The 43,110-nt window shown below is 40.6% G+C and carries 39 protein-coding genes and 3 pseudogenes; 33 read left to right on the plus strand and 9 right to left on the minus strand.

The genetic code is table 11. The annotated features are described in order from the left end of the window. The first annotated feature begins 890 nt into the window (after positions 1–890). The 8 genes and pseudogenes from IJ23_RS23310 (at position 891) to IJ23_RS23350 (ending at position 6,342) form a co-directional block, all read left to right on the plus strand. Positions 891–1,259, plus strand: a complete 369-nt coding sequence (locus IJ23_RS23310) for a hypothetical protein (protein WP_050550124.1) — start codon at positions 891–893, stop codon at positions 1,257–1,259. Beyond that, the gene (locus IJ23_RS23315; RefSeq protein ID WP_033907468.1) at positions 1,225–1,716 is read left to right on the plus strand and encodes a hypothetical protein; all 492 of its coding nucleotides are present in this window, start codon (positions 1,225–1,227) and stop codon (positions 1,714–1,716) included. Before IJ23_RS23310 ends, IJ23_RS23315 begins: the two co-directional genes overlap by 35 nt. Before the next feature lie 159 nt (positions 1,717–1,875). Continuing rightward, positions 1,876–2,226, plus strand: coding sequence for a hypothetical protein (locus IJ23_RS23320; RefSeq protein ID WP_033907469.1), 351 nt, complete (start codon positions 1,876–1,878; stop codon positions 2,224–2,226). Positions 2,227–2,929: 703 nt separating this feature from the next. After that, the gene (locus IJ23_RS23325; protein WP_033907470.1) at positions 2,930–3,343 is read left to right on the plus strand and encodes a hypothetical protein; all 414 of its coding nucleotides are present in this window, start codon (positions 2,930–2,932) and stop codon (positions 3,341–3,343) included. A 521-nt stretch (positions 3,344–3,864) separates the two neighbouring features. Beyond that, positions 3,865–4,355 (plus strand): annotated as a pseudogene (locus IJ23_RS23335) (MazG-related protein). 135 nt (positions 4,356–4,490) lie between these two features. Further along, complete coding sequence (locus IJ23_RS23340) at positions 4,491–4,802, plus strand: hypothetical protein (protein WP_033907472.1); 312 nt, start codon at positions 4,491–4,493, stop codon at positions 4,800–4,802. Between the two features lie 926 nt (positions 4,803–5,728). Further along, positions 5,729–6,040: a type II toxin-antitoxin system YafO family toxin gene (locus tag IJ23_RS25855; RefSeq protein WP_198039106.1), complete on the plus strand. Its 312-nt coding sequence runs from the start codon at positions 5,729–5,731 to the stop codon at positions 6,038–6,040. Next, positions 6,040–6,342 (plus strand): hypothetical protein, encoded by a 303-nt coding sequence (locus IJ23_RS23350; protein ID WP_033907473.1) that lies wholly within the window; start codon positions 6,040–6,042, stop codon positions 6,340–6,342. Before IJ23_RS25855 ends, IJ23_RS23350 begins: the two co-directional genes overlap by 1 nt. Positions 6,343–6,533: 191 nt before the next feature. Here the strand turns inward: IJ23_RS23350 and IJ23_RS23355 are convergent, their stop codons facing one another. Then, a complete protein-coding gene (locus IJ23_RS23355; RefSeq protein ID WP_081886442.1) occupies positions 6,534–6,821 on the minus strand; it encodes a type II toxin-antitoxin system RelE/ParE family toxin in 288 nt (95 codons plus the stop codon). 227 nt (positions 6,822–7,048) lie between these two features. On the opposite strand from IJ23_RS23355, the gene IJ23_RS23360 reads away from it, so the two are divergent. The 16 genes and pseudogenes from IJ23_RS23360 to IJ23_RS23440 all read left to right on the plus strand — a co-directional run bounded on the left by IJ23_RS23360 (position 7,049) and on the right by IJ23_RS23440 (position 18,962). After that, the gene (locus IJ23_RS23360; protein ID WP_033907474.1) at positions 7,049–7,570 is read left to right on the plus strand and encodes a GNAT family N-acetyltransferase; all 522 of its coding nucleotides are present in this window, start codon (positions 7,049–7,051) and stop codon (positions 7,568–7,570) included. A 152-nt stretch (positions 7,571–7,722) separates the two neighbouring features. Beyond that, positions 7,723–8,088, plus strand: coding sequence for a T6SS amidase immunity protein Tai4 family protein (locus IJ23_RS23365; protein WP_050550125.1), 366 nt, complete (start codon positions 7,723–7,725; stop codon positions 8,086–8,088). 559 nt (positions 8,089–8,647) lie between these two features. Then, a complete protein-coding gene (locus IJ23_RS23375) occupies positions 8,648–9,049 on the plus strand; it encodes a putative signal transducing protein (RefSeq protein ID WP_033907476.1) in 402 nt (133 codons plus the stop codon). Between the two features lie 143 nt (positions 9,050–9,192). Then, positions 9,193–9,801, plus strand: coding sequence for a pyridoxamine 5'-phosphate oxidase family protein (locus IJ23_RS23380; RefSeq protein WP_033907477.1), 609 nt, complete (start codon positions 9,193–9,195; stop codon positions 9,799–9,801). Positions 9,802–9,942: 141 nt separating this feature from the next. After that, complete coding sequence (locus tag IJ23_RS23385; protein ID WP_033907478.1) at positions 9,943–10,356, plus strand: RDD family protein; 414 nt, start codon at positions 9,943–9,945, stop codon at positions 10,354–10,356. Positions 10,357–10,487: 131 nt separating this feature from the next. Further along, the gene (locus IJ23_RS23390; protein ID WP_005377080.1) at positions 10,488–11,048 is read left to right on the plus strand and encodes a sugar O-acetyltransferase; all 561 of its coding nucleotides are present in this window, start codon (positions 10,488–10,490) and stop codon (positions 11,046–11,048) included. Positions 11,049–11,304: 256 nt separating this feature from the next. Then, complete coding sequence (locus IJ23_RS23395) at positions 11,305–11,850, plus strand: GNAT family N-acetyltransferase (protein WP_025768089.1); 546 nt, start codon at positions 11,305–11,307, stop codon at positions 11,848–11,850. Positions 11,851–11,992: 142 nt separating this feature from the next. Beyond that, positions 11,993–12,624 (plus strand): annotated as a pseudogene (locus IJ23_RS23400) (alanine--tRNA ligase-related protein). 138 nt (positions 12,625–12,762) lie between these two features. After that, positions 12,763–13,050, plus strand: a complete 288-nt coding sequence (locus tag IJ23_RS23405; protein ID WP_005377083.1) for a putative quinol monooxygenase — start codon at positions 12,763–12,765, stop codon at positions 13,048–13,050. A 143-nt stretch (positions 13,051–13,193) separates the two neighbouring features. Continuing rightward, entirely contained in the window at positions 13,194–13,490 is a 297-nt protein-coding gene (locus IJ23_RS23410; protein WP_033907479.1) for an antibiotic biosynthesis monooxygenase family protein, read from the plus strand. A gap of 81 nt (positions 13,491–13,571) precedes the next feature. Further along, positions 13,572–14,177 (plus strand): hypothetical protein, encoded by a 606-nt coding sequence (locus tag IJ23_RS23415; RefSeq protein WP_017821464.1) that lies wholly within the window; start codon positions 13,572–13,574, stop codon positions 14,175–14,177. 97 nt (positions 14,178–14,274) lie between these two features. Continuing rightward, complete coding sequence (locus IJ23_RS23420; RefSeq protein WP_225455501.1) at positions 14,275–14,535, plus strand: DUF1428 domain-containing protein; 261 nt, start codon at positions 14,275–14,277, stop codon at positions 14,533–14,535. A gap of 217 nt (positions 14,536–14,752) precedes the next feature. After that, entirely contained in the window at positions 14,753–15,379 is a 627-nt protein-coding gene (locus IJ23_RS23425; protein WP_017821466.1) for a LysE family translocator, read from the plus strand. A gap of 327 nt (positions 15,380–15,706) precedes the next feature. Then, on the plus strand, positions 15,707–16,333 hold the full coding sequence (locus IJ23_RS23430) for a LysE family translocator (RefSeq protein WP_033907480.1): 627 nt from the start codon (positions 15,707–15,709) through the stop codon (positions 16,331–16,333). A gap of 169 nt (positions 16,334–16,502) precedes the next feature. Continuing rightward, the gene (locus IJ23_RS23435; RefSeq protein ID WP_005377099.1) at positions 16,503–16,967 is read left to right on the plus strand and encodes a DUF2846 domain-containing protein; all 465 of its coding nucleotides are present in this window, start codon (positions 16,503–16,505) and stop codon (positions 16,965–16,967) included. 336 nt (positions 16,968–17,303) lie between these two features. Next, positions 17,304–18,962, plus strand: coding sequence for an autotransporter assembly complex protein TamA (locus tag IJ23_RS23440; protein WP_225455500.1), 1,659 nt, complete (start codon positions 17,304–17,306; stop codon positions 18,960–18,962). A 57-nt stretch (positions 18,963–19,019) separates the two neighbouring features. Here the strand turns inward: IJ23_RS23440 and IJ23_RS23445 are convergent, their stop codons facing one another. The 6 genes from IJ23_RS23445 to IJ23_RS23470 form a co-directional block, all read right to left on the minus strand. Next, entirely contained in the window at positions 19,020–20,471 is a 1,452-nt protein-coding gene (locus IJ23_RS23445) for a phospholipase D family protein (RefSeq protein WP_033907482.1), read from the minus strand. 101 nt (positions 20,472–20,572) lie between these two features. Further along, positions 20,573–22,612 carry a carboxylesterase family protein gene (locus IJ23_RS23450; protein ID WP_033907483.1) on the minus strand — a complete coding sequence of 680 codons (2,040 nt, stop codon included), beginning with the start codon at positions 22,610–22,612 and terminating at the stop codon, positions 20,573–20,575. Between the two features lie 210 nt (positions 22,613–22,822). After that, entirely contained in the window at positions 22,823–24,478 is a 1,656-nt protein-coding gene (locus IJ23_RS23455) for a hypothetical protein (protein WP_033907484.1), read from the minus strand. Positions 24,479–24,779: 301 nt separating this feature from the next. Beyond that, entirely contained in the window at positions 24,780–26,135 is a 1,356-nt protein-coding gene (locus IJ23_RS23460; RefSeq protein ID WP_033907485.1) for an FUSC family protein, read from the minus strand. 13 nt (positions 26,136–26,148) lie between these two features. Beyond that, positions 26,149–27,012, minus strand: coding sequence for an HlyD family secretion protein (locus IJ23_RS23465; RefSeq protein ID WP_005377105.1), 864 nt, complete (start codon positions 27,010–27,012; stop codon positions 26,149–26,151). A 10-nt stretch (positions 27,013–27,022) separates the two neighbouring features. Continuing rightward, complete coding sequence (locus IJ23_RS23470; protein WP_005377106.1) at positions 27,023–27,235, minus strand: DUF1656 domain-containing protein; 213 nt, start codon at positions 27,233–27,235, stop codon at positions 27,023–27,025. A gap of 426 nt (positions 27,236–27,661) precedes the next feature. Here IJ23_RS23470 and aspT point away from each other — a divergent pair, with 426 nt between their 5' ends. From aspT to IJ23_RS23770, 6 genes and pseudogenes are all read left to right on the plus strand, one after another. Beyond that, on the plus strand, positions 27,662–29,377 hold the full coding sequence (gene aspT / locus IJ23_RS23475; protein ID WP_033907486.1) for an aspartate-alanine antiporter: 1,716 nt from the start codon (positions 27,662–27,664) through the stop codon (positions 29,375–29,377). 95 nt (positions 29,378–29,472) lie between these two features. Continuing rightward, positions 29,473–30,027, plus strand: a pseudogene (locus IJ23_RS23480) (bifunctional aspartate transaminase/aspartate 4-decarboxylase); the annotation flags it as partial. A gap of 549 nt (positions 30,028–30,576) precedes the next feature. Beyond that, entirely contained in the window at positions 30,577–31,695 is a 1,119-nt protein-coding gene (locus IJ23_RS23485) for a tyrosine-type recombinase/integrase (RefSeq protein WP_161781350.1), read from the plus strand. Between the two features lie 4 nt (positions 31,696–31,699). Continuing rightward, the gene (locus IJ23_RS23765; RefSeq protein ID WP_050550128.1) at positions 31,700–34,030 is read left to right on the plus strand and encodes a site-specific integrase; all 2,331 of its coding nucleotides are present in this window, start codon (positions 31,700–31,702) and stop codon (positions 34,028–34,030) included. After that, complete coding sequence (locus IJ23_RS23495) at positions 34,031–36,097, plus strand: site-specific integrase (RefSeq protein WP_033907488.1); 2,067 nt, start codon at positions 34,031–34,033, stop codon at positions 36,095–36,097. Next, a complete protein-coding gene (locus IJ23_RS23770) occupies positions 36,090–36,554 on the plus strand; it encodes a hypothetical protein (protein WP_050550129.1) in 465 nt (154 codons plus the stop codon). Before IJ23_RS23495 ends, IJ23_RS23770 begins: the two co-directional genes overlap by 8 nt. Before the next feature lie 857 nt (positions 36,555–37,411). Here IJ23_RS23770 and IJ23_RS23505 read toward each other — a convergent pair. Together IJ23_RS23505 and IJ23_RS23510 are read right to left on the minus strand one after the other, a co-directional pair. Continuing rightward, a complete protein-coding gene (locus tag IJ23_RS23505; RefSeq protein WP_033907489.1) occupies positions 37,412–38,782 on the minus strand; it encodes a DEAD/DEAH box helicase in 1,371 nt (456 codons plus the stop codon). After that, positions 38,782–39,318: a hypothetical protein gene (locus tag IJ23_RS23510; RefSeq protein ID WP_235213044.1), complete on the minus strand. Its 537-nt coding sequence runs from the start codon at positions 39,316–39,318 to the stop codon at positions 38,782–38,784. The genes IJ23_RS23505 and IJ23_RS23510 overlap by 1 nt, the downstream gene beginning before the upstream one ends. Positions 39,319–39,430: 112 nt before the next feature. On the opposite strand from IJ23_RS23510, the gene IJ23_RS23515 reads away from it, so the two are divergent. The 3 genes from IJ23_RS23515 to IJ23_RS23780 form a co-directional block, all read left to right on the plus strand. Then, positions 39,431–39,637, plus strand: a complete 207-nt coding sequence (locus tag IJ23_RS23515; RefSeq protein WP_033907490.1) for a helix-turn-helix domain-containing protein — start codon at positions 39,431–39,433, stop codon at positions 39,635–39,637. Positions 39,638–40,429: 792 nt separating this feature from the next. Further along, positions 40,430–41,278, plus strand: a complete 849-nt coding sequence (locus IJ23_RS23775) for an OmpA family protein (protein WP_050550130.1) — start codon at positions 40,430–40,432, stop codon at positions 41,276–41,278. A 160-nt stretch (positions 41,279–41,438) separates the two neighbouring features. Then, positions 41,439–43,110: Ig-like domain-containing protein (locus IJ23_RS23780; RefSeq protein ID WP_200877263.1), on the plus strand; the 1,672-nt coding region annotated here is incomplete at its 3' end.

Below are 43,110 nucleotides of genomic sequence, written 5' to 3' on the forward strand. Positions count from 1 at the left end.
CTTGCTTTCTAAGTGCGGACATCATATACCTTTCATTCTCAGTGAGGTGTGGGTAATTCATGGTTTTTCACTTCTTGGCGGGAGTAAAATTTATGAATAGCACATCTCACTGTGTTAAATTTCAGGGGTGTCGCACGTCGTACTTGAATCCAAGAGGGCTAACAAATTGTTAAAGAATGATTCGGCACGCGTGGCATTTTGACTATGCGTTGGTTGTCGTGTTTAGGGTGTTATGAGGAGGCTTCAGTATTGCGTGCCTCACACCTTAACAAGGCGTTAGTTGCCAACGAGGAAAAATGTACCTAAAGCAGAATGTTTAGGGGCAATATCCGTGTGTTTTTGGCTAGGTTTTCGTATTTCAATTTCTAGTTATTAGGTGTTGTGAAAATCGTGCTTTGGTTCCTTGCGCGATTTGGGTTTTCTGTTTCAGAAGCTGATTAGCTTGTTGAAAGCCTGCTCTGCTGCATTATCGTTCCAAAAGGTTTGTTTGGTGTTCAAATTCCGTTTTCTACGGCGCTGTAAATTCCAAGTGGTTTCAGTGACAGGCGCTTTGAAACTGCGCCTGATCTAAGTATCTCAAGATACGAAATATGGGCGTTGGCAAAGTCCAGTAAACTTCAAGTCACTGCCTTGGGCTTGGCAACTAACAAACTGTTCAAGAGGGATTCCCAACGCTTGGCGGTTTGGTGTTAAATTTGGTAAACGTGTTTACGGTGCTGTTTTTAAGTAAGGTGGTGGCGTTGGTCACCCCTTAACAGGGCGTTATGTTTCCACGGACTCATCTGTGAAATGTATCGACTTTATTGCAGGTGAGACAGCGTTTTCATTGTCTTATAAGCTACTTGTTTTATATTCTTGCTTTTGTTCAATTTCATTGTCAAGGGGCCGCTATGAGCGAAGGAATACTTGAAAAGCGAAAAGGAAATTTTTGTCAGATACAAGGTTTCAAACCAAGCAGAAGATCTTTAAAAGCTATAGAAGAAATGAATCAAGTGATAGAAATGGGCAGTTTGTTGGAAAAAATAATCCCACTTTTGCCTTTTTATTCTATTTTTGCAGGTCGTAAAACGTACGATATAGTAACTATAGGTGCTGCTGGTTGGCAAGCAAACACTTATGATTGGGAAAACTTTCGTAAAGCTATGCTAGTAGTTCCGGCCGTAAAGAGAAGACGATTAGAGAATATTGCAAATTTACAACGACTTCACTCAAAGGGAAAAGAGTATGAATTTTGGACGTGTGTATACAATTCTTTATAGTTTAGTTTCCGTAAGTATTTTTCTCCCATCATATGTATCCGCGCAAGACTTTATTGTAGACATAGAAGATGCATATCGTAACCTAAAGTCGTCGTATGTCAGATTAAATAATGTAGTTGAATCTTGTTTGGATAAGAAAGCTCGAAAGATAGTAATAAGCGATACTTGGCTTAGATCTCAACCAATCGAAAAAAAGAAAGCTATTTTATTTTTTCTACAATATGAAGCAGAAAATAACTGTGTTAAACAGGCAGAACTGGAATACTTACAAGCAGCTTATAAGCTAGCCATACTGGGAGATTCTCAAGCGATAAATGAGTACATCCAGCTAAATAAGTTTGGTGCTATTAGTGAAGATATTCAAAATCAGATAAATAGTGTCGATCGAGAAGAGTTGTCTAGACTTTTAAAATTAGAGAAGTATCAAACTCCATTCGATATTTTCTCTGCTTTTTAGTAATGCGGAGAAAAGAAACATAACAAAGCATTTAAGCGTGATTCCCAACGCTTGGTATTTTCAGTTCAAGGTTGGGTTTCGTGTTTACGGCGCAATGGTTTTGGTTAGGTTGTAGCGTTGCTCACACCTTAATGCGGCGTTATGCTCTAGGAGGTAATTTTGCTCGATTTATTCAAAAAACTGCTTCTAATTAACCTCTCAGCGGCTCTTATTGTTATCGCTCTAGCTCAGTTTGTTCCATTCTTTGCTACGACTCAGTTGGTCGACTTTCTTTTCTTTGTTGTCATCATCATATGGATTTTAGCGAAGCTAATGTGGGAAGGTGGTGTCCATAGTAAGACGACTCGGTTAGATGATCCTAAAAGAGATAAAGTTTACAAAATGGTAGAAGGGCATGATTTCGAAAAAGACGAACGAGAGCACTATCGAATGAACTACCAAACAGGCTTAGTTTTCTTCATAGCCGGTCTACCGGCGTTTATTGCTTGTTTAGTCCTTCAATTTCTTTAAGTACGAGCATAACAAAGCGTTTAAGACAGATTCGCAACGCTCGGCATTTTTGGTTTGCTTTGAATTTAGAGTTTACGGCACAATGTTTAAGTCTGGTGGTGGCGTTGCTCACTACTTAACGCGGCGTTATGCTTAATCATGTAAAATCAGTGGTTTATGTTTTTCTCTGTTCCCTTGGCTGATTGGCTTTGTGCTCATCGGCAAGTTAGCTTCATTGGGCGCTGTTTTCTAGACATCAATTCTTTGGCGCTAAAAATTCGGAGAGTTGCCTCATTCGGTTACAGTGTAAGTGCGAGGTTAGGGCGGCTGGCTCAACCAGAAACCAGCTTTTAGTCAATAATTGTCCAAGCTTGAATTGTCAAAAGTCTAAGTCTGATTTTCAAAAATCATGAGTCATTTCAGTTTTCTAGATTTTGGCTTTTGTTTGTAAATTAAAGCCGAGTTAATCTTGTTTTTGGTAAAGTGTAACCCGTTGAAGCTTAAGCATAACAAGGCGTTCAGAGGGATTCGTGCCGCGTGGCATTTTTGGTTTGCAGTGAGTCTTGTGGTGAAAGTGGTCTGCTGAAAGTAGGTTTATGCGGCACTCACCCCTTAACGCGGCGTTATAAATCAAGATTGAGATTCGTGTCTGAAAACAGAATATTAAGATGACTTTATTGGTATGTGATTTGTATCATATTTGCTTTGATTGAGGGAATAAGACATGAACGACATACCTGTTCTGAATAAATCTGCGGAAAGGAAGTTAAGCATTATCAATGATACACCTGCAATATTTACTATCGTTGATAGCGATAGCGCAGTCGGTAGAAAGCCATTATACGAAATTGATAGCTTCAGTGAAGTTGGGAAATGGTGCGGTTTGATAATTCATCAATCAAAGAAACATGGTGTAGACCCACGCCTAGTCGCAGCAATAATGTATATGGAAACTACTCATGGCTGGTATGATAAAGTCTATCCTTTGAGAAAAACCATACTGCCGATGAATCTACATTATTCATATTGGAAAGACATTGGCGTCACTAAAGAAGCCCTAGGCTGTCCTTACTACAATATTGAGTTCGGGTCGCTCTATTATCTAGAATACAGGCTCGTATTGAAAATCCGACGATAAGAAAAATAGCTACGATCTATAATTTTTTGGGTGCTGAAGTAGTTAGCGATTACGGTGCATGTGTAGCCAAGCTATATCTTGAGCAACCATGGAGCCCAGCCAAATGTGCCGTTTAAAACACTTTATCGTGTCTATTGTTGTTTCTAGTATTCTAGCTTGCATTCCCCTGTATATTGCAGTTAAACATAACTCAATGGGAGAGTTTTGTACTGCTAAATCTCTAGCTCTAAGTACTTGTAGGTATGACTTTAACTATATTTTTATGGTTTGGGGTAGTTGGTTTGTAATTATCTTTGTTTGTTTAATTGTGCTCACTTTTTTAATGCTAGTCGTCAAACGGCTCGTACAAAAACAGTGGCAATGATTTATAACAAACTGTTTAAGAATGATTCGCAACGCGTGGCATTTTCACTATGCGTTGGTTTTAGTGTTTAAGGTGGTATGCGGCGGCATCGGTATTGCGTTGCTCACCCCTTAACAGGGCGTTATGGCGCAGGGCAAAATTCAGCTAAGGAAGCTAGATGAGTGATAAAGTTAAAGTAGCCTTGCAGTGGCTCAAAGAAATCTTGGATGCAGAGGTTGTGGAGTATCAAATAGTAGGTGGATTAGCGGCAACTATTTATGGTGGAAGTCGGGAAGTCGGGAAGTCGCAGATATAGATCTTTATATTCGAAACTCAGACGCAGATAAAGTGTTATCGCATGTATCAAAATACATATCCAAACCGTTAACTCATTATGTCGAATATGGTTGGGATTTAGAGTATTTCCAATTGGTTTACCAAAATCAAAAAATTGAAATCGGTTTGTCTGAACATACTAAGATACAATCACATCAAGATGGCTCTTGGCACCAGCTTGAAATCTCCTTTTCAGAATCAGTTATTAAAAATTATCAAGGCATAGAGTTGCCAGTTATCCCAGTTCATCGTTTAGTCGAGTACAAGCGGATATTGGGCAGGGAAGTAGACCAAATTGACATACGAGAGCTAACGTTGAGCGTAGCTCCATAACAAATTGTTCAAGAGTGATTCGGCACGCGTGGCATTTTTACTATGCATTGGTTTTAGTGGTTAAGGTGTTATGCGGAAGCATTGGTATCGCGTGCCTCACACCTTAACAAGGCGTTAGTAGTAAACGAGGTAAAAATGAAGTATCGAATAATTGAATTAACAGCAGGTAACATTCGAAATAACCATTTGTATCTTACCCAAGCAATGGATTTATTTCCTGTTGATTCTATCGGTGGTAGCAACATTGACAGCGAAGCTCCCCAAAGGCTAGAAATTCACTGTGGTATCGAACAGCCAGTTCTAACTGATATCGCTGGTGACAAAAAGATATTTCGAAAACGTGCTTGGGTTAAAGAGTTCTTCGCTTCACATCAGTTGGAAGTGGGTAGTGCAATTGTTATAGAGCATACAGGCGGTAATAGATATCACATCTATCCAAGACGCTGAAAAATACTACTAACAAAGCGTTTAAGGCAGATTCGCAACGCGTGGCATTCTCAGTTCAAATTGAGTTTTGTATTTAAGGTGCAATGGTTTAGGTTAGGTGCAGGCGTCGCTCACTACTTAACACGGCGTTAGGTTTATCAGTCGAAAAGCAATACCGCACAAAGTTGAATTTGGCGGTATTGTTAGTTTTGGGTGGAATATTTACTTACCGCCAGCTTTTAGTAGTTTTACTATACGAACTAGCCTTTCAATTGCCATTAAAACTAGTATAAATAATTCGGTGCATTCACGCATTTGGCTTCTCCGTTTTTGCTTTCAATTCGATACTATGATCACGTTGAATTTCTGTCAAATTTGCATGTTTATATTTTAAAATAATGACTTATAAAAATAATCTGGGCGAAGTTGGCATCATGTTGGATCTGGCTGGGAATTTGTTGGCATTTACTGGGCAAAAAAATTATTTTTTAGTTTCTGTCTAAAATATAGCTTTGGCGAGATATTGGTGATAAGTGCTAGAATAAACCTAACAAACTGTTCAAGAGGGATTCGCAACGCGTGGCATTTTTACTATGCGTTGGTTTTAGTGTTTAAGGTGGTATGCGGCGGCTTTGGTATTGCGTTGCTCACCCCTTAACAGGGCGTTATTGGAATTTAGATTTAGATATTTAACGTTAAAGGAGTAAAAATGAAATAAAAATCAAGATCTAAGGCGAAAAAACAGGAAACTTTCCCCTCTCATTATGTTGCTATAAATAGAGCAAAAAGGAGCTTTGAGCGTGCTAAAGATAGGCAAAGTGAAAGTTTCACTGAATTTGTAGAAGTCAAATAAAAGAGAAACGGTTTAAACATGGAGGTCAAAGTATACGTAACTAGGGTTCTCAGTGAGGAAAGAAAACTTAACAAAGACCTAGATTTATTAATTCATGACTTTAAGCCGTCACAAGCAAGGTCATCAGATATCATATTTTGGTAAAGAAGTCCCATATCATAGACCAGCTCCTGCAGCAGAAGATGTTGGGTTAATGCATATTCATATACTAGATAAAGTTAAAACGCTAAAACTTGGCTATATTAATACAAGTGATAGTGTCTTAATTTATACTGAGGATGCTACATGCATCAATACTTACTTTATAATCGATTTCTTGGTGGATGGTGCTCATGCGCCGGCGAGAAGACCCGAGTCTATGAGTTGGTTAATTGATAAGGTGGAAGCATTTAGGAATCAGAAATAATGAGTAAAGTTAAGATCAAAGCTACATGGTTTGAGGGTACAGAGCCTAGCGAAATTGGTGTCTACTTAGTTGCAATAAGACATCTTAGTGGTTTTGGCTCGTATGACTACTTATACTGGGATGGTAAATGTTGGTTGAATAAAACGACTTCTGATATTGTCGGCTGGTCGCCAATATCTGACATGCTGACACAACTAGATGCTGGTTGGCCTACTGGTGACTTAGAAACAGATATAGAGTTTGAAAAATACAAGAAACAACATGGTGGTAAGTGTGATGATGATTTCATCGAAGTAGAGTAGCCCATAATAAATTCAAATAACAAAGCATTTAAGAGTGATTCCCAACGCATGGCATTTTTCACTCCATCGTTGGGTTTTGTCTTTATGGTGGTCTGGTTAAGTTTCGTGGTAGCGTTGCTCACACCTTAATGCGGCGTTAGTTTACATGGATAAACTCTCACCCTAATTATGCTTCTAAGGTGAAAATCGTGTTATTTCAGATGATTCTGGGGTAGCTGTGATTGACCTAATACAGCAACAACTAAGATAAAGTTATCTTCTTTGGTGAAATAAGCTGTGTGTTTTCCTATCGGGAAATAAAAGCCATTTGGGTACATCTCGTCACAACTTCTTCCTAAATCTGGATTATCAGCTAGCATCTGAAACCCTGATAGCAGAGTATCTTTACTGTTTTTGCTGATTTTTACTGGCTCGCGTTGTGCGCTTAGAAGTAGTTCGTCGAAATTTTGTTTGGCATCATTGGCTGTTAATGTATGCATGGCCAGTTCCCAATTGAGTGTACAGTTAGATCATAATGTATCGCATGAAATGTTCAATTTAATTAAATCGCGTGATTCGTGCGAAATGTAAACTAACAAACTGTCTAATATTGATTCTCAACTCGTGGCATTAACTGGGCGTTGAGCTCAGTGATTAAATCGGTATGCGGCGGCTTTTGTATTGCGTTGCTCAACTCCAAAAGGTCATTAATACTCAAAGGTCAAATATGGATATTTACCCAGAAATCGAGTTATCTAAAGCGCAGCATAATGCAATTGAAGCTCTTAGAAACAAGTCGTTTCCTGAACACCAAGTTACTCGCTCTTACTATAAGCAACTCCCGCATATGAGAGTTCTGAATTACGAAGGTGATCAGTTAGTTGGTTACATGGGATTAGACTACAGAGCTGTTCGCGTTGGTGATGAAATTTATAAAGTATTAGGTGTGAGTGACTTTTGTGTCGAGAGCACAGTTCAAAGACAAGGTATTGGCACAACAATGTTGTCTCAACTCAGCGAGTATGCGTCCACTAAAGATGTCGACTTCATCATTTTAGTCTCCGATTTGGAGCGTTTTTATCTGGCTAATGGTTATCAGCGCCTTAACTCTCTAAGTTCTTGGTTGCGAGTTCACGAACATAAAAATTACGGTGTTGCTGTAGAGCAACTAGATGATTTATATGTTAAACCTATCAGCGGCAAAACTTGGGCTTTTGGTCATATAGATTGGTTAGGGTATATGTATTAGTCTGTAGTGGGCTAATAATTGGTTCACAACAAGAGTGGTTACACATGGCATTTTCACTATGAGTTGATTTAAGTGATGTGGGGCAGTTTTGTATTGTGATACTCTCTCCTTAATAATGTGCTGTAACTCTTAGGAAGCAAAAGGTTTAATTTATGAAATGTAGAGTACTAGTAACCAGCATAAGTATTGCTCTTTGTAGTGTAGGAGAGGCCGCGAATCCACTAAGTATTCAAAGCGATGAGCAACTGTTTAAAAACTTCGCTCTCTCATCTTGCATTGCGACTAATTACAAAGGATCAGCTGTTGCGAAAGATGCGATAACGGCGATGCAAGGCTACAGAGAGTTTTCCGAGCTTCCTTTGGAGTCACTCTTTGGGGTTAGCGAGCTATTGGAAAAATATGATATGGCTATTTACAAATCAAAAAATGGTAACGTGATCAAATTGGCCTACTGTATAGACTTTTCTAATTCAGACGATGTTCATAAGCTATACATTAATGCGAAATCAGAGTTATAACAAACTGCTCAAAGTTGATTCGCAACGTGTGGTATTTTTACGGCGCAATACGTTGAGTGATTAAGATGATTTTTAGTGGCTTCTGTATTGAATTACTCATCTCTTAGCGGGGCATTATGCGGTGATGTAAATATGAAGATATTTTTAATAGTAGCAACACTCGTTCAGTTTACTCTCCTGAGTTTCTCGAAATACTATTGCTCAATTGCAAATGAGGTGCTTAGAAAGGCGGTGGAAACTAAAGAGAGTAATTTTCTATCTTTCCTTGATAAGTATGATTATTACAATGACTTAGATAATTATCTAGGCTTAGCGTCCGCTACAGTGTGGGTTATGGTCGTGCTCGTGATAAAGTTGAAAAATGTATCAAGCACCGACATGGCTCATGTGGCTGTTTGTTTGCCGTTATTTTTTCATATGGTTTTGATGTCGATGTAGTTTCAATAGTTGTGGTTGGGTGATTAGGTACAACAAACGGTTCAGGCTAGCGTACCATACATGGCATTTCCAATTAGCGTTGCTTATACGTTACGAGAGCGTTTTCCCACAGGAGTAATATGTGATTGTAGTAGCAAGGTTTTCTTTTCCTCATGAAGCTCATATTGCGAGAGCAAGCCTAGATAGTGTCGGAATAGAAAGTTACATCGCTGACGAGCACACGGTAAATACTCAGTGGCTTTATTCAAATGCAATAGGCGGCGTCCGTCTGATGGTGGCCGAAAGTGATGCAGAAGATGCGAAACAAATACTTAGTAGCGATTTCTCAGAATCATTGGGAAATGAAGTTGACGTTGATGAAGAAAAAGACGTTTGCTCTAAATGTGGTAGTAAAGATCTATTTGCAATTACAAAAGGTAAACGCCCAGCTTTCTTAGTTTTTATTTTACTGGGTTTTCCACTGTTTTTTTACAAGCATGGTTATAAGTGTAAGCAGTGTGGGGAGTTTAGTGAAAAACTTTAAATCTTTAGATAACAAGGTATTAAAGAGATAATTTGTACTCGTAGTATTTTTACGATGAGTTATGTCGAGTGCCTATACAAGAAGTCAGAGTTACTGCTTGCTTACAAGCAAAGCATTATACGATAGTGAAGGAATAACATTGAATGAGTGAAATTAAAACAATAGAGCAGTTAAAAGAAATTTACGCAGAGCCAAGTGCGAGAGCTAAAAATAAAGCGCTGCCTGTGCTGGATGTTCATGCGATTACATTAATTAATAACTGCCATTTTGCAGTTCTAAGTACCGCTGATTCACAAGGGTATATCGATCTCTCTCCTAAAGGAGGGGAGCCTGGCTTCGTAAAAGTTTTAGATGAATCAACATTGTTGCTCCCTGATAGCTCGGGGAACAATCGTATAGATAGTCTAAAAAATATCATTAGTAACCCCAAGGTAGGGTTGTTATTGATGGTAAATGGTATTGATGAAGTGCTCCGTATTAAAGGAATCGCAAGTATTCACACCGACTCCAACTTGATATCTGCTTGCCCCGATGGAAGTAAAGATCCTAAGGTTGTTATCAAAATAGTCATAGAGAGTATGTACTTTCATTGTGCGAAAGCGGTGATGAGAGGGAAACTTTGGTCTGATGACTATAAAGTAAATCGCTCAATTCTCCCTTCATTAGCTCAAATCTTTAAAGATCAACAAAAGTTAGAAAGTAAAGCGCTTAATCAAGAAGAGATGTTGAAATATTACCAATCTAGCCTTTAGAACGAGCGTGGTAATATATTGAAAAGATAGAAAAATCAGGTTCGACCGTACTATGAGGAAGTATGGATTAGGTTTAGTGGGGATGTTACTGTCTCAATAGCGTTAGTTCACAAATAAACAATTGTTAGTCCAAATTTTAAAATGAAAAATGCAGGAAAATTTACTCTAGAAAATTACGTTTTGGCTAGTCCGGGAGTTAGGTGTGTTGGACAAATGATTGATCTTTTTGTCAGTTTTAGCATTTTTACTCTCGTTTTATGGGTCGGCTTAGAAATCGGTATTGAAAAAGAGCTTGTGCGCGCTATAGCAGTAACTGCGACTGTATCGTATTACCTTTTTTCTGATTGTTTACCAAATGGTCAAAGTGTGGGTAAAAAACTTTTGGGCATTGCAGTTATAAGTGCAAGAACGGGTAAAAAGTGCAATATTTTTCAGTCGCTCTTTCGAAATGTTATTACTCCATTCTTCGGTTTTATTGACTCAATTTTCATTCTTGGTAAAAAGAGGCAACGTCTCGGTGATAAGTTAGTGAGAACGGTGGTGGTAGTGCACTAAATTGATAGCGCTGAGGACTAGGGTTCAAGTCGGGCTTTGTTTTCGTGGTGGAACAGCCTCGCTTAGGAGGTAGCGTTACTCACATACTTAATGTAGCGTTGTAAGAAAATTGGTATTGGAGTCCAAGTTTTATGTCAGAAAAAGAGAAAATGTTAGCAGGTGAGCTTTATGACCCAAGTGATGAAGAGTTATTAAAGTTAAGGTTGAGCGCTAGGTTACTAACTGAAAAATTGAATGCCACGTCTGTTGAGCATAAACAAAAGCGAGTTCAAATAACTAAGCGCTTGTTCGGCACAACAGGGGACGATATTCATGTTGAATCTTCTTTCAATTGCGACTACGGATCCAACATTCACGTTGGAGATAATTTTTACGCTAATTTTGGTTGTGTGATTTTGGATGTTGCGGAAGTTAAGTTTGGTGATAACTGTTTACTTGGGCCTCAAGTTGGCATTTATACTGCGACTCATCCCTTAGATCCTATCGAGAGGAACAGTGGTTTAGAGCTAGCAAAGCCCATAAACATTGGTGACAATTGTTGGATAGGTGGCCATGCCGTAATCAACCCTGGCGTAACACTTGGGAACAACGTGGTGGTAGCCTCTGGCGCAGTCGTTACAAAGAGTTTTAGAGACAATGTCGTTGTTGGTGGCAACCCAGCCAGAGTACTGAAGGAAATCGTCACTAAGTGATAATAAAGTATATGGACTATTTTGAGCCTGAGTTTAGGACTTGTGATCAACTCACCCCAAGCTTTGATGCGTTCAACGGTTACTTGTTGACGCACTTGAATGTCTAAAATTTGCTTCAATATAGAGTCGTTACACGTGGCGCTTTTGTCGTGCGTTGAGCTTGTTTAAAAGTCTCATACGAAATCATTTGTATTACGTGTCTCATACTTTTATTGGATTTTCGTCACCAATAACAAACCAAAAGGCTGACCCCAAAATGTTAGTAACAAAGATTGAAACGGAACGATTAATTCTAAGAGAGCTAGTTGAAGATGATGCAAGCGAATTGTTTGACATCTTCTCAGACCATGAGGTCATGAAATATTGGAACTCTGGCCCTTGGGTTTCAATTGAAGAAGCGCGGACATTTATAGCCAAGAGTACACAGGCCATGAATAGCAATACAGAAGTGACACTAGGCATCTTCCTAAAGAGCAATGGCCAACTTCTGGGTAAGATAATGCTGTTTAATCACGTGAAAGAGTCTAGGCGCGCAGAAATTGGCTTTGGCGTTAGTCGTCATTTCTGGGGTAAAGGCATTGTATTAGAGGCGGGAACTGCATTAATCGAACACGCATTCAAAACACTGAATCTACGTCGAATCGAGGCTGAGATAGATCCAGACAATGCTTCTTCAGGTAAAGTCTTGGAACGGTTAGGTTTTATAAAGGAAGGTTTCCTAAGGCAGCGTTGGGAAGTGAATGGAGTAGTCTCAGATTCCGCAATTTACGGGTTGTTAGCTAAACCCCTGGACAGCGTTTAGTACCCGGCCTTAAAAGCATCTAATAGATCTAGCCTGCTCGTACTCAATACACAGCCTTACACTTGACGGCGAGGTTTCTTGAATTGACTTGGTGGTCACTGAATGTACTATCAAGGATAGGACTTACTGCAAGGATAGCAGCATGAGCGAGAAATTATTTTGGGTTAATCCCTACCAAACAGAACTTAACTCAAGAGTGACCAATGTAGACGGAAATAAGGTTGAATTGGACCAGACTATCTTCTTTGCAGAGTCTGGAGGCCAAGAGAGTGATAAAGGAACGATTAATGGTATTCCGGTTTTGATTGCTCAAAAGTTAGGTGTTCGACTTATTTACACATTGGAATCCTCTCCAAATTTTACTCTTGGTGACATTGTAACTACGAATATTGATTGGAAGCGTAGATACGCCTTAATGAAGCTACACTTTGCGGCTGAAGTGGTGCTCGAGATGTTTTATCAGCGTCGGGAAGGCATTGTTAAGATAGGCGCGCATATTTCTGAAAATAAGAGTCGCATAGATTTCGAGTGGTCTGAAAGTATTGGCCCGCTATTGAAACTGATGTGCAAGATTTGATTAACTCTGATTCAGTTATTATTAGTGACTTTTCCGATCAAGAGAGCGAAAGAAGGTATTGGAGAGTGGATGGGTTTGCGCAAGTACCTTGCGGTGGCACTCATTTAAAGCGCACATCAGAAGTCGGCCAAATTCAATTAAAACGCAAGAACATCGGTAAAGGCAAAGAAAGGGTAGAGATAACCTTATGCTCGTAAGTCGATAGGGCATTAGAAATAGATTCCTAACACGTGGCATTTTAATTCATGGTGAGATTCACATTTGCGATATGATGGTTGAGATTGAGGGCGTGTTGGCTACTTCTTAACGAAAGGTTACAGGGGCGAGAGGATGATATGTCGAAAGTAACATTGAAAGGCTTTATTTTAGTTCCGGAAAAGGATTTAGAATTAGTAAAACATGCGTTAATAACTCACAAAAGGCTCACGTTAGAAGAGCCGGGCTGCCTTACTTTTCTTGTGACTCAAAGCTCGACTAATCCTTTTCGTTTTGATGTCTATGAGGAGTTCGTCGACAAAGCCTCTTTTAAGCAACATCAGGAAAGAGTTCAAGCCTCACATTGGGGAAAAGTAACTGCCAATGTTAAACGTCAATACGAAATCTTTGAATGTGTGCATGACTAATCGAATCGGAGTGATTTAGAGCGTTTACACTTTGCTTTTCATGTTGCTCTACGCTCTACTATGTTGCTTTATTCAGCTATTCACCTGGCTTAGTGTTCTTAATACTTTGCCGTATTAAATCTAGAAATTTTAATGGAAGTGTTATGTTTAGAGTTGTGTATGAATGGCGTGTGCCAAGTGAAAAAATGGATGAGTTTCAAAATATATGGCGTTCGACGACAGATTCAATTCATCAGTCAGTAGAAGGGGCGCTTGGTAGTTTTATGCTTCGTTCTTACGATGTACCGGAAAAGGTTTTAACTATTGCCAAGTGGCGAACACGTGAAGACTGGGAGCGGTTTTGGGGAACTAGTAACCCAGAAAAAATGAAGAAGATGAGTGAAATTGCAGAGCGTATTTCAGTTGAACCATTCGATGAAATTGAAGATAGAACTAAGTAGGGCAATAGAAACGTTAAAGTGATGCCTAATGAACAGTTTGGCGGACAATATGAAAGACAACCTTAACCAAGGAATAGGGTTATGCAGATTTTAATCGTTGGAGGTAGTAAGGGTCTAGGAAGGTTCTTGGCTACGAACTTACAGGGTACAGAAATTTATGCGATTTCTAGATCAAAGCTAGTTGAGGAGGGAGTCGCTTCTGCTTGTATTGACGTTGATCCCGGTAAAAAGCCAGATTATACGTGCTTCAAAGGTGTAGAGTTTGACATCATAGTTTATTTGGCGTCCATGTGGGGAGAGTCTTCAGAATTGACAACAAACGAACTGATTGAGTTTATGAATGTTGGCCCGATTGGGTATCTTAATTTAGTCAATGAGCTTAACGCTTTAGGTTCACTTAACGATAAATGCAATATTGTATCTATTGGCTCTACAGCAGAGCTTTCAGAAAGTAGTGAATACCCTGCATTCGCCCTCAGTAAAAGATTACTCAAAGATATTTCTAGCCAGCTGCAAAACGTTTATCGTGATTACCGCTTTACTCACTTTACAATAGGTGGGATCGGGCATGCTGAAGAGGAACGTATTGAGTATTCGAGTGTTTTGGAGATTATAAATATGCTAACCAAGCTTGATCCAAACACATACCTTTCAAATATGCATATAAAGTCCAAGCTAGGAATGTAGCTCTCAAGCTGTATTACGTACCTGCTTCTATGGTTTGGCATCATGTGCATTCTTTTTATTGAGCTATGGTTATAACTCCAATGAAAGGAGTTTACTTATGTCATACATTGATGGGTTTGTCGCTGCAGTGCCGACAGCGAATAAAGAAAAGTATATCGCACACGCAAAAATAGCAGCAGAAATGTTCAGGGAGTTTGGGGCCTTAAAGGTTGTTGAGACGTGGGGGAGTGAAGTACCAGATGGTGAGATCACATCATTTCCCATGGCAGTTAACGCTGAAAGCAACGAAACCGTTGTGTTTTCGTGGGTAGTCTGGCCTTCAAAAGAAGTTCGGGACTCATTCGAGGATCATGGGTGATCCTCGAATGAGTCCAGACAATAACCCAATGCCCTTTGATGGAAAGCGTCTCATTTATGGCGGATTTGATGTTATTTTGGAGCAGTAAAATACCAAAGAATCTCAACTCGATTCGTGACACTTGGTGTTTTAATCAGTATTACGCTTCTGATGTACGTTCAATAGAGTATTCCGCGATAAGTGTTGATAAAACTCCACTTGGAGGCTTAGAGTAAAAATGGAAGAGATAAATTATTCACTGATTGTCGTATCAGCTATCGCTGCCATCGCTAGCCCCGGACCTGCAACTCTTGCGATAGCAGGCACGTCAATGAACCACGGTCGACGCTTTGGAGGGTATTTGGCTGCAGGTGTTTTAACGGGGTCTTTATTTTGGTCAACCTCAGCCGCTTTTGGTCTCGCAACCATACTCTATAGCAATGTTTGGCTTTTTGAAATTCTTAGATATTGTGGGGCATTTTATCTTTTATTTTTGGCTTTAAAGTCCGTACATTCTGCCTGCAACATCGAGCAGCTAAAGTTACCCAAAACATACGTAACGACAGAGAAGGGTAACTACTTAACCGGAGTGTTAATTCACTTAACTAACCCAAAAGCTATTCTGTTTTTTGGTGCGCTTTATTCGATAGGGGTTCCTCCTACGGCCAGTCCGTTGGAATTGTTGTCGGTCATTTTTGTTGTAGGGCTGGTTAGTGCTTTGGTTTTCTTTGGCTATGCTTTTCTTTTCGCGTATAAAAAGGTCAGGCAAACCTATCTCAGATCCAAAGCAGTTTTTGAAGGCGTGTTCGCGTTATTTTTTGGTGTGGCAAGTATTAAGTTGCTGCTTAGTGAGGCAGGAAAATGAAGCAAAAAAGGCTTGAAGAAATAAGAATAGATAATCTATCTGATTTGACGGTCTATTAAGTATACTAAGTGGCCGATTTGTTAACTTCCATAAGAGCTGCTGGCTAGAAAAAGCTTACAACCAAACGATGCTAAATATTATCATTCAAAGGGCTAACAAAGGCCCATAATTTAATTCGTATCACTGTTCATGATTGTGCTCTTCGCGCAGTGCTGTAGTATTAGTAACGTGTTGTTAATACTAAATATAACCAATTGAAACCTGGACGTTGCATTACTTGTAGTTCGATGAAATGTTATCCCGCAAGACGTTAATTTGGAGAAAAGAATGGATTCAAACTCACTATTATTATTTGTTGTCGCTTGTCTCGCTATCAACATGATTCCTGGACCTGATGTAATTTATATTGTTTCCAATACAATGAAAGGTAAATTATCTGCTGGGTTGAAAGCGGCTCTGGGGCTTGGTATTGGTTACTTTTTTCATACACTAGCGGCATGTTTAGGTTTGTCAGCAATAATTCTGAGTTCATCTTTGGCTTTTAGCGTTGTTAAATGGTTAGGGGCCGCTTACCTAGTTTATTTAGGTGTTCAGTCATTACTGTCTATGTGGCGTGGAGAAAGTAAAATCGTTGAAAACAAAAATGTTGATAATAATAAAAATGTGTTTGTTCAGGGGGTTATCGTCAGCGTCTTGAATCCAAAAGTAGCGCTATTCTTTCTCTCGTTTCTGCCTCAATTTATTGATACGTCTGCAAGCTCAACATCAATGCAATTATTAGTACTTGGCTTGCTGTTCAGCGTACTTGCGACGACATGTAACGTTTTGTACGCCTCTGTGGGTAATTGGGTATTTAGTCGTCCACACTCTCAGCGTTATTCAAGAACTCTTGAAGGTGTTTCAGGTATTCTACTTATCAGTCTAGCGAGTAAAGTGGCATTTAGTGATCGTTAGATACAGGGCATTTTATTCTCGTGATTATTATATGGCTAATGTTTGCTCAATCTATACGCTAAATGAGTGCTATTGCATAGGTTGAATCACAAATTTCAAAAATACCAATAAGTGAACGTATTTATTTATAGTATGGTTGGCGCGATTTTATCGTAGCTAGGTTAATAACATGAAAAATAAAGTAATTCTGTGTTCCGCATTCCTTTTGGGTTTGTCAGGTTGTGCTTCTGTTCCTACTGTTGATTCGACAGTATCAAATCAAATGAAATCATTTGAAGCACCTCAAAAGGGGAACGCAGGGATTTACATTTACCGAGAAGATGCTTTTGTCGGAGCAGCACTTAAAAAGTATGTTTACGTCGATGGAGAATGTATTGGTGAAACCGCTCCTGGTGTGTTTTTCTACCATGAGGTCGAAGGCAATAAAGAACATCAAGTAAGTACAGAGTCTGAGTTTTCTGAAAATCACTTAACTATCTTAACGGAAGAGGGCCGTAATTATTTCGTTAATCAATACATTAAAATGGGTGTATTTGTTGGTGGTGCGGGCGTAGAACTCGTAGACGAAAGCAAAGGTAAAGCAGAAGTACTAAAAGTCGACATGGCAGAAAAAGGAAACTGTTCTTCGATCTAGTTTTACAAACAGACCGCTTTTTAGATTAAAAAACACATTATCAATGTAACCCAACGCTTGATGAGATCCATTCAGCGTTGGGTTTTGTATTTTTGGCAAACAGTATACCTATTTCAGACCGCATGATTTGCCACCTCCTAGCTTGAGCCCACTTATTGTTCAAAGAATCTACTTGTGAAACGTGAATTTTCGAGAGGATTTCGTAGGGAGCAATCCTACAAACGCGATTAACAGATATGCCATTCCATCATTAACCTTGTCGAGTGTATTGCTAAACTAGGTAGCGGTGTGTCTCCTCTCATTAAACAAATAATAGGTATATCAGTTTTAGCTTCTATGCCTTTACATCATGCACTCGGAGCGCAATTTAAAATCAAAGGGCTAACACCAATATTAGAGAAAAATCTTGAAAGTCACCTTACACCACTAACGAAACTCTCTGTTTCAAACATTACCTCAAATCGACTAACGCAGATGGTTAATAACGCATTAAACCCTTATGGCTACTATCATTCCGAGCTCAGAGTTCAGAGACCAGAGAATGATATCATCACGCTTGAGGTTGACGCAGGGGAGGTGATGTTGGTGGCAAAATCTAACCTTGCTGTGTCGGGGGAGGCCAGTAACGACCAGGATTTCATCGAACTAATTAATCAAGCTCAACTTAAACAAGGGCAGCCGTTGCTTCATTCTGAGTACGACACGCTAAAGCGAAACTTGATTTCATTGGCTCAGCAAAAAGGTTACTTAGATGGACGTTTTATCGAATCGTCGTTGGAAGTCATTCCAAGTTTGAATCAAGCTCATGTGAATCTGCATTTCTTTAGTGGTTCTCGCTACCAATTTGGAGAGCTGTCTGTTCTTACATCGGGTATCGAAACGGCTCGAATAGAAGCGATGAGAACCTTTGAGCGGGGCGACGATTTTGATACTTTGAAATTGAGTCAATATCAGGCCGATCTCTCCAGTACTGATTGGTTTCGCAGTGTGATTGTGAAAGCGGATTTCGAGGAGATATCCGATGGTCATAAGGTGCCGATAGAAGTGCTCGCAGAGCCGAATTCACGTAATATTGTGCAAGTCGGTGGAGGGTATTCGACAGACTTGGGATTACGCGCTTCGCTAAACTGGACCAAGCCTTGGTATAACGCACGTGGACACAGTTTTGAGGCACAAGCGTACGCTTCCAAACCGGAACAATCGCTATTACTAGGTTATAAAATTCCCACCCAAAATGTTCTAACGGATTACTACGGGATTCAGTTTGAATCTAAGCATGTCGACTATCGAGACACATCGAGTTTTTCTAATGATTTATCGTTTGAAAAACACTGGCAGTTAGACAGTGATTGGCAAAGCACCATGCACGTTCGTTATTTGCAAGAAAGTTATCGACAAGCGTCGGAGAATAACGAATCACAGTTGTTATTACCGGGGGTGACATTTTCACTGCTTGATCGCAAGAACGATCAATTAGAAGTAAAGCACCGTCACGTCTACTCATTGGAATACTCAGACCCTAATTTTTTCTCCGATTCTCGTTTGCTGCGTATTGAGGGCAACAGTGTGCTGTCTTGGGATATTAGTGAAAAACACAAGTTTCACTTTCGTTCTAATGTCGGTATTAATGTCGCTGACACTTTGAGCGATATTCCATCCTCGTTACGCTTCTTTGCGGGAGGTGATGGCAATCTTCGTGGTTATGGTTATGAGTCTATCTCTCCGAGAGATGAAAATGGCGATTTAACGGGGGCTCGTTACATGTTTACTGCTGGGTTGGAATATCAATATCAGGTCTACCGCCAACTGTGGCTTGGGGCATTCTATGATGTTGGTGATGCCTTCAACGATAGGGTGGATTGGAAAAGCGGTACAGGGTTAAGTTTGATATGGAATTCAAAATACGTGCCTGTCAAAGTGGACTTTGCTTATGGTTTAGATGCTCCTCAAGGAGACCAATTCCGTGTTCACTTCTCGCTGGGAACGCAGTTTTAGCGGGCATTAAAAGGCTCTCATCCTTGCAGATAGAGAGCCTTTTTAAGTCTTGATTGTTTAGAGTTCGAACTCACCATTCAGTTTCTTGAATATCCAGTTAGGCGCCTTATGCCATCCACCATAGTTTGGATTCTTAGTATGGATCTCATTCATTGATTGCCACTGAGTTTGGCCTTGTCCATCTCGAGATACTCGCCAAAACAGTTCATCTTGTTGTCGAGTTAAGTAGTGCATGACATGTTCTGCAAAGGCTTCGCTTTGGACCAACACACCAAATTCCACATTGAGGAAATCCGATCTTGGGTCGAAGTTTGATGAGCCGATATAAGTCAGCCGATCATCGAGTATCACCGTCTTGTTGTGATAATAAGTATCCTCATGGAAGTAATGGTCATCATTGTTCGCTTGGTTTTTGTACTCAAGTATATGAACGCCCTTATCTAACAGGGTTTGGCGATGCTCCTCGTAATAAGCCGGAATAAAGCCAGAATCATTAGAGGCAGACGAGTTCGTCATTAACGTGATGTCCGCTTTTTGCTCCATCAAGGTATCAATAAAGGCAAATTCACCATCACTCGGTACCACATAAGGCGTTGATATCACTGCTTTGGATGCAGTGGTTATTTGTTGCCAAACTTGGTGTTCTACACGTTTTCTAAAGTAGGGTTTGTTGTTTTCTAACTTGTCTAATGAGTCGAAAACGGGGGTGACTTGCGTAGCAATGAAGTCGGGACTGATCAGTTGTTTTACCTGTTTTTCAACTTCAGCCAGAATGATGCTTTTGTCTTTCTCACCTTTATTAAGCGCTTTAGTAAACGCGGAATAGTTTGGGGTAACGTTAACGATGTTTTCTATTGGCGTAACATGCTCGCTGTCCCAAAGCTGTTGGTAGTTTTTGTCGAACGCTCGAATAATGCTGCCTTTGAACAAGACATCCATATCAAAGAAGTTGGCTTTGCGGCTGTAACCAAAATAGTCGTCGCCAATGTTACGTCCACCTAGAATCATCCATTGATGGTCGACGTTGAAGTACTTCTCGTGCAGACGATTGTCCAAACGTTGTTGGTGAGTAGAGAAGTTGACGGCGCGACCAATCCAACCTGACTTACGTGAATCAAACGGATTGAATAAACGAATTTGAATGTTGTCGTGAGCGCTGAGATCAGCAAGCCATTTCTCGTTAAACACCAATAAATCATCGAGAGTGAGTCGAACTTGCACGCCTCGATCTGCTGCTTGTTTGAGCTCATTGAGTAGCATCAAACCAAGCGTGTCACTCTCCCAAGAAAAGTAGGTCATATCGATGCTTTGCTGAGCGTTTCTTACCAGTTCAACGCGACGAGCAAAGGCTTCTGGAGCGGTAGGAATTAAGTAAACTTCGGATTGATGCTGAGTAGTTTGCCAATTGGCTTCAAAATCCGGTTCAACTTGAGGGTAGGGCTGGGCACAGCCAACCAACAGCGCGCCGAAGATAAAGAGTAGCAGAGCACGAAGGGCGTTAGGAAACATGAGTAAACCTTCCTAATTATGTTCAAGGAATAAGGATGAAAAAAGCCAGCGAACTGGCTTTTAGGTATTCGGTAACGAGTTTTTAGTGGCTGAGGATGAAGTTACATGTGGCTAAGAATTAACCCAAGTTCCTCGAGACCGTTGAGGCGACCTTGGCGCAGTTTTGGATCGATGCCTGAGTGATGAGCATTGTCCCAGTCTTGTGTGGACTGAATACCGCCATCGTTATCGATCAGCAATACTCGGTCAGTCGCGCTGTTGTATTGGAAGTCCTCAAATAAACGTTCGCTAAACCACATACGAGAGAGCTCGTTCATCATCGCTTTGTCTTTGCTACCTGGGCGAACACTTGAATCATCAAGCTTTAATGCCTTGTTAAACACAAATGGTAATTCCGATGCATTACAAGCGCCCACAATACAACTGATGCTTTTGAGTAAATCACCAACGTCGAGATCGCCATTTACACCTTTGGTGTTGTAAGTCCATACGTTGAATCCAGGTTTGTAGTCAAAGTAGTAGAAGCTTGGCGTTGCTCCTGTTGCTTCTTCCGTTGAAACTTTATGACGGTTTGGACCCGTGAAGAGCAAATCATGCAACGTGGTTTTGAATTGCTGCATGTTTTTGGCCGCGCCATTCAGTTCGCTTTCATCGTTAGGGAAGAAGTCAGTCAGAGCAAGTAACTCCGTGGTTGAATCGGAGTTCCCCAAACCGAAGAACAACTTAGTCATCGCCTCATAAGCGGTGCTAGGCAGCAGTTCCAATAAGTCAGAAAGATCGAGTTCAATTGAAGCTGAATCGCTGAGTAATGAACGATATTCAGCACGTAAACGGTTTAAGTTCGTTTCCGATTCTAGCCACTCCACCATGTATTCGACGATTAAGGTTTCGTCACCACTTTCAATGATTTCTGGCGCTTCTTGGCTCAAGATTTCAATAATAGTTGGGATCAAAAATGTCAGGCTCGGCAGCATGCCCAGAGTATTGCTTTCTGCACTGTTTGAGCCAATTACCGTCGGTACGATCCATTCACTCTCAATCGCTTGTTCAGTAAAGTGATAGCCCGGTACTTCTTTCACTAGAAACGCTGGTGGGCGATGCTCGATGTAAGGCGAAAATGGCATCAACGTAGCTAATGGGCTGTTGTCGCGTGTTGGGCTTATAACCGGAATATTCGCGGCGGTCAGTACCCAGTTCTTAAGACGTTGAATAGGGTCAAGCATCTCGCTCTGTACCTTCATAACCTCTTCAAGTGGCAGTAACGCAAGATCTTCAACGCTTTGCTCTGGTCTTTGGCTCTTGGCAACATCGTAACTTTTATATTCAAAGCCGTAAGCGTTGCTTTGCATGATGGCACGTTGAAAGTGCTCACCTGCGATTGCAGCATCGCCTTTTGATTGCTGTAAAATTCCCACCGACATGGCACCCGCACCTTGACCCATGAGTGTCACGTTTTGCGGATTGCCGCCGAATGCCTCTATGTTTTGTTGAACCCATTCAAGCGCGTGTTTTTGATCGCCTAGGCCAAAGTTACCGCCCTCTGGGTTGTCCAAACCATCGACCCAAACACTGCCCAACAAGCCCAAGCGATAGTTAAAAGTAACTGCAATAAACGGGTTACCATCGTCAGCACCTTGTGCAACCACCATATCACCATGAATCAGCGGTTCTGAGCCCGCGCCGTATTCAAAGTCTCCACCGTGAATAAAGACATACACTGGCAAATCTGCGTACGCTTCTGTCCCTGCTGGTCGCCAAATGTTTAGGTTCAAACAATCTTCTGATTGCGTTTGTGCCGTGGTTTTTAACTGCGGGCACGCATCACCGAACTGAGTCGCATCAATATCGCCTTCAAGTGGGACCGCAATGCTGTGCTGAAAGCGGTCTGCTTGCGCAAATTGGATACCTTTGAACGCCTCTACCGCTGCCAGTTTTTCATCCGCATCAAGAGGCGTGATGACAAGGGACTCTTTGGTCGCTTGAATGGTTGCATCGCCAATTTCCAAAGCGATTTGCTCTGGTGGTAAGGGTTGTAGTGGCTTCGGGCCGTTAGGAACGCTAGGTTTACCAGAGTCATCACTGCAAGCTGCTAAGGCAAGAGTGATGGTAATGGCTAAAGTTGAGCGATTGAGTAAAGTCATTGTTATGTCCAAAAAGTCATTTGGTGCGTACACCGAAAATGTTAAACGGCATCTAACAAGCGACGTCCTGACGCTTTGGCATTAATCCGTGAATGGTTGGATGGCTTGTTGAATTGATGGCTCAAATGGTAGGACATCGGCGACAGTTTCAGTAATCGCCTTTGTAGGATGCAGTCCTACCATCGTATAGGGGCGGGCTCTTCCTGAGAGCTAGAAACGGTAACCAAGATTTAAGGTCACTGACTCTCGAGTTTCCCCTTTGTTATAGAGAAAGGTCAGGTTGTAGTTTTTGCCGATTTGCTTATTGAAACCAGTCAAAAACGCCCATTGATTAAGATCTACACCAATGTCGTAATCGAATTCGATATCACCGCTTTTTACATGCCCGTCCATTCGAGCGTCCAGTCCTTGATATTCTGCTCCGACAAAGAACTGCGTGCGATAATCGACAAGTTGATAACCCAACATCGGCTGTACAGTAACAATACCATCGCCCCAATCATCTAAGCCCTTTAAGCGAGTTTGCGAATAGGTACCAGTGACAGAAGCAAAGAATTCTTTATAGCCAACCGAAAGGGTTGTACCTATACCACGAAGGTCATATTCCAAATGCAGCGGCACGTCTAGGCGTCCGCGACTACAAAGTGCAGATAAACCATCGCAAAACTTATCACCTAATCCTGGCAGTTTATCGTTCAGCTTATCTTTTATGTACTGGCCACCTTCACCCGTGTAGGCGGCATCAACATTGGCATCGACATTAACTTTTCCGATGTAACCAAATACATTCCAAAATGGCAGGATGTTTACATCGCCACGAAGCGTCATGCTCTCAGCACTCACGATGCCGACACTGTCTTCGGGATCAAACAGTTCATTAAGGCCGATGCCTTCAATCGTGAAATCATTAAATGGAATATTCATATCTTGATTTCGATACGCTAGCGATACACCAAACGGCAGAGGCAAATCGATACCTTGACGACGAACCATATCACCCATTAAAGGAAAAACGCGGTCTAGCTTAACACTGGCTTCTTGCATGCGTGGATCAGAGACCTCATTCAAGCGTTTTTCGTCTAGTACTTGCACGCCAAGCTTATCTTCATAAATCGCTACCGGTTTTACGCTGCTCATCATTTCGAGGGGGTTATTTTTCTTTGAACCAACTATCTTGGTGTTTTTACTGGCAATCGCAATTTTGCCTGATGTTAACTTCTGGAAGAGGATCTCTTGATCGTAAGAATCCACTTGGTAGTTGTGATGTGTGAACGGTTTATCGTTGGTAATGACCATACGTTTCGGTTCACCATTAACCAACTCAATATCAACGCTTAAAAAGCGGAAGTAGGCGATATCTTGAGGAAGACCGTATTTTGAGTAATTAAAACTGATGATCACATTACCGTTCTGATCCTCTTTGGCTCTTACTGATGACGGATCAAAACTCTCTGCGTAGTTTCGAAGGCGGTATTCTGTTCGTGTGAAAGCTTCGATCTCATCAAGTACTTTTTCATTTTCATCGAGTTGTTCAGGGTTGTACTTGATACGCAGATCAATGTTGCCTTTGTTATCGGTGTTCTTAACCAAGTAGACGGACGAATCGCGAACACTATCACCGATTTTAACACTTCGGTGGGCATGCTCTACCAAATGCTCGCCTTGAACTAGAGAGCTGATGGCCAGTTTTGGTAAATCATGACTGATACCGTATTTGTCGAACAGCGCTCGGCCTTGCTCGATTACTTCGCTGTAGGTCGTCGTCTCTTCAGCGGCGAAGCCAAAAGTGGGGGTAGTAAGCATTAGTGCGCTCGCGAGCACAGTAAGAGAAGACGTCTTGCCGGCGCGTAATTCAAAAAAACTCATGACAGTTTCTACTCTGAATAGTCTCAAACCTTCGAGACTCAGACAGTTAATGTGTCACTGAACTTCTTGTTCAGTTAGATAGATATGTTTGCTGTGATTGACGTTGTGAATGCATGGTTTTCGATTGCATTTCGTGAATCAATGAGAGGATTTTATGAGGTGAAGAGAAATCCCGTTAATCGCTTTTGATGGATACTATCCTCGCTTTATGGGTGAGGCAGGAATAGGGTAGTGAACAAAGCAAAAAGCCCCGCAGAGCAAAAGCAATGCGGGACTTTAGTTTCAAGAACGGAGGTGACGCTTAGACCGTAACGCGAACACGAAACAGATCAGTAAACAACTTGGCAATCATCAAAATGATCATAATGTTTACCAGCATCAGCAAGGGCGTTTCAATTCGATATGCTGGGGTTAAATTGAGCGCTCCTGATGTCAAGACAACCAATAAGTTAATACCTAGAATTCTGTGTACCATCAGCTTTGGTGTGGAAAATATCTTCCAAATTACGATGATGTTGATGAAGTAGAATAGCCCAAGCTGCCAAAGCTCGGTCATCATTGGCATTAGGAAAATGTATTGCAATAGAATCACCGTGCCAGTGCCTATCACACCAAAAAATGCATCTTTAATAATGCTTGGTGGCATAGTAGGAACGATTGAAGAGAACACGCCAGCTAGCATCGGAAAAATGAAACCTCCGGGTACGGGCAGATAAATCCAGATCAACAAAGAAGTGACGAACATGGATACACCTTGCAATACCTTTCTGCCGTCTTCATTCAAATGCTGGATAAACGTTCGATGCTCGTGATGCCAAACTGTGTTTTTCTCTCTTTGCATGACACAAGCAACGTGACCAATGAGCGAAGTACTTGGATTTCTAATATCAAAGCTTTGAAGTTGCTGCGTTAGCGTTGGCCAATCGATCTCACGACTTTGCGATTTATCTGCTTGTTCTAGCAATCGGTCTTGGATTTGTGCCATCTCATTTAAACGCGCACGCCATAGCTGACGATGTTCTTTCAAGTGGTAGCTGCCAGTAAGTGGTAAGCCGACCAGTTGGAACAACTTTTCTATGTTGGCGCTGTTGGTCTCAAGAGCTTCAATATCTATATCATTGGGCGATTTCATAGCGTTAAGCATCGCCTCTCTGCTGGTCTCAAAACGTTGAATGAAGTTTTGTTCTGTACTGACTGACCAGACTAATCGGTACACAACAGAAAACGTGATCACACCAAGAATCGTCTCTTGCATGCGAAGAACAGCGAAGTGGAACGTTGCTTGACTATCAAATCCTCCCATACATGCGATGATGGAGCACACAGCAAAACCGATAGAGAACACATAACCATACTTTTCGTCGCTCGACATAAAAATGCACGCACCTAAAAACAAGGTGAAGAAGGTGAGAAACAAAAAGCGATCTTGAGAAAACGTCGTGATGAGGAAAAAGGCATAACCGATGCCAAGGAGGGTTCCTAATAAGCGATTATGACCTTTGTTTATTGAGTGAGCGAAGCTTTCATTTAATGCCATTACCGCGACTGCGATCGCTGCCCAATACGGTTTCTCCCATTGAAACCATAAGGCAAGGCAGATCGCGATAACGATAGACAGCGCAGCTTTGATTGCTTCTTTGGTTGAGGCATTAAACATACATTCCACCGCATTATTGTTTGATGATTTTGATAGAGGCCGTCATACCAACACGTAGTTGAAAATCTTTCGGTAAGTGATCTAATTTAACTTTAATTGGAATGCGTTGAGCTAAGCGTATCCACTGAAAGTTAGGGTTCACATTGGGCAAAAGATCGTTACCAGTACTACCATCTTGCTTCGCAATGCCGTAGCCAATGCTTTTGATTTTGCCTTCCAGCACAGCTTCATTGTGCATCATTAAGGTCACGTAGGCTTTATCTTGTGGATCAACGCCAACTAAATCCGTTTCTTTGAAATATCCTTCGATCCAAAAGCTGTCTTCATCAATCAAAGCCACGACTGGGGAGTTAGCGACGACTTGAGAGCCGACGCGTAAGTTCAAATTAGTGATATAACCATTCGTTGGCGCATAAACTTTTGTGTAATCAAGGTTTAGCTTGGCTTCTTCAACATTGGCTTTCGCGAGTTCTACGTTGGCAACGGCTGTCTCCACCGCATTGTCTAGGTTATTCAATGTCAGTACAGGTACAGCGCCAGGTGTGCGCTTTTCTAACTTAAGTGCTCGCTGCTCTTCATTTTTGGCCTTTGCTAGTAATGCAATGGCTTGCTTTTGAGCTGCTAGCGCTTTGTGGTACGCCGCTTTATAGATGCTTGGGTCAATCTCAAACAGCAAATCGCCTTGTTTCACTTGCGAATTGTCTTCGACGTAGACTTGGATGATTTGTCCTGTTACGCGGGGGGTTATAGAAACGATGTGCGCGCTAACTTGGCCATCTCTAGTCCAAGGGTTGTCAGAGTATGATTGGTAGTAGCTGAAAATCACGGTGCCAGCGGAACACAGTAATAGCAGTGTGATGAGATAACGTTTTATCACGGAATTTGCCTCAAAATATGGTAATGAATCGACCAATAACGCCAGTAAAAATCACAATTAGGCTTAGCTCAGCGAGCGCAGGAAATGCAACGTATTTGTGGAGTCCCAGTTTTGTTGCAACGGTTCCAACCAAAATGGTGAGCATGTAAGCCAATGCAATAACCAGCAACAAGGGAGGGAAGTAAACTTCGCCCCACACAAGTTCATGTGGCATTGAGTTCATGGTGTTTTTCTCTATTAACTTGATGAATGTAAAGATAAGGCAAGTGATGGCATCAGTGATAATCGCTTTTGTAGGATCTAATCCATCAAGAGAAAGGTGTTATGCGCTATATAGAGGGAATAGCGCAACAAAGTAGCTTTTTGGACAGTGAAAATAAAAATAAATTTATTTTCCAATTTATTTGATGTTCATTTCAGACCACTAAATTATTAAATTTTCGACAATTATTGTTCAATGTTTGCGTTTGAATATGCGAAGTGATGGTTTCATCCTTCAAATGGGATTACGAGTTGTGAGGTTTTGTTTCTAATATTCGCTTCGAAGCAAACGAGATGCTTTTTAAATTAAATAATCCAACAAATATGAGTGACAGATTATTCGTTAGATTATTTGAGTTTTATATTTATTAGTAAGAGTAAAATTGTCATGGAAATTATTTCTAACCTTTTTGACATGGCACCATTTGTTGCTCTCTTTATTACGCTCTCTCTCGGTTATATGGTAGGTAAAATTACCATTGGTCGATTTGTTCTTGGCGGTGTTGCGGGAACATTATTAATGGGTGTAATTATTGGGCAATTTGGTGTTCATATTGATCCCGGCGTAAAAAGCATTTTCTTTGCGCTCTTTATTTACGCAGTAGGGTATCAAGGTGGTGCGCAGTTCTTTAAAGCATTGAACTTTAGAACCATCAACATTCTCCTTTCTGCTGTAGTGATGACGGTTTCTGGCCTGCTTTGTGTACTAGCAGCAGCTTGGATGTTTGATCTAGACAGAGGTACGGCAGCAGGCCTTGCAGCTGGTGGTTTGACTCAATCGGCAATCATCGGTACAGCGGGTGATGCGATCGCACGTCTTGGTGGTGTGACAGAAGAAGCGAAGCACCTAATGCAGACCAACGTCGCAGTAGGCTACGCGGTTACGTACATCTTTGGTTCGCTTGGTCCAATTCTGATGGTGACATGGGTATTCCCAACACTGATGAAGTGGGATATCCGAGCAGAAGCGATTGCGCTAGAAGAGAAAAATTCAAATGGTAAGCGTGATCTAGCGCCGGGTGAGTTCAACGCTATCACAGCGCTGGTTACACGAGCATTTAAAGTGAGCAAAGATGTTGGGCTAGCAGGCAAAACCTTAGCTCAGTTAAACCAACACGCTCTAGCTGCTTGTATTGAATTGATTCAACGTGATGGCAAAGTGCTAGAAGTGGACAAATTCACAACACTGAAAGAAGGGGATGTCATTGTTGTAACTGGTCGTCGTAATGCGGTACATAAGCTGCAAGATGGTTTGGCTGACAACGAGATTGCACTTCCAGAAGGCTATGAAGTTATTGAAGAAAACCGTCAACTGATCGCAGACAACCGCAAACTGATTGGTAAGTCGCTGCAAGAGATTAAAGAGGCTTCGAACCAAGGCTCTATGCGCGGTATTTATGTGACAGACTATATTCGTGAAGGCAACTCAATTGAAATGACGCCGGATCTTGTGGTGAAGAAAAACGACGTCATCCAGCTTACAGGTACCGCAAAAGATATCAATCGCGTTGAGAAAAACATTGGTCAGCGAATGGGCTCAGCAAACGTGACTGACTTAATCGTGCTTGGTATGGGCATGGTGGTGGGCCTATTAATTGGTCTAATCAGTTTTAAGATTGCTGGTATTCCCGTCACTATCGGTTCTGGTGCAGGTTGTTTGATCTCAGGTTTGATCGTCGGTTGGTTGCGTAGCCGCAATCCGCATGTTGCTCAGTTTCCTGTGGGTGCCGCGAACTTTATTCGAGATTTCGGTTTGGCAGCATTTGTAGGCATTGTTGGCCTTGAGGCTGGGCCTCAAGCGGTCGACACCATCAAAGAACACGGTATGTCTCTGTTGTTCCTTGGCATGGGTGTAACGATTATCCCTCAGATTATTTCGTTCTTCTTCTCATATTTTGTATTGAAGATTAAGAACCCGGTTGAAGCACTTGGCTGTGTGACAGGTGGACGAAGTGCGAACCCAGCATTCGCGGCTTTAATGGAAAAAACAGGTAACGCAACGCCAGTATTCTCATTCACTGTGACTTATGCAGTCGCCAATGTACTGCTTACCCTATGGGGTCCAATTATTGTCGGCATTATTACTTTAAACGCAGGCATGTAATTTAAATAAATTCGAACACGCTTATCGCCTAATTAAATAGGCGGTAGGGGAAGTATTATCCAAATTTTACTAAATAATAGATTCAGGTAAATATTATGACTACGCAAAACACAACAATTGATTTTTCAAAATTTGCAGATTTAAGCCCATTTGAATTAAAAGATAAACTAATTGAAGTGGCACAAACTGTTCCTGACCGCGCGTTATTAGATGCAGGTCGTGGTAATCCTAATTTTCTTGCGACACTACCACGTAAAGCGTTCATTCGTTTGGGTGAGTTCGCAATATTGGAAGCCGAGCGCACTTATTCATACCTAGATGGTGGTTTCGGTGGCATTCCAGATGGTGTGGGCATTGTTGAACGCTTCGATACGTTTGCAAGCAAGAATAAACAAGACCAAGGCGTACAGTTCTTGGAAAAGTCGCTGAGCTACGCAAAAGACCGTTTGGGTCTAGAGAAACAAGCATTCTTGAATGAACTGGTTAACGCATACCTTGCATGTAACTACCCAGTGCCCCCACGTATGTTGACGAACATCGAAACCGTTGTGAAGCAATACATTGCAGAAGAGATGTACGGCCCAATGCCAATGACAACAGACTTCGATCTGTTTGCAACGGAAGGCGGTACGGCGTCTATGACGTACACCTTATTATAAGACTATAAATTAATGCACATTAAGGTGATTACTATATCTAAAATGTGTCTTCTGTTGACATGAAAAAAATGCCTATAACGTTATGACTGGTTCAATAAATCTAAACACCTCCTATGTATTTATGACACCATGAACTACAGTTACTGTGTGAATGTATTTTCGCCTCGAGCAGGAACTTTGGCTTAGAACCAGTTGAGTAATCTAATTGAAGATAATGGTATTGCTTATTTTGCTGTCAGAACTGATAAAAACATTTACAGGATTAAAACGGCTATTCCTTGCTTTTCTGGAACTAGCTATCTTGTTAGACCGACACTTCAACACGGATACGACTTATATGGTTTGCAAAATGAAGCATTTGATTCTTTTACCCACTCCGAAGAAATTGTTTCTCTACTGAGTTCCGTTTAGTCCGCTATTCACAAAATCCATTCCCAACAATTGCGAGATAGTTGAGTTATGTTCTTAAAGCAGTGTTTCAAACAATCTGTTCAACTAAATACTTGTGGGAATAGCACTCAATCGAAGGTGTTTACTAATGTGATCGCTCTTGATTCTAACATGAAGGTAATGCCGATACTTACATTGTATCTACGAAAATCTTTAATTAAAGATAAATTGTCTTCGGCTACTGTTTCAAAGCAGTTCGATATTATTAAATTATTTGTAAAGCATCGTGTAGAAGTTGCCGAAGAAGCGATTTTGAATGAGGAACAGATTCTAGTTCTTAGTTCTGAGTTCGAAATTAGAAAATACTTAGATTATAAAACCAATGTCAAAGGTCTTAGCTCCGTAACAGTTTCAAATTATGATGCTCAATTGAGGCGATTTTATGCGTTCTTATATACCAATAATTTTATAATAACCGATCCTTATGTTAATGGTCCCCTTGCTGTAAAGAGAAAGTCGAATATTGTAGATTCCTGTTCATTTGATGAATTGTTCGAGCTGATATCTGCTACTAAAAATGAACGAGAGCGAGCGCTACTTCAATTTATCTACGATTCTGGGTTACGTGTATCAGAAGTGCCAAGAGTAACACTTGAAGATATCCAGCAGTGTACCGAACGCACATACGAAAGCATTAAAAAGTCATCAGACAACTTTGCTGCTAGTGATTATGTTCCTTTGAGTGTTCGTGGCTCTAAGAGTCGTGAACAAGGCGGATGGAAGTACAGGACAACAAGAATAAGTCTTCCTACTTTAAATCGCATAAAAAAGTACCATTCTTCACCTTTGTATAAACGGAATATTCGTTCATTCAAGGGAATAGCCAGTATCCCCGCGTTTCTTGATTCGGAAGGAAGGCCTTTGACTAAAAGCGGCATTTCCAAGTTATTTGAACGACTGTCCAAACGCGCTAGAGCTAAAGGTACACTCAATCGAATGATTACTCCACATAAGCTTAGACATGGCTTTGCTTATGCTGTTTTGCAATCTAACGATGACAACACACAGTACCTCGATCGACTAGTACAAGTTCAACTGATGTTAGGCCATACCTCACTTAAAACCACTCAGGATGCCTATACCAGTATACCTATGGAAATATATCGAGAAATGGTTGACGACAACGGAGAATCGATTACAAGAGCAATGATGATGGAAAGACTTTGCAAGAAGACCCAACTAAAAATCAAAGTGCAGGACAAGAAATAATATTATGGTTCTATTCGTTCGTGATACGATCACTAGGCCCAATACAACCCAAGGGAGCTCTAGCCAGAAAGCTTTGGCAGAGAAATGGGCTGTAGATGTGCTCTCATGGTCGAAGGAGCGCCTTCTTGAAATACCATTAAGTAGGGCAGAAAAAGGTGTACCAGGCATTATCCCATATGCTTCGCATTGTTTGAGGGTATCAGTCGCAAGTTTATCGAGGTGGAAATATTTTTTCAGACCAATACAGCAAAAAATGATTGAAACTGGCTGCTATTTCCCTGAGTTTTCAATTTATGCCAACGAATACAATAGACGGCTAGTACTATTCTTACGGGATTGTGATTCGTCACAGTATCCTCACGAAACACCATTCCAAACAAAGCTGAAAATTAAAGAAGATGCTGGCATACCAAGGTACTTACAAAAAGGGGCAAGAGCCCTTGTCAATAGAACTTTAGATGAATATTTTTCTCAGCTTCAGCAACATGCTGGTGTTGAGGGAAAGGACAATTCGAGTCGACGTGAACAAGCTGAGATTTCAAAGGAAACACGAAAAAAAAATAAGTTACTAAACACACTAAGAGGTATTGCTGTCACACATTCTGATGATTTAGTTACAGCCACGAAAGCCGAGCCTTACTTACCATTCAAACATCTTTTCTATCATGGAACAATTAACACCAGTTATGGTCGAGCTGAGTTCGAAACATATATTGAGCCCTACTTAGGCTATATCGGAATAAATAGCAGTTCTTCGCTCCATGATGTTTTCCACACATACTCATTAACAAGATTTAAGAAGTTTCAGGAAGAGAATGTTATTTCCAAGAAATTCTCAACCAGAGCTGCGAACGCTGCAATATCAGCATTTCGTTTATTTTTAAATAGGTTTTCCGTTCTTCAAGATCAGCGAGAGTTTAAGTTCATAGATGTTATCGGCTTTAAAAATGTCAGAGCCACAGAGCAAAGAACTCCGTTTAGCATCAATTCTAGGTATGACTTGATTGAATGCATAGACTCAACATTGAATGACATTGATTCAAAGACATTAGTAGTGTCAGAAGATAAATATAAAGAGGTTGACCCTTTTTATCACCCGTTACTTAACTGCATCATTGAACACATGGGAGGTTGTTATGCTTTGAGGGATAAAGATTCAAGTGATAAATTTTCAATTGAGTGTGCCAAACTTGCTCGGGCTAGAGCCAAAGATGAAAATTGGTACGGCAATAGCCTAAGACAGGATGCATTACATTCAATTGGCATTATTCCGGAAATTGATAGTTATTTGATGTATGTGTTTATGATGAAACTGGCTGCAGTGACCGGAATGAATAGAGAGGCAATCGTTGATCTCGAGATAGATGACTTTGTATGGAATCACCCAGCAACCGGAAAGCCCTGTATTCGCTATTGGAAAGTCAGATCATTAGGTCAAAAAAGGCTTCACTTAGACCTGATTGATGCGGAAATACAGTGGATGACAATTAAACAGGGTCAAGAAGTCCGATGGATCTTTGATAAAGTTACGAAACTCACAGAACCTTTTCGAAAATATGCATCAGAATCTAATATCAACAGATTATTCATATTTAGGCACAAGAGTCGAGAAATAATCTCAATCCGTAGCTTTCGTGATGAGCGTAGTTTTGACAATGCGTCAGCTGTTCGGTTTGTGAAAAATCACAACCTTAGAGATGACAACGGCGATTTTCTGGAAGTTAATATATCAAAATTTAGAGCTACATTTGTTTCCGAACACATAGAGGCCGGTGTATCAATTCGAGAGATGCAGCTGTTATTAGGTCACCGTTCAATTACAACCACAATTGATTATCTTGATCGAATGGACTTTGATCGCTTTGCTAGAAAAAAGGTCAATGAAGCCCTAAAGAAAATTCATTCAAAATGTATAACGTCCCCAAAAAAGGCCAATAAACATACTGATAAAAACAAGCCGGAAGAGATACCTATTACCACAGTAAGTACGGGATTAGTTGCCTGTGTCAACGTAATGGACCCACCAGAGTTTATTCGTAACTTACCAAACTATGTGGAAGGGCAACCATGCTCGCTATTCAATAAATGTCTTGTTTGTGATAACTGCTTAATTACGAGGGATCACCTTCCTATGCTGTTTGCACAACAACGAGAATTTTTGAACTTATTGAACAATTCAAAAATTCTAAATACTCCGTACCATAGTGTCATTAAACAGAATACTGCTTTGTTAAATGAAGTATTGGGAGAGAATTCAGATTTTGATATTGATATCCGAAAAGAAGCAGAACTACTGTCACTCCATATAGAGCTTTCAAATGGAGCACTAATGTAAATGAATGAATTAAATGTTGAATTACTCATCAACGCGAAGCTATTCAAATACCCGATAGTTAAGATAATCCAACAACACAGTATCAATGAATTAACCGATGTAGAGGATAGCCTAGTTGACTCTCTCCGAGTTTACATTGCTTTACTTGAAACTAAAGTGTCTAAAATATCTGTGTTTGGATCCAATGAATGGGACTTTTGTCACGAGAACCCAAAGTCTTTGTTTGCAAGTCATAATTATCGAATTGATTTTTCATGTTATAAATGTGTCCCAGAAACCATCTTGTTTGAAATGAAGTGCATAGCATTCTATTGGCTATTAGTTGGCAAGATAGGCACATCAAGTAAGAAAAAGCATAAGACAATCACTGTTCTAGAAACTATCAAACGAACATTAGCCTTTTTCGATAAGGTGTTTGACTATCTACGGTGCGAATATGGAACTGAGTTTATAGTTCAAAAAAAGGCACTCTTGAGCGATATAGATAAAAGCGATATTAAGCAAGCTTTGCTAAATAGGTCTGTAAAAAAGAGTTCTACTGTTAATGATTTTCTATCAAATAAACTGCATGATCCCATGCTAGTTAAGGATGTCCTTGGTAAGCCTTTTCTATTGTTTTGCGAAAGTGAATACAATTGGACTGGTACCAAACATAAACCAAACAATTTAGATATTTTACCAAATAGTGTGTTTGAGGAGTGTGTAACTAGCGCATCTCTATTAATTTATGATTTTCTGTCAAAATTTAATCTACCGATAAATGATAGTGTTATACAGCAACGCTTTAGTCTACTCTCAGCTTTACATAGTCCTTCAATATACGGCCAAATAAAAGCGTGTCATATAAACGCATATCGAGTTTATAGATTAACCAATGCTGGTTACGACGAACCATTCATTCGTAAATACGAAGTACCAGACGACATTATCCAAGAAAATGGTAGGTTATTTTCGATCAGAATGCAGGATAGACGCTATTGGTATAGTGATTTAGAGTCATTACCAAATCGGAGAAAGATTAAACAGTATATTCATGTAATTCAAGGCGCAGCGTTATTCCTATTTCTTGCTTTCACCGGTATGCGAACATCTGAATTAAAGTTTATCAAGCTTAACAATTGGGAGTTCACAACTGGCATTAAAGATGGCCGTATAATTAGTGACATCCCTCAGATAGCAACCAGAGTGTCTAAAGGTCAGGATGAAACTCATGGCTTATTCCATGATAAATGGGTATTGATCCCAGCTGTTGTTGATGCACTAGCTTGCTTGGAATTTCTTTCTACGATATCTCAGAATGATTATATTAATTCAGCACTTAATAAAACAATTAGGAACTACGAGTCTGATACTGGGACACCAACAAATCGTAATTTTTATGAACTAGTAGCGGCATTTATTACGCCAATAACAGAACTAAAACCGACAATTCAAACAATGCGTGATACGCTAGCATACCAGATGTTTCGGATAGACCTTGGACTACCATTCATTTCCTACCAGTTAAAACACCTTGTTGATTTTGTTGATAAGGAAACATCTTTAGGTTCGGTTGCTGATGTTACTCTTGGGTACGGTGGTATAGGCCAGATTCTTACTAAAAATGGCCGTATTCGCCAGAAAGTCGAAAGAGAGAAGGTTGAATCTAATTATGACCCCGATGGCATTTACTATGGTGGGAAAGGAGCAGAACACATAAGCCGAATGCAGACATTGTTCCAAGGCTATATCGAAGAAGGTCACACAAAAGATGAAGTGTTTGCAGCTCTTGCCGAACAAGGTGTAGGGTTAATCGATGTGGGCGGTGCTCTTTGTTATGGTGATAGAACAGAGGAATTTGACCCAACCCTTCCGTGTGTTGGTTCCTTGAGATGTAATCCTGTTCGTTGCAAAAATGCTGTAATTTCAAAAACTCATTTACCAAGATGGAAAGAAATTTATCTTAGTAACAAGTCCTCACTTGATAATGGAACCGCTGATGATAACAAAGATGCTGTTGTTGAAGCAATGCAAGAAGCAGAAGAAGTAATCAAGTTCATTCAATCAAATGGTGACGATAATGACTAATGCATTCGATAAAGCAAATCAGCAAGAGTTTGATGAGAACACAAAGGTCATTAATGCAGCTCTCTTTAAGATTGAATCTAATCCAGATCTAAAACCAACTATCGCTCAATTAGTGAAATTAACTGGCCTGCATAGAAACACTATTTCAAATCGAGGTTGGCCCAGTTCAAAACTAAATGCTATCAAAGGTGACCGACATGAGAAAAAACAGAAATCAAAAGAAAATGTAAAACAACAAGATGTAAGTGTTCAGCTGGATCAAGCACTTGATGAGTTGTTGTATTGGCATCATCTTGCATCAGAGCAAGAAGAAGAGATCTCCAATCTAAGAAGGCAGTTATCATTAAAATCTGAATCAATGGAATTTTATAGGTCTGAAACCAGTTCTCTACGTTTTAAAATCAAAGCATTGGTCGATGAGAATAGTCGATTAAAGTCATTGCTTAATTCACTATAAACGGCGTTTAATTTCAAGTTCATAGCTTCAGTGGATAATCATGGTGCAACCGGTTAAAGATTGGAAAGCAACTTTTATTCAAGGCCATTTGTTATCTCTAGTTACGCGAGCCTTAAGGTTTTGAATTAGCTTGACAGCATAGTCTAACACCTCAGGACTTTGCTCATTTTTTACTGCAAGAGGTACGGCTTTCAGACGAAGATCGACTTTGTTTCTTTCATTACCTTGTGGTAATGAAGAAGCCCACATACCTATATCGTATCTCGCCCTTTCTCTGTTAGGTATAGACAAACTGCCTAATGAAATGCAGCTTTAATGTGCTCATCTTAATCCACAAAAAGTGGATGATTGATGAGATAATTTGCATTTTTTGTGAGGAAAACTCTTATACGTGTTTCCTTTTAACTCTAAAGCCCTAGTTGCCGAAAAAGTCTATGATTTAAATACTTATCTTACGCTCACGCTCAATAAAAATGAAACGTAATCAGATATTTTCCTGTTGGTTACTTTTATTAGATTGAATGACGGGGGTTGCTCTATCTTAGGACTACAATTTTTAGCAAAAAATGGCCAATGATTAGTCATTCAAGAGTTGACAGTATTTCAATGAATAGAACCGGTTCTAGTAATAAGTGATGGTTGCTATCATTTAAAAAAGAACCAGTAAGATTAATCTTCTTCGGTTTCTGTTACCTTAAATCTCTCGAACAAGCGATATGTACATGTAAGGGACAGTAAAGTATTTCTGTGCTTTGATATGAGAAGCACGATTTTGTGATCATTTAAGCTTTGCTCAGCTAGCGATCTGACAAAGACGGCGAGCTAATGACGATTTCCACTGATTTTTAAAATATATCTCATATTCCAATAAATGCCTCAATAACTCGTTCTCTAAACTGTCCTAATGTTAGTGATTGATGAAGTAGGCTGTGCTTGCTCCCAACTATTTCTCCTTTATCGCTATTCCAATACATCTCCCCATCACTTCTAATGGTACTAGATGGGAGTGATAGATCATTTGGAGGCGTCTGATTTAGCATCTCTTCGTTGACATTTTTCTGCATAACATATAGACAAGACTCAGGAATATCCTGTTCAATTCTCTCAGAAAACTTCATCAAACTTTCTTCTGCAAAGGTGTATAACCAAGCTTCTTGGTTATTGCTTTCTGTGATCCTAAGGATACGCCCTAATATCTGACGAAAGTGCAATTCAGTACGAACACTACTTAAATGACAGCAGACTTGAAGCCTTGGTATGTCGGTTCCTTCACTGATCATGCCAATACTGATAATCCAGGGAGAATAACCACTTTTGAATTGCTCAATAATACTTTGAGCGTCTGGGTCATGGTAGGAGACCATCACACTATGTTGCTTTAATTGCTCGTGCAGAATTGCCTCTATTTGTTTCGCATGTGATACGGATGTGGCAACGATAAGTCCGGCAGCATTGTTGTTTGTTTCTCTAATTGAGTAGAGTTTTTCTACTGAAAGTTGGAGAATATGAGTTAAAGCATCTTTATCTTGTAAGATACTGGAGTAACTGATCTTTTGCTCTTTAAATAGGGCCTGAATCGATGAATAGGACTTATTCTGTTCTGAGCTGATAAATTGTAACCGTTCATTATCCACTAATACTAGTTTCGGCTTTCGACACACTTTTTCTGAGATAGCCTGCCTTAAAGTGTATTGGTAATCACAGATGATCTTTCCTTCCGGATCGCTGTAAGAACTCAGTGAGATAGGTAGGCAATCTGTACGCCAGGGAGTTCCCGTAAGTGCTAAAGTATACGTAGCTGCTTTCTGAACCTTCAAAATTACCGGCTCTCCCCAGGCATTAGCTTCAGCTAGTGTTTCGCCGGAACAATGGTGAATTTCATCGAATATTGCTAATACTCGATGTTTTGAGATAGCTGTCCAAAACGACTCATCTAGGTATTGGATGGCTTGATACGTCAGTGAAGTCCCTAATGAGCCAAGCGTGCCATTAAATGGGCATTGTAATATACTCGAGAAGGTTACGGTAAATCCGCTAGCAACGTTTACTGATGGAGAAAAACACATGATTAAGTCAATCATATTTGCATCTAGTAATTGCTTGCTAACATGAGCTGCCATTACCGTTTTGCCTGCTCCGGGAGTAGCTTGAACGAGAAAATGCTTACTACCAGATGTATATTTTTCAATTGCTTGTTTTATACACTCTTGTTGCCATGCTCTCAGCATTAACTCTCCTCCGTTTGGAGTAATTCTATCGTTTTTGTTAAAGCTGTAACCTGCCCAGTTATAATTGCAGAGCGCTGTGCTGATTCTTGATGCAGCCTTCGTACTTTTTCTTGTGTTTGAGGAAATTGCGTCATAATCGAACGATATTCGTCCATTTCAGCAATTGATATTGCAAGCTCTCCATTTAACTGGCTCCTTATTTTGTTTAATTCATCCAAGTAAAAGGGTGGTTTGGTTGTAATTGTAGTATCAGCTTTGCCCCGTTTTTGCTGATCATTGACCGTAGCTTTGAACTCTTCAAATCGATGGGTTTTGTGAAAAACTTTGTTTCGGAAGCTTCCTTGAGCTGTTAGTAACCCTTGTTTAACCATAGCGTTGAGTTGTTTGGATACGAATATACGCACATAATCTTTACTCTTCTCTTGCATGGTTGTCGCTAATAGAACATCTCTAATATTGGGAATTTTAAATTCATCAGCATCAGACTTATTAAGAAAATCAATGATATCGTGGTGAATGGTAAAGACTTTCGACACGTATAAACTCTCGGTATTCAATTGTGGAGGGCAAAAAAACAATTGCGGATTATAGTCCGTGGTAATGGACGCATCAAGAATGGATAGTCTTTCTTTTTAATGTACGATTGAAATGAAAGACTTAGCGAAAAAATTCGGTGATAATGTTCGTTCTATTCGAAAAGATAGAGGTATTTCTCAGGATAAGTTAGCCTTAGCTGCCGACATTGACCGCAGCTATGTAGGACGTATCGAGCGTGGTGAAGTGAATATTACCCTCGAAAAAGCATATAAAATAGCTCAAGTACTTAGCTGCGATATTCGTGATTTACTACCTTAGAGTTCATTAGTTTCGTGAGTGCTACAGATCTAATCTTAATGGTTAATGTAATGTCGGAATAACATAGTAGACTTGTATAAAGGCTTACTAACATCACAAAATACATCCTGGCAATCGTTGAAAGAACCAAGAAAAAATACAACTCATAAGTTTTATACTGCTTGTACTGTCAATCGATGGCGTTTCAACCTGAGAAGTTCGCATCTTTTAACACATAACATCATGTAGTGTTTAAAGAACAACACGCAAATGAAAACGATAACTTATTTCATTTGCGTGCGCTGATATTAATGATCATTTTTCAGGTAGTTAGATTTAATGTTCTAATTATTAAAGTTGACACTTTTGTAGATTAATATATTTGTTTTTAAATGATTTTAAAGTCTGATAATTGTGTTAGGTTATTTAAAGTTTGGTTGATTTTAAGTATTGGAATATTCCGAATGGTTATATTTAGATATATACCTTAACTTTTCAGTTCTACCCATTTCTGGGTATTTGGGGTTGTCTTAAGTGGCTTTATCTGGAGACCTTTGTAAGGTGAGTGCCTTTATATATATTGTTGGCTCATTTAACCACAATAAATGCATTGATATATAACCACTCTAATTTTGTTGTCTTTAAATAAAAATATATTTTAATCTTGATTATTTTTATTTGCCTTCTAGTCTTTATGTATTAATAACATAATATTATAAATTTTTAGTTTAGAGCGAGCGTTAATTGATAAACCCGCCTTTATAAAGGTTATTAGCTTACTCAACTAAAGGCTAGGAAGGATTATTGAAAGCAATGAATGCAATTAAAAAGGTATGTCTATTTATTGGCACCATCGCTTTATCTGCTTGCACCAGTAAAGGAAGCCTATTAGTAGGTGAAGAGCCCGTACAGCCTAAGGGAGGTGAATCAGTCTCCCAAGTTGTCTTCTCGTATGCCAGTTCAATTGAAGAACAGTCAGAAGCCATAGTCATTTTTGCTAATGGTGCCGTTATGGCTGGGTTACAGCCCTCACAGCACGTTGTTTTACCTGTTTGTAATGGTAATCAGTCATTCCAAGTCACGAGAGGTGGAATGCTGGAGGCTGTTAATGTAGATGTTACAGGCAGTTTAGTTCAACACATCAAGTTTTTACCTTACTCCGCACCTTCGGGTATACGCTACGAACAAACAAACATTTCCTATTTAGACGATAGTGTCGCTAACGCTAGCTCTAGGAGCTTCTTAGTTCCTCGCCACGATTTAGATTGTAGTATCGATCAACCGATTGAGTTCAATCTCAGCTCGGAATCATTTTTTGAGTTTGGGGGCGCGCAGCTTATGGATGTTGTTCAAGGTGACGAGTTGCAGAAGCTAGTCGACTTTATTGATAACCATAAAAACAAGGGTTTAAAGGTCACTGTCTCTGGCTATACCGATCATATAGGTGAAAGAAACTTTAATCAGAAGCTTTCTGAAGAACGTGCTCAAACTGTGGCTGATTACATTATCAGCCGTGGCTACGATGGGCCGATACGCGCTTTTGGTTTCGGTTCTAGTGAGCCTATCGTTGAGTGCTCGACTAAGCTTGCTCGCAAGGAATTGATTCGTTGCTTGCAGCCTAATCGTCGTGTCACGGTTCGGATCTGGCAGAGCAAGAAATGAATCACCACACTTGGCATTAATCAGTAAGAAATGCCTTAAATCATCCGTTGTTTTTACTCATTCATCGTAAGGGGTAGGAACAGGTTTACGTGACAACCTATGTACAAAACTAGGTCATCAAAAACATTTAACTAATCAATAATTTGGCAGGTATTGTGTTATGGATAATCAGTACGAAATCATCGTTCGTGATGGCGATCAGATTGTTGAACGCTATGATGTGGCGGCTAACAATGGTAGTACTTCTATAGGGGTACAAAATAATGTTCTTTACGAAGTGGTTGAACCAAGTACGGGTGTAGCCCCACAACAAGTTTTGTTTAAACGAATTGATGACTCGTTAGAAATCCGTTTGGGTGGCACGCCAGCCAATGCTCCAGCTAATTTAATACTCGAAGGCTACTTTCAACTAGATAACCCTCCTAAATTTGTTGGCTTAGCGGAAGACGGACAATACTACTACTTCGTTCCACAATCTGGATTAACGGAAGATCTTCTAGAAAGCTTAGAAGAAGATGAAGTTGTTTTTCAAAGTTTAGGCTATGACACGGTCGAAGAACAAACAGTTTGGTGGCCGATGATCTTGGGTGGCGTTGCTCTGGTGGGACTCGGAGCTGCCGCGATAGGAGGGGGGAGCAATGGAAGTAGCAATAATGATGAACAACCTGCTGTTGAAGATACTGAAGCTCCTAATGTTGGTTTTAGTGACTTGGCGACTAATGATAGTACACCTGCCTTAAGTGGTACTGTAAACGATGCTACAGCATCGATTGTTGTTACGATTAATGGGGTTGATTACCCAGCTATAAATAATGGTGATGGTACTTGGAGCTTGCTGGATAATACCTTACCCGAGCTTGCAGAAGGAGAGTACGCTGTAAAAATAACCGCGACAGATCCAGCTGGTAACAGCAGCACAGTATCCGGCAGCTTGGTCATAGATCTAACAGCTCCTGATACCCCAACGATAAACCCTAGTGATGGTAGTGACTTAAGCGGCAACGCTGAACCTGGCAGCCTAATTCAGATAGATGTCAACGGTGATGGTAAAACTGATTATACTACTGTTACTGATGATTCAGGGTCTTGGAGTATTACTTTTGAGCCTGCGTTAGAGAATGGATCAGAAGTCAAAGTAACAGCCACTGATAAAGCTGGCAACGAAAGTGGGCCTAGTGTATCGACGATTGACGCTCAGGGGCCTAACATACAAGTAAACGATGTGCTGACTAATGACACAACACCAGAATTAGGTGGCACCATTGATGATCCCACGGCGACTATTATTGTTAGCTTGAACGATGAGCAATACGTTGCAACTAATAATGGTGATGGGACTTGGATACTAGCAGACAATACTTTACCGTCGCTAGCTGATAACAGCTACACCGTTACGGTGACCGCCACCGATGAAGTCGGCAATCAAGGGACTGCCACAGGGGTTGTGGTTATTGATACAAATGCACCTACTGTACCTGCTGCGCCCTCAACCCCAGAATTAAACCCTACTAATGGCTCAGAGATCAGCGGCACGGCAGAAGCCGGCAGTGAAGTGCAGGTGGATGTGGATGGGGATGGCATTTCCGATTACACCACGGTTGCTGATGGCAATGGGGACTGGAGCATCACGCCAGACACGCCTTTAGCGGATGGCACGACGGTTACGGCCACGGCCAGTGATGAGGCGGGCAATGAAAGTGCGCCTGCCACGGTGGTGGTGGATGGGGTTGCGCCTATCGTCTCGGTGAATGACGCTACGACCAACGATGCGACGCCAACGTTAACGGGCTTGGTGGATGATGCCACGGCGAGCGGAACGGGAACGGGGGGTG

It is taken from the genome of Vibrio sp. OY15 (assembly GCF_000742455.1).
GTDB classification, from domain to species: Bacteria; Pseudomonadota; Gammaproteobacteria; order Enterobacterales; family Vibrionaceae; genus Vibrio; species Vibrio alginolyticus.

Coding starts and splice junctions, on each gene's coding strand:
- IJ23_RS23310 (WP_050550124.1), top strand. CDS start 891: ATGAGCGAAGGAATACTTGAAAAGCGAAAAGGAAATTTTTGTCAGATA.
- IJ23_RS23315 (WP_033907468.1), top strand. CDS start 1,225: ATGAATTTTGGACGTGTGTATACAATTCTTTATAGTTTAGTTTCCGTA.
- IJ23_RS23325 (WP_033907470.1), top strand. CDS start 2,930: ATGAACGACATACCTGTTCTGAATAAATCTGCGGAAAGGAAGTTAAGC.
- IJ23_RS23340 (WP_033907472.1), top strand. CDS start 4,491: ATGAAGTATCGAATAATTGAATTAACAGCAGGTAACATTCGAAATAAC.
- IJ23_RS25855 (WP_198039106.1), top strand. CDS start 5,729: ATGACTTTAAGCCGTCACAAGCAAGGTCATCAGATATCATATTTTGGT.
- IJ23_RS23350 (WP_033907473.1), top strand. CDS start 6,040: ATGAGTAAAGTTAAGATCAAAGCTACATGGTTTGAGGGTACAGAGCCT.
- IJ23_RS23355 (WP_081886442.1), bottom strand. CDS start 6,821: ATGCATACATTAACAGCCAATGATGCCAAACAAAATTTCGACGAACTA.
- IJ23_RS23360 (WP_033907474.1), top strand. CDS start 7,049: ATGGATATTTACCCAGAAATCGAGTTATCTAAAGCGCAGCATAATGCA.
- IJ23_RS23365 (WP_050550125.1), top strand. CDS start 7,723: ATGAAATGTAGAGTACTAGTAACCAGCATAAGTATTGCTCTTTGTAGT.
- IJ23_RS23380 (WP_033907477.1), top strand. CDS start 9,193: ATGAGTGAAATTAAAACAATAGAGCAGTTAAAAGAAATTTACGCAGAG.
- IJ23_RS23385 (WP_033907478.1), top strand. CDS start 9,943: ATGAAAAATGCAGGAAAATTTACTCTAGAAAATTACGTTTTGGCTAGT.
- IJ23_RS23390 (WP_005377080.1), top strand. CDS start 10,488: ATGTCAGAAAAAGAGAAAATGTTAGCAGGTGAGCTTTATGACCCAAGT.
- IJ23_RS23395 (WP_025768089.1), top strand. CDS start 11,305: ATGTTAGTAACAAAGATTGAAACGGAACGATTAATTCTAAGAGAGCTA.
- IJ23_RS23405 (WP_005377083.1), top strand. CDS start 12,763: ATGTCGAAAGTAACATTGAAAGGCTTTATTTTAGTTCCGGAAAAGGAT.
- IJ23_RS23410 (WP_033907479.1), top strand. CDS start 13,194: ATGTTTAGAGTTGTGTATGAATGGCGTGTGCCAAGTGAAAAAATGGAT.
- IJ23_RS23415 (WP_017821464.1), top strand. CDS start 13,572: ATGCAGATTTTAATCGTTGGAGGTAGTAAGGGTCTAGGAAGGTTCTTG.
- IJ23_RS23420 (WP_225455501.1), top strand. CDS start 14,275: ATGTCATACATTGATGGGTTTGTCGCTGCAGTGCCGACAGCGAATAAA.
- IJ23_RS23425 (WP_017821466.1), top strand. CDS start 14,753: ATGGAAGAGATAAATTATTCACTGATTGTCGTATCAGCTATCGCTGCC.
- IJ23_RS23430 (WP_033907480.1), top strand. CDS start 15,707: ATGGATTCAAACTCACTATTATTATTTGTTGTCGCTTGTCTCGCTATC.
- IJ23_RS23435 (WP_005377099.1), top strand. CDS start 16,503: ATGAAAAATAAAGTAATTCTGTGTTCCGCATTCCTTTTGGGTTTGTCA.
- IJ23_RS23440 (WP_225455500.1), top strand. CDS start 17,304: ATGCCTTTACATCATGCACTCGGAGCGCAATTTAAAATCAAAGGGCTA.
- IJ23_RS23445 (WP_033907482.1), bottom strand. CDS start 20,471: ATGTTTCCTAACGCCCTTCGTGCTCTGCTACTCTTTATCTTCGGCGCG.
- IJ23_RS23450 (WP_033907483.1), bottom strand. CDS start 22,612: ATGACTTTACTCAATCGCTCAACTTTAGCCATTACCATCACTCTTGCC.
- IJ23_RS23455 (WP_033907484.1), bottom strand. CDS start 24,478: ATGAGTTTTTTTGAATTACGCGCCGGCAAGACGTCTTCTCTTACTGTG.
- IJ23_RS23460 (WP_033907485.1), bottom strand. CDS start 26,135: ATGTTTAATGCCTCAACCAAAGAAGCAATCAAAGCTGCGCTGTCTATC.
- IJ23_RS23470 (WP_005377106.1), bottom strand. CDS start 27,235: ATGAACTCAATGCCACATGAACTTGTGTGGGGCGAAGTTTACTTCCCT.
- aspT (WP_033907486.1), top strand. CDS start 27,662: ATGGAAATTATTTCTAACCTTTTTGACATGGCACCATTTGTTGCTCTC.
- IJ23_RS23765 (WP_050550128.1), top strand. CDS start 31,700: ATGGTTCTATTCGTTCGTGATACGATCACTAGGCCCAATACAACCCAA.
- IJ23_RS23495 (WP_033907488.1), top strand. CDS start 34,031: ATGAATGAATTAAATGTTGAATTACTCATCAACGCGAAGCTATTCAAA.
- IJ23_RS23770 (WP_050550129.1), top strand. CDS start 36,090: ATGACTAATGCATTCGATAAAGCAAATCAGCAAGAGTTTGATGAGAAC.
- IJ23_RS23505 (WP_033907489.1), bottom strand. CDS start 38,782: ATGCTGAGAGCATGGCAACAAGAGTGTATAAAACAAGCAATTGAAAAA.
- IJ23_RS23515 (WP_033907490.1), top strand. CDS start 39,431: ATGAAAGACTTAGCGAAAAAATTCGGTGATAATGTTCGTTCTATTCGA.
- IJ23_RS23775 (WP_050550130.1), top strand. CDS start 40,430: ATGAATGCAATTAAAAAGGTATGTCTATTTATTGGCACCATCGCTTTA.